45 protein-coding genes and 3 tRNA genes (1 of these 48 running past the window's edge) are annotated in these 57671 nt (G+C 40.2%); 16 read left to right on the top strand and 32 right to left on the bottom strand.

Annotated elements, in window-relative coordinates; all coding sequences use genetic code 11:
• Positions 1-1091 carry the 3' portion of a hemolysin family protein gene (locus CF596_RS05575; RefSeq protein WP_096901479.1) on the top strand. The gene continues 238 nt to the left of window position 1, outside the view, so only the last 1091 of its 1329 coding nucleotides appear in the window; its start codon lies off the left edge, out of view; the stop codon is at positions 1089-1091.
• Positions 1092-1226: 135 nt separating this feature from the next.
• Here CF596_RS05575 and CF596_RS05570 read toward each other — a convergent pair whose 3' ends face one another.
• The 3 genes from CF596_RS05570 to CF596_RS05560 form a co-directional block, all read right to left on the bottom strand.
• Entirely contained in the window at positions 1227-1733 is a 507-nt protein-coding gene (locus CF596_RS05570; RefSeq protein ID WP_096901478.1) for a hypothetical protein, read from the bottom strand.
• 313 nt (positions 1734-2046) lie between these two features.
• Complete coding sequence (locus tag CF596_RS05565) at positions 2047-2226, bottom strand: hypothetical protein (RefSeq protein WP_096901477.1); 180 nt, start codon at positions 2224-2226, stop codon at positions 2047-2049.
• Between the two features lie 302 nt (positions 2227-2528).
• On the bottom strand, positions 2529-3521 hold the full coding sequence (locus CF596_RS05560) for an NAD(P)H-quinone oxidoreductase (RefSeq protein ID WP_096901476.1): 993 nt from the start codon (positions 3519-3521) through the stop codon (positions 2529-2531).
• 152 nt (positions 3522-3673) lie between these two features.
• On the opposite strand from CF596_RS05560, the gene CF596_RS05555 reads away from it, so the two are divergent.
• The gene (locus tag CF596_RS05555) at positions 3674-3994 is read left to right on the top strand and encodes a thioredoxin family protein (RefSeq protein ID WP_096901475.1); all 321 of its coding nucleotides are present in this window, start codon (positions 3674-3676) and stop codon (positions 3992-3994) included.
• 24 nt (positions 3995-4018) lie between these two features.
• On the opposite strand, the gene CF596_RS05550 is transcribed toward CF596_RS05555, so the two are convergent.
• From CF596_RS05550 to CF596_RS05535, 4 genes are all read right to left on the bottom strand, one after another.
• Entirely contained in the window at positions 4019-5860 is a 1842-nt protein-coding gene (locus CF596_RS05550) for a GGDEF domain-containing protein (protein WP_242439129.1), read from the bottom strand.
• A 161-nt stretch (positions 5861-6021) separates the two neighbouring features.
• Entirely contained in the window at positions 6022-6363 is a 342-nt protein-coding gene (locus CF596_RS05545) for an FKBP-type peptidyl-prolyl cis-trans isomerase (protein ID WP_004977304.1), read from the bottom strand.
• A 58-nt stretch (positions 6364-6421) separates the two neighbouring features.
• On the bottom strand, positions 6422-6952 hold the full coding sequence (locus CF596_RS05540; protein ID WP_004977306.1) for a YaeQ family protein: 531 nt from the start codon (positions 6950-6952) through the stop codon (positions 6422-6424).
• 92 nt (positions 6953-7044) lie between these two features.
• Entirely contained in the window at positions 7045-8067 is a 1023-nt protein-coding gene (locus CF596_RS05535) for a GTP-binding protein (RefSeq protein WP_096901474.1), read from the bottom strand.
• A 521-nt stretch (positions 8068-8588) separates the two neighbouring features.
• Between CF596_RS05535 and CF596_RS05530 the strand changes: the two genes are divergently transcribed.
• Entirely contained in the window at positions 8589-8801 is a 213-nt protein-coding gene (locus CF596_RS05530; RefSeq protein ID WP_096901473.1) for a hypothetical protein, read from the top strand.
• 185 nt (positions 8802-8986) lie between these two features.
• On the opposite strand, the gene CF596_RS05525 is transcribed toward CF596_RS05530, so the two are convergent.
• The 3 genes from CF596_RS05525 to CF596_RS05520 all read right to left on the bottom strand — a co-directional run bounded on the left by CF596_RS05525 (position 8987) and on the right by CF596_RS05520 (position 11367).
• Positions 8987-9508 (bottom strand): acyl-CoA thioesterase, encoded by a 522-nt coding sequence (locus CF596_RS05525; RefSeq protein WP_019837477.1) that lies wholly within the window; start codon positions 9506-9508, stop codon positions 8987-8989.
• Between the two features lie 358 nt (positions 9509-9866).
• Positions 9867-10010 (bottom strand): hypothetical protein, encoded by a 144-nt coding sequence (locus tag CF596_RS14710; protein ID WP_171324847.1) that lies wholly within the window; start codon positions 10008-10010, stop codon positions 9867-9869.
• A gap of 382 nt (positions 10011-10392) precedes the next feature.
• A complete protein-coding gene (locus CF596_RS05520; RefSeq protein ID WP_162164697.1) occupies positions 10393-11367 on the bottom strand; it encodes a patatin-like phospholipase family protein in 975 nt (324 codons plus the stop codon).
• Positions 11368-11637: 270 nt separating this feature from the next.
• Between CF596_RS05520 and chrA the strand changes: the two genes are divergently transcribed.
• The gene (gene chrA / locus CF596_RS05515; RefSeq protein WP_096901472.1) at positions 11638-12864 is read left to right on the top strand and encodes a chromate efflux transporter; all 1227 of its coding nucleotides are present in this window, start codon (positions 11638-11640) and stop codon (positions 12862-12864) included.
• A 91-nt stretch (positions 12865-12955) separates the two neighbouring features.
• On the opposite strand, the gene gltS is transcribed toward chrA, so the two are convergent.
• From gltS to CF596_RS05500, 3 genes are all read right to left on the bottom strand, one after another.
• Complete coding sequence (gltS, locus tag CF596_RS05510) at positions 12956-14197, bottom strand: sodium/glutamate symporter (RefSeq protein ID WP_026438165.1); 1242 nt, start codon at positions 14195-14197, stop codon at positions 12956-12958.
• 613 nt (positions 14198-14810) lie between these two features.
• Positions 14811-16148, bottom strand: coding sequence for a DcaP family trimeric outer membrane transporter (locus CF596_RS05505; protein ID WP_096901471.1), 1338 nt, complete (start codon positions 16146-16148; stop codon positions 14811-14813).
• A gap of 400 nt (positions 16149-16548) precedes the next feature.
• Positions 16549-17733: a multidrug effflux MFS transporter gene (locus CF596_RS05500; RefSeq protein WP_096901470.1), complete on the bottom strand. Its 1185-nt coding sequence runs from the start codon at positions 17731-17733 to the stop codon at positions 16549-16551.
• Between the two features lie 251 nt (positions 17734-17984).
• Between CF596_RS05500 and yccS the strand changes: the two genes are divergently transcribed.
• From yccS to CF596_RS05480, 4 genes are all read left to right on the top strand, one after another.
• A complete protein-coding gene (yccS, locus tag CF596_RS05495; protein ID WP_096901488.1) occupies positions 17985-20159 on the top strand; it encodes a YccS family putative transporter in 2175 nt (724 codons plus the stop codon).
• 147 nt (positions 20160-20306) lie between these two features.
• Entirely contained in the window at positions 20307-20867 is a 561-nt protein-coding gene (locus CF596_RS05490) for a YcxB family protein (RefSeq protein WP_004977388.1), read from the top strand.
• Positions 20868-21022: 155 nt separating this feature from the next.
• Positions 21023-23641 carry a sulfite reductase flavoprotein subunit alpha gene (locus CF596_RS05485; RefSeq protein WP_096901469.1) on the top strand — a complete coding sequence of 873 codons (2619 nt, stop codon included), beginning with the start codon at positions 21023-21025 and terminating at the stop codon, positions 23639-23641.
• A 167-nt stretch (positions 23642-23808) separates the two neighbouring features.
• Complete coding sequence (locus CF596_RS05480; RefSeq protein WP_096901468.1) at positions 23809-24627, top strand: YdcF family protein; 819 nt, start codon at positions 23809-23811, stop codon at positions 24625-24627.
• Between the two features lie 25 nt (positions 24628-24652).
• Here CF596_RS05480 and CF596_RS05475 read toward each other — a convergent pair whose 3' ends face one another.
• From CF596_RS05475 to CF596_RS05450, 6 genes are all read right to left on the bottom strand, one after another.
• Positions 24653-25114: a DUF2750 domain-containing protein gene (locus CF596_RS05475; protein ID WP_004977378.1), complete on the bottom strand. Its 462-nt coding sequence runs from the start codon at positions 25112-25114 to the stop codon at positions 24653-24655.
• 94 nt (positions 25115-25208) lie between these two features.
• A tRNA-Val gene (locus CF596_RS05470) sits at positions 25209-25284 on the bottom strand.
• A gap of 101 nt (positions 25285-25385) precedes the next feature.
• Positions 25386-25462 (bottom strand) — tRNA-Asp (locus CF596_RS05465).
• Between the two features lie 64 nt (positions 25463-25526).
• Positions 25527-25602: transfer RNA gene (locus CF596_RS05460), tRNA-Val, on the bottom strand.
• A 262-nt stretch (positions 25603-25864) separates the two neighbouring features.
• On the bottom strand, positions 25865-26389 hold the full coding sequence (gene elsL / locus CF596_RS05455; RefSeq protein WP_004968267.1) for a cell wall-recycling L,D-carboxypeptidase ElsL: 525 nt from the start codon (positions 26387-26389) through the stop codon (positions 25865-25867).
• A gap of 9 nt (positions 26390-26398) precedes the next feature.
• Entirely contained in the window at positions 26399-26779 is a 381-nt protein-coding gene (locus tag CF596_RS05450; protein ID WP_004968265.1) for a YbaN family protein, read from the bottom strand.
• Between the two features lie 87 nt (positions 26780-26866).
• Here CF596_RS05450 and CF596_RS05445 point away from each other — a divergent pair, with 87 nt between their 5' ends.
• From CF596_RS05445 to dapE, 3 genes are all read left to right on the top strand, one after another.
• Complete coding sequence (locus CF596_RS05445) at positions 26867-27751, top strand: DUF1853 family protein (protein ID WP_096901467.1); 885 nt, start codon at positions 26867-26869, stop codon at positions 27749-27751.
• Between the two features lie 120 nt (positions 27752-27871).
• Positions 27872-28018: an entericidin A/B family lipoprotein gene (locus tag CF596_RS05440; RefSeq protein ID WP_096901466.1), complete on the top strand. Its 147-nt coding sequence runs from the start codon at positions 27872-27874 to the stop codon at positions 28016-28018.
• 141 nt (positions 28019-28159) lie between these two features.
• The gene (dapE, locus tag CF596_RS05435) at positions 28160-29293 is read left to right on the top strand and encodes a succinyl-diaminopimelate desuccinylase (protein WP_096901465.1); all 1134 of its coding nucleotides are present in this window, start codon (positions 28160-28162) and stop codon (positions 29291-29293) included.
• Positions 29294-29374: 81 nt separating this feature from the next.
• Here dapE and CF596_RS05430 read toward each other — a convergent pair whose 3' ends face one another.
• The 6 genes from CF596_RS05430 to pilG all read right to left on the bottom strand — a co-directional run bounded on the left by CF596_RS05430 (position 29375) and on the right by pilG (position 38027).
• The gene (locus CF596_RS05430; protein WP_004975530.1) at positions 29375-29833 is read right to left on the bottom strand and encodes a hypothetical protein; all 459 of its coding nucleotides are present in this window, start codon (positions 29831-29833) and stop codon (positions 29375-29377) included.
• Positions 29834-29836: 3 nt separating this feature from the next.
• Positions 29837-34411, bottom strand: coding sequence for an Hpt domain-containing protein (locus tag CF596_RS05425; protein ID WP_096901464.1), 4575 nt, complete (start codon positions 34409-34411; stop codon positions 29837-29839).
• A gap of 169 nt (positions 34412-34580) precedes the next feature.
• On the bottom strand, positions 34581-36656 hold the full coding sequence (locus tag CF596_RS05420; RefSeq protein WP_096901463.1) for a methyl-accepting chemotaxis protein: 2076 nt from the start codon (positions 36654-36656) through the stop codon (positions 34581-34583).
• A gap of 46 nt (positions 36657-36702) precedes the next feature.
• Positions 36703-37239 carry a chemotaxis protein CheW gene (locus CF596_RS05415; protein ID WP_096901462.1) on the bottom strand — a complete coding sequence of 179 codons (537 nt, stop codon included), beginning with the start codon at positions 37237-37239 and terminating at the stop codon, positions 36703-36705.
• A gap of 3 nt (positions 37240-37242) precedes the next feature.
• Positions 37243-37611: a response regulator gene (locus CF596_RS05410; RefSeq protein ID WP_004975526.1), complete on the bottom strand. Its 369-nt coding sequence runs from the start codon at positions 37609-37611 to the stop codon at positions 37243-37245.
• Between the two features lie 32 nt (positions 37612-37643).
• Positions 37644-38027 (bottom strand): twitching motility response regulator PilG, encoded by a 384-nt coding sequence (gene pilG, locus CF596_RS05405; protein ID WP_004975524.1) that lies wholly within the window; start codon positions 38025-38027, stop codon positions 37644-37646.
• Positions 38028-38302: 275 nt separating this feature from the next.
• Here pilG and CF596_RS05400 point away from each other — a divergent pair, with 275 nt between their 5' ends.
• The 4 genes from CF596_RS05400 to CF596_RS05385 all read left to right on the top strand — a co-directional run bounded on the left by CF596_RS05400 (position 38303) and on the right by CF596_RS05385 (position 45137).
• Positions 38303-38947, top strand: a complete 645-nt coding sequence (locus tag CF596_RS05400) for a hypothetical protein (protein WP_096901461.1) — start codon at positions 38303-38305, stop codon at positions 38945-38947.
• A 49-nt stretch (positions 38948-38996) separates the two neighbouring features.
• Positions 38997-40130, top strand: coding sequence for an efflux RND transporter periplasmic adaptor subunit (locus tag CF596_RS05395; RefSeq protein WP_096901460.1), 1134 nt, complete (start codon positions 38997-38999; stop codon positions 40128-40130).
• Between the two features lie 63 nt (positions 40131-40193).
• Positions 40194-43298 carry an efflux RND transporter permease subunit gene (locus CF596_RS05390; RefSeq protein ID WP_096901459.1) on the top strand — a complete coding sequence of 1035 codons (3105 nt, stop codon included), beginning with the start codon at positions 40194-40196 and terminating at the stop codon, positions 43296-43298.
• A gap of 123 nt (positions 43299-43421) precedes the next feature.
• A complete protein-coding gene (locus tag CF596_RS05385) occupies positions 43422-45137 on the top strand; it encodes a proline--tRNA ligase (RefSeq protein WP_096901458.1) in 1716 nt (571 codons plus the stop codon).
• A 58-nt stretch (positions 45138-45195) separates the two neighbouring features.
• On the opposite strand, the gene CF596_RS05380 is transcribed toward CF596_RS05385, so the two are convergent.
• The 7 genes from CF596_RS05380 to apbC all read right to left on the bottom strand — a co-directional run bounded on the left by CF596_RS05380 (position 45196) and on the right by apbC (position 55197).
• Positions 45196-46602, bottom strand: coding sequence for a hypothetical protein (locus tag CF596_RS05380; protein ID WP_096901457.1), 1407 nt, complete (start codon positions 46600-46602; stop codon positions 45196-45198).
• A 14-nt stretch (positions 46603-46616) separates the two neighbouring features.
• Positions 46617-48863, bottom strand: coding sequence for a DUF6160 family protein (locus tag CF596_RS05375; RefSeq protein WP_096901456.1), 2247 nt, complete (start codon positions 48861-48863; stop codon positions 46617-46619).
• Positions 48864-48896: 33 nt separating this feature from the next.
• Positions 48897-49613, bottom strand: coding sequence for a hypothetical protein (locus CF596_RS05370; protein WP_004975509.1), 717 nt, complete (start codon positions 49611-49613; stop codon positions 48897-48899).
• Positions 49614-49626: 13 nt separating this feature from the next.
• Positions 49627-51717, bottom strand: coding sequence for a hypothetical protein (locus CF596_RS05365; protein WP_096901455.1), 2091 nt, complete (start codon positions 51715-51717; stop codon positions 49627-49629).
• A 242-nt stretch (positions 51718-51959) separates the two neighbouring features.
• The gene (dcd, locus tag CF596_RS05360) at positions 51960-52529 is read right to left on the bottom strand and encodes a dCTP deaminase (RefSeq protein WP_004975507.1); all 570 of its coding nucleotides are present in this window, start codon (positions 52527-52529) and stop codon (positions 51960-51962) included.
• 446 nt (positions 52530-52975) lie between these two features.
• On the bottom strand, positions 52976-53569 hold the full coding sequence (locus tag CF596_RS05355; protein ID WP_070152620.1) for a LysE family translocator: 594 nt from the start codon (positions 53567-53569) through the stop codon (positions 52976-52978).
• Between the two features lie 374 nt (positions 53570-53943).
• Positions 53944-55197, bottom strand: coding sequence for an iron-sulfur cluster carrier protein ApbC (apbC, locus tag CF596_RS05350; RefSeq protein ID WP_096901454.1), 1254 nt, complete (start codon positions 55195-55197; stop codon positions 53944-53946).
• 278 nt (positions 55198-55475) lie between these two features.
• On the opposite strand from apbC, the gene metG reads away from it, so the two are divergent.
• Complete coding sequence (gene metG, locus CF596_RS05345; RefSeq protein WP_096901453.1) at positions 55476-57533, top strand: methionine--tRNA ligase; 2058 nt, start codon at positions 55476-55478, stop codon at positions 57531-57533.
• Positions 57534-57671: the final 138 nt, after the last annotated feature.

The following is a 57671-nucleotide window of genomic DNA, read 5'->3' as shown; positions in this document are numbered from 1 at the left end:
GCGCATTCCGTCCTTATTTTTACAACTTAGTTGTGCGCTTCTATCAAGGACCATGGACTGAAACACTTAGTTTTGCCTTGTCATTTACCTTAGTGACTTCGCTGTTTATTTTATTTGCCGACCTAATGCCTAAGCGTTTGGCAATGATCGCACCTGAAAAAATTGCGGTATCGGTGATTAATCCGATTCAAATTTTTATTCGGATATGCAAGCCTTTGGCATGGATGATTAATGCGATTGCCAACGTGCTGTTCCGTTTATTTAAAGTAAATACCACGCGCGAAGATAATATTACATTTGATGATATTTCTGCAGTCATGGATGCAGGCGCTCAAGCAGGTGTTTTACAAAAGCAGGAACATCACTTTATTGAAAACGTGTTTGAACTTGAAGAACGTAACGTGCCTTCGAGTATGACTACACGTGAAAATGTGGTGTTTTTTACCCTAAAGGAATCTGAAGCCAGTATTCGTCAAAAACTTGCAGAATATCCTTATTCCAAATTTTTGGTCTGTAGCGAAAATATTGATGATGTTATTGGCTATGTTGATGCCAAAGATATTTTGGTCAGAATCCTCAATAATCAATCTTTACTACAACTAAATGAAAGCACCATCCGTAATGTATTAACCATTCCAGATACACTCACGCTGTCTGAAGTCTTAGACCGTTTCCGCTCTACCAAAGAAAAATTTGCCGTAGTCATTAATGAATATGCGTTGGTTGTGGGCGTAATTACCCTGTCTGATATTATGATTACTGTGATGGGCGATTGGGTAACACCTATTGAAGAAGATCAGCAAATCATTAAACGTGATAACAATTCTTGGCTGATTGATGGCAGTACACCAATTGAAGACATTAAACACGCGCTGCAAATTGATGAAATGCCAGATGATGAAAATTATGAAACCATTGCAGGTTTTATGATGTATAAGCTACGTAAAATCCCGCGTCCTGCCGACTCTGTACTTTTTGATGGTTATAAATTTGAAGTGGTCGATGTCGATCATTTTAAAATTGACCAACTTTTAGTAACACGAATTGTAGAAACACAGGAAATACAAAACAACACTGAAGCAGATGGATAGTGAAATTCACTGTATTCGTGTGGGCTTGATCTGCATCCAGATTTTCTAGCATTCATAAAAAAGCACCACATCAAAATGAAGTGGTGCTTTTTTTAAATCTGAACTGATACTTCTGAAATTTAGCTGAGTATTTACTTAATACTTACTGATCAACTCATCCAATACTGCTTGATAATGAATCGCAATATCTTCAGCTAAAATTTTATAGACATTGTCGAATTGCACCATTGGCCAACCTTCTTTCCAGAAAGGGAAAATATTGTGCAAATCATGCGTTACCACAGCATCTTCACGCACAATCGCTTGTGCAACCTGAGCCAATACTTGTGCAGTTTCTGTGCCATCAATGGCTAAATAATCAATCCCACGTGCTTTTAAAATACGCACACGGTCTTTTTTATAACGAATTTTTTTCATTTGCGCTTCATTTAACTGCAAAGCCAAACTCACCGCTTCTACAAATTTGCTTTCAAATGATTGATTCAGTGCCACCAACGCTGCTTTATGCGCTTCCTGACGACCTGCTTTCCCACCATTACGGATAATTTCATTTGCCTCTGTGTCTAGCTCATCACTTTTCATAGACTGCAAAATGTCGAGTATTTCGATATCACTTAATGATTCAGGAGATTGGTCAATCATGTACTGCCCTTGGACAAAAATAGCAAAACGCTATTTTCGCACAATTTAGCTAAAAGCTCGACACATTCCGAAGCAATTGTTCACACAAGGCAGTGCTGCACCTATTACAGTGCAGCAGTTTAAAATTGATCTTTCAGCTTTGATCATCCTTGTTTATTTTAAATTTCTTATTGTTCCCTTAGTTTTTCTCCTGAATTTTACCGTCTATTTAAAACCCGTTATTTCAAATGAATAATCCAATAAATAACAGGTTTAACTTTTCAACTCACTTGTACTTTTTAGTAAAAAATAATTAACAGGTTGCTCTTTACACTTAATACAAGTTTTCGCGTTTATCATGATCGAGGCGGTCAATATAGCGCTCTAAATGTAGCATCGCATGATACATTTTATTTAAGTTCCGAACATTGATTTGCTGACGAACAATATTTTTGTGTAACCGTTTTAATGCACGTAGACTGTGTTTTGGCGTATATGCAGATAAAATTTTCATAAGCCTGCTCTCTCTATCAAATTATTTTACATGAACCGTTTTGTTATCTTGAGAATGAATTCAATGAATATAAAGATAAGGTTTATTATTGACAGGGTGTGTCCTACACCTCCTTAATATTTGACTATTTGGAAAAATTTTATTGTGTTGAATTGTAGTTTAAAGGAATATATATGTAATTATGATTAAAATAATTGCTAAAACTGATTCAAAAAATCTTTGTTAAAATCCTCTATAAAGTACACATAAAAAACTGACACTCGGTCAGTTTTTTTATGTACGTTGATTTTAAATTTGAGTCTTTAAATCACTTCGACCACTACTTTGCCCACATGCTCGCCTGTATCCATTTCGGCATGCGCTTGCTGAATTTGATCAAACTGAAAGGTTTTATAAATCATAGGCAGACATTCACCTTTGGCTAACAATGGCCAAACTATCTCTTGCAAACCTTTGGTAATTTCAGCTTTTTCTGCAGTATTGCGGGCGCGCATGGTCGAACCCGTAATGGTAAGACGCTTCATCATAATTTGACCAAGTTTTACTTCTTTGGCTTTTGCACCACCTAAGAATGCGATATACACCAAGCGACCATCACGACGTAATAAGTTTAAATTACGTTCCAAATACGGCGCACCAACAATATCTAAAATGATATCGACCCCGGCATTGTCTGTCGCTGCATTAATCACTTGTTCAAAATCTTGTGTCTTGTAATTAATCGCTGTGGTGAGGTGTGAAATTGCCTGTACTTTTTCATCTGAGCCTACGGTTGCAAAGGTTTTTAAACCTAAGGCATTGCACAGCATTAAAGCAGTTGTACCAATACCACTGGTTCCACCATGAATCAGCGCCGTTTCACCTGCTTTGGCTTTGCCCATTTGGAATACATTGGCCCACACAGTAAAAAACGTTTCAGGTATCGCAGCGGCTTGTACAAAACTGACACCTGTTGGAATTGTCAAAGTCTGGCTTTCTGGTACAACACAATATTCTGCATAACCACCACCATTGGTTAAGCCACACACTGCATCACCAACTTTAAATTGGCTAACATCTGCACCCACAGCAACCACTTCACCTGCTACTTCTAAGCCTGGCACTGGCGTCACGCCTTTAGGCATAGGATACAAACCCTGACGCTGTAAAATATCAGGACGATTTAAACCAAAAGCATGTACTTTGACCAAAACTTCGTTGGCTTGTGGCTCAGGTATTGCAACCGTTTCATAGGCTAATTTTTCTGGGCCGCCTGGCTCTGTGATAATAATCTGCTGCATTGTGTTTTGTGTCATGGCAAATCCCTGATTGTTTGATACTGATATGAATTCTGACTATTTGAACATAAAACAGTAAAGCATTAAAACCCAGATCAACTTAGGTATAATTCTTATGCCGTGGTGTTTTCATGTGTATTTAAATTTCATTCAAGATTAAAGAATGTGTGATGTCAGAAATTGTAGAATACAACGAAAATAATTACCGTGAGTTTGAATATGAAACAGGTGTTGCGGTGATCCGTTTTTATGCACCGTGGTGTACGCCTTGTGTTCAAAATGCGCCATTTTTTGAGCAGCTTGCCCAACTTTTTGATGCTTCGGTAAAGTTTGGCAAAGTGAATGTCGATCAATCTCCAATTTTAACTTTGCGTTATCAAGTCTTTGGTTTACCGACCACTCTGATTTTTAAAGATGGGCAAATTGTTGAACGACTGTCGGGCAATGTTTCTGTCGTACAACTTCAACAAAAAATTCAGAGCTATCTTTAAGCCATGTAGAGTAGCGTCAACATATTAAGTTTGAATTACTACCTGATCGCGTCCTGCATGTTTGGCTTGATACAAATGCGCATCTGCAGCTTTCATAAAATCATCCACGTGCGTATACGCTTGTGCGCGAGTCATCCACGCTACACCGATACTTAAAGTCACATATTGTTTATGGTCTTCTCGTGCTACATGCTCAAAAGCTGCATCACGCACAGCCTGCAAGACTTTTTGCATGAGTGGTGCAATCGCAGGTTGCGGAATATCGTGCAGTAAAATGGCAAATTCTTCACCCCCATAACGTGCCACAAACGCATTTTTAGGCAAAGTATCTTGTAAAACTTTAACTAGGTTTTGCAGAATTTGATCGCCTTTTAAGTGCCCATAATGATCATTGTATTTTTTAAAATAATCGACATCGAGCATCGCAAAGACCAAAATATGTCGCTTATTTTGCAAGGTTTCAAAATACAAACGCTGAATTTCTTCATTTAATGCACGGCGATTATATGCCCCTGTTAATGCATCAGTTTTAATCTGTATTTCCAGTTTTTCATTCAAAAGACTGAGTTGCTCAGTGCGTTCCTGCACTTTTAAATCTAAAGAGCTGTTTAAATGAATCAGTTTTTGGTTCAAGCGTTCAATGCGCAAGTTATGGTAGGCATAATTTCGTGCCTGCTGAAACATGATAAGCAATGCATAAACACTGGTCGAAATAAAAGATAAATGAATGGAATTGACCAGATTCAGCATTAATAAAAAATCATGAATAAATGTGCCACATAGAATAATTACTGCCCAAAAATTAATTTTGGAATAATCCTCTCCTGAACGCAGGGTTTGATAAAATCCATAAGCAAAATTTGCCAAAATCAAAACAAAGAAAAATGAACTATAAAATGCCAATTGCTGAAAAATAGTGGGTTCTGCCCACAGCGTCACCCCAATATTAAAGCTCAATAACAGCATTGCCGCGCTATATACCCAACGATGCAAATAGCGAGAACTGAGCAAAAACATATAACTCAGGAAAAATAAAATCGCGAGAAAACTAAATAAATATTCGAGTCTTATTCCCCAAGACCAACTTAAATTCAGGAAAGTGGTATAGGCATAGGGTGCAGAAAATAAATTGTGTAATGCCAGAAAAACAATAAAAATGCCGAAAATAAAAATACGCTTGGTCTTTCCACCATTTGCAAGACTAAATGCCGAAAACATCAAGGTAAACAAACCAATACCAAGTACTGCCCCACAAATCATGGCAATACTCATCATCAAACGCTGATACTGTTGATTGATGGTGCGACTTAAACCAATTTTCATTGGATTTTTTAAACCACCTTGCAAGCTCTGAAAGCTAGACGCTTGAATGGTCAGGGTAAAATATTCACTTTCAGGAACAAAATATGCAATTCGTGGGGCATTTTCGGTTTGGTAACTACTCGCATCTGCACCGACTGTGCCAACACGCACCAGTGGATCGCCATTTAAAAATACCCGATAGGCGCCATATTGGTTGGGAATCCAAATCGCAATACGTCTGCCTAGAAATTCTTTTGGAATTTTAAAGTGCCCAATAAAAGTGCCGTAAGTATTGGCATTGCCCATTAAATCTTCAAATGAAGCAGGCAATTCAACGGTATTCGATGCCAGTACCGCACTGGGTTCTTGAATCAATTGTTGCGGATAAAACAACCATCGCCCAGTCAAAATACTCGATTGATCTTCAGTAAATTGAACAGAATTGAGCAGTTGTTGATGTAGATAGTAAGATTCAGGTGCAGACTCATACTGCGCCAACACACGCGGTGGTGTGAGTACACTGCACAGTAAAATTAAGAAGAGTAATGCACACTTGTGCCACATCCGAGTGAAATTCAAAAATGCAAAAGTCCTATTGTGCTTGTTTTTTAATCTAATCGTTCTTGCACTAAATTTGAAGTAAAAAATTAAGTCATTTATGCTAGACCTTACTGGCATCGGATGAATGACTTAAATTCTAGCGGTTTGGCTAAGTTGAAAGGTGTTTATTGATCGCGTGTTTTCACATCATACAATTCAATTTCAAAAATCAAATTAGAATTAGCAGGAATGATATTGCCCATTTTGCGCTCACCATAAGCCAAATGCGCAGGTACGATCAGTTTGCGTTTACCACCCACTTTCATCCCCATGATGCCTTGATCCCAGCCTTTAATGACACGACCTGTACCAATCACGGTTTCAAAATAGTTACCACGGTCTAAGGATGAATCAAACTTGGTGCCATCTTCCAACCAGCCTGTGTAATGCGTAGTAATTAAAGCGCCTTTAACCGCTTCTTTCCCCTCACCCACCACCAAATCAATAATTTCTAATTCTGCACTCATGTTCATCTCCAAATATTTACACTTCGATGTTTAAGATAATTTCCAGCTCGTGCAAGTGTTATTGCAACTGTGTCCACTCAATCTGAGCCTGTGCCTGATCACCAATCAATGTCCATTCACCATCCATCACATTCAACTGCAATTGCATGGTACGCTCGCATAAAGCTTGAACGGCTTCGGTACTCGCTGGCGATAGTTGCCACACTTCAACATTATTTAAAGTTTTGATTTTACTGTTACGTTTGTACCATTCATCTACCGATGAACCATAAGCAATAATCGCAACTTGCTTACAACGCGAACTGGCTTTTTTGACTTTGTCTTCATCTGGGCAACCGACTTCAATCCACTTAATTAACTGCCCTGTTAAGTCTTTTTCCCACAAAGCAGGCTCATCGGTTTCAAATAAATCTTTGGTAAATTCCAAAGCTTCATCTGCATAACGTGCGAATGCCAAAATACGCACCATCAATCGCTCAATAGTTTCAGAAGGATGCAATGCCATGGTGAGCTGATAGTCACCGTATTGATGCACATCCATATTGGCAATGTTCAAATCTGCCTTATAAATTGTCGCTTTCAGCGCCATTGTCTATTCCTAAAACTATGTTTAAATTTGCCACTAAGCATAATGGATTTTCTGTGATTTTGCTGTATCGTTTGCCCGATAACGTATAGATTTCAGTCTAGAACCGCAGCAGCATCGACCCGATACGCCAATAGTTCAGCCTCAAATTTTTCCCAATCACGCTCGCTTTGATAAATAATTTCCAACCGATTGTCTATGCCTTCATCGGTAGATTGATAATTAAATTGCTGCGGATTGAAGTTGAAACTTTTCCAACCCTGATTGGTATAAAAAATTCCTTTAATACGCAGCCAATCTTGCTGTTCACAGAGTAAATCTAATAAGGGATAAAAGTCGAATTGCCAACGTTTAGGCAATTTCCAACCTGCGACTGCATATCCTTGTGCAGTTTCGACATAGTGATATGGCAATTGTTTGATTTCTGCAGACTCTTGCAGATTTGTAGAGCTGACCTTCTGTTGCAATTTTAGCAACGGCTGAATTTTACGCTGTGTACCGACATACGGTATATCCATTTCGGTCAAAGCCAGATGACCCTGTTCTGCTTTCAACCATTTTTGCGCGTAGGCTTGATATTCCTGTTGTAGTTGTATGAGGGCTTGCTCATCTGCCGCCTGCATTTGGTCTGCATGTGACACCACAATAATTTGTGCAGCTTTGAGCTGATCGGCATACAGGTTTTGCTGCGTCCACGCCTGATCATGCAAACGCGAACCATCTACTACCGTCACCAAGGCGCGCATCGATAAATGCGTATGCCAATGTGGTTCGGTCAGTTGTTCCAAGAGTTGCGCAGGATGCCCCAAACCTGTCGGCTCGATGAATAAACGGTCAGGCTTCGCTTCGGACAATAAACGCGACAAAGCAATTTGCATAGGCAATTGGCTGCTACAACATAAGCAACCGCCCAATAATTCTTTGACTTGATAACCCTGTTGCTGAGGTAAGAGTTGTTGATCGACCCCGATTTGTCCAAATTCATTCATCAGCACCGCCCAAACTTCATGTTCTGGTTTTTGGCTGAGTAACTGTTTCAATAAGGTGGTTTTTCCTGCACCGAGAAAACCAGAAATAATATGCGTCGGGACTGCTTTTTGTGGTGCAATTAATTTCAAAATAAGCTCACTTTATTGAATTTCAAACAACTCAAGCATGCTAAGCAAGTTTAGCGATTAGTTCAATCTGAATCTAAACACACTGAAATTTATTCATTTCAGCACATCTATCACCATCATGATTTGAAAAATTCGCTTACATTTATTACGTGATGATCTGCAACTTATTTGGGGAAATACACGAGTTTTAGCCGCTTGATGTTATGTTTTATTGCCAACCACGCAATTTTATTGCGGAAAACACAGCCATTTTGATTGGATTTGACTGCATATTTAAAACAAAAATTACCAAACTACGACCTATTCATCATCATTGTGCGGTTCAAGTAACCGTCATTGTTTTGCTTTGTTGCAAGCATTGATCCCATAGCTTTGGCTCTTTAGCATGAGTTCCTGTTCAGCCCGTTCAAATCAGGTGATGACTGACTTGAACACTTTAGCCGCAATAAGTTTTTTTACTTAATGCTTGTGCTGAGCACTCCCTACTACTCATGAAAAACTTTAAATAAGGATGCCAAACCATGAAATTGACACAAATTTTACTCGCTTCAACTTTTGCTTTTGCCACTGCAACTACTTTTGCTGCAAAGGCTGAATCGACAGCAACAGAACAGGAAAAAGTGGTTGTTTCAACGCAGGAAACTGTGGCTGGACCTGCTTCAGAACAAGCTGCTGCACAACCTGCATCTGAAGCTAGCACTGAAACACCAGCAGCATCGACCCAACAACCTTAAAAAAACCGATACGTTTTAAAATGTAAATTGAATACAAAAACTGAGTTTTAAGCCACTCTCTCGCTTTACTCAGTTTTTGTTTATCTACAAAGCCAATCAATATTGCCTTGGACAAAATTAAAAAATAGGCACAAAAAAACCTGTCTACAATTGCAAACAGGTTTTCAGCTAAATTTGATGAAAACTTAGGTTTTTTCAGTTTTCTTATAAATACTGCAAGATGGATGATGATTTTCTTGCAAACGCGCAACTTTGCGTTGCTCCGCTGCTTCAAAGCGGCATCGTTTCCAGTCGTTGTCTAATTTCAACGCAGGGATTTGTTTTGGTTTACCATTTTCATCCACTGCAACCATAGTGAAGTAACAGCTGTTGGTATGGCGCACTGTACGCTTTTGGATATTTTGCGCTTCTACACGAATCCCAATTTCCATTGAGGTACGACCCACATGGTTCACACTAGCAAGGAAAGTCACCAATTCACCCACATGAATCGGCTCTTTAAAGTTCACTTTATCAACCGAAAGGGTCACCACATAACTACCCGAATAGCGGCTCGCACATGCATACGCCACTTGGTCTAATAGTTTTAAAATTGTTCCACCATGTACATTCCCTGAGAAATTTGCCATGTCGGGTGTCATTAACACGGTCATGGTTAATTCTGACTGGTCATCTAACACTGGGGCAATTTGATCTAATGGTGACATCGCGTTCTCTAGACTCTTTTAAAGACAGTAAGATATGAGCCTATTATTATATCGCGTTTATAAAAGTTTGAATGTTCATTTCGGCAACAACTGCATCATTATTATTTATATTGTTTATGATAACATTTATTTAAAATTATAAGACTAAAGACTAAGACTCCCAAGCTGTTATTTTTTAATCCATTTCTGATTTTTTAGAATATTTGTTCAAATTGAATATTACGTGAATCCCCCTGATTCAAGTGTTCAAAAAACAATCTAAAATCTTTTATTCAATGGATTATTCAAGCAAATTTCGGCGAATTTACACGAAAAAAAGTTCAATTTCCCCGTAAATTTTCAAACTTCGCTGCGACATTTAAACCAAGCGCAGCATTTCCTGCGACACATTGCTATAAGTCAAAGTTTGTTCGGTACTCAGTGCAGCTTCAATCACATAAGAACCATCTGGATTAATCATCGTCACTGTAAAAATAACTTGCTCCATAGTAGCAAGTTTCACCTGCTATCCAATTTCAAAGCCGTGCATGAAGTATCCCCTCGATTTTTTATAAAGTTTTAAAGTCCTGAAGCACAAAAGTTAGGCCGTCTTGGAAGCATGTTCAATTGGTAAACTGCTTAAAAAACTAATTCAGTAAATGCTGCATAGAATAAATGGAAACAGTGCGAAAGAACACGCTAAAAAATTGATTTTAAGTCTAAATACCTCATCTCAGTATTTAGATATCTTTAGGGTATCTTTATTTTTAAACTATAATATCAAATACTTACAAAGAATAAATCTAAGCAATCTAACATTAAAGTTATTTTTATCAAGCACCTAATTAGACTTAAGTTAAATCTGTTGATTTCATTGAGTTGACCTAAATGAAGGATCTGGACAGCTATTTAAACTGTCCATAAAGCCCAAAAGTATTACTCACTTTATAGTCTACAATTCTATGCCCATGCGCATAATGATGCTGTTGATAGACCTGATCAATTTTATTTAATTGCGCTGCGGTTGCTTCTGCACCTGCCAGCATAGTCGCTTCGCGCCCTTTTACATCAAAAATATGGGCTTTTTCACGTAAATCGGGTTGAATGACCACATCTGCCAGTTTCAATTCTTCATTGGCCAAATGCTTTTGCATAATATTAATATTTTGGTTAAACAATCCCCACACATTACTGGTTTCAGTATGAATAGGCTGCGCCAAAATATTCACGGCAATCACAATATCTGCCCCTAAATCGCGTGCAACCTTGACAGGTACAGGGCTCACTAAACCACCATCGACATATTCATGTTCTGCAATTTTAGTAGGTACAAACATACTTGGGATAGACACTGACGCACGCACCGCTTGACCCGTATTGCCATAATTAAATACAACTTTTTTGCCTTCTTTTAATTCAGTCGCCACCACGTACATCGGGATTTTAAATTGCTCCAAACGGAGTTGATCGACTTGTGCATTGACATAATTTTCAACTTTTTTACCATCAAAAAAGCCTTTTAAATCTAAAGTCACATCCCGCACATCATTGGCTTTCATATTCATGGCAATTTCACGTAATTGCTGTGCATTTTTACCACTGGCATAAATTGAACCGACAATGCTGCCTGCGCTGCTGCCCACAATAAAATCAGGATGAATACCGTACTGCTCAAGTACTTCAATCACCCCAATATGTGCATAACCACGTGCGCCACCACTGCCCAAAACCAAGGCGACAACTGGACGTTTTTTTTGTTGTTTTAACTGACGAAAATCAATTTGATTCAGGCGCGACTCTGCTTCAACCACGGGCTGCGACTCACGCAAAGTTTGAGTCGAAAATTGCTGCTGCGATGGCACCACCTGACATCCCACCATCAGTAATGCTGTAAGAGATACATACCCAATTTTCATAATGACCTTCTTGAATCCATAGGTTTCAGTCGATATTTCACCATCAATCGTGTCAAGGTTGATCAGCCTACTTGATACAGCAACCCTCTTAACGTCAACAGTTATGCTCTCTGTTTTTACCTTGCATGAGCGCCCATAGTCTATCTATTATTTTAACCGATCCTTGTAGTAATTCGTTAAACTGTCACGTCTAGCGACTACAGTGGCGCACAAGTCGAATCTGTCTAAAATTATATGCCAACACCTTCTTATTCCTTATTATTCTGGATTTTTCTGCAATTAGGCTGTCTGTCTTTTGGTGGGCCTGCAGCGCATTTGGTGTTTTTCCATCAGCGTTTTGTGCAACAACTCAAATGGCTAGATGAATCCCAGTATTCACAAATTGTCGCACTTGCACAACTCTTACCTGGCCCAACTAGTAGTCAGGTGGGGTTAGCGATTGGTTATTTGCAAAAAGGCTATTGGGGTGCAGTCCTAGCTTGGTTGGGTTTCACCCTACCTTCAGCGTTGTTTATGGCTTTGGTTGCAGTTTTGGGACATCAATATTTAGATGTACTGTCGTCAAATAGCTTTCACAGTATTCAACTGATCGTATTGGCCGTGGTGGCTTGGGCATTTTGGCAAATGTTGCGTAGTTTTTGTAAAACGGTTTGGCAATATGCCTTAATGTTTGCTTCTGCCCTATTTATTTATCTGATGCCCTTGAGCTTCAATCAAGTTTTAGTGATTCTGATTGCAGCTTGTTTTGGCATTTGGATGGCGAAACGCGCAGCACCAACTGCTGCACAATCATCCACCAATACAACGGCGACAGATACGCATTTTACTGCGGCACATTTACTCAAACATCGTCGTTATGCTGTATTTTGGGCAGTACTTTTTGTTGCACCCTTTATTGTGCTGTCAGGTCTAAACTGGCTGCAACCTCAATTACTCTATGCAGCCAATTTAAGTTTCTATCAAGCCGCATCTTTGGTCTTTGGCGGAGGGCATGTCATTTTGCCTTTATTGCATCAAGATTTTGTTAGCACAGGCTTAGTCAGTGCAGAACAGTTCGATTTGGGTTATGCCATAGCGCAATTGGTGCCTGGTCCACTGTTCAGCTTTGCAACATATTTGGGCAGTTTGATTACAATGACAGAATCTATGCTGCTGAATGCGACTTTAGCCACGTTGGCGATTTTTCTGCCATCTTTCTTTTTGGTATTTTCGACTTTGCCTTATTGGTCTTGGTTGATGCAGCAAGCCTATATTCGTCATGCGGTTACAGGGATTAATGCAGCGGTAGTCGGATTGCTTCTGTATATGGTGCTCGAAATGGCACAGCGTTATATTTTGAGTATTGTTGATCTGCTGTTTATTGTTTTGGTGATTGGATTATTAAAATCCAAACTACCTGTTTGGCTCAGTTTAATTAGTAGTTTTCTGGTCTATACAGCATTCTTGCATTTCATGGCTTAAATTAAAAATGCTACAGATCAAATAAAAATGCCAGTTCAATTGAACTGGCATTTTTTGTGGATGACTGAATCAAGCCTGAATGCTTTGGAGCTTAGCCACCAAAGAATTTTAGAATAGATTGAATCACCGCAACGTTAATTAAATCGACAAAGAATGCACCACACAGCGGCACAATCAAGAACGCTTTATAAGATGGACCATACATATTGGTAATGGCCTGCATATTGGCGACTGCTGTTGGCGTTGCCCCCATCCCAAAACCACAGTGTCCTGCTGCCAACACGGCTGCATCGTAGTTTTTCCCCATAAGACGGAAGGTCACAAAAGCTGCATATAACGCCATTGTGAGTGCTTGCGCACCTAAAATCACCATCAACGGACCTGCCAAATCGGCCAATTGCCATAGTTTGAGTGACAACAACGCCATCGCCAAATATAACGATAAAGATGCATTCCCAAACACATCAATCGCACGGTCAAAAATATTAACTTTAAAAATACTTTCTAAGACATTACGCAGAACCACACCGCCCGCCAATGCCCAAACGAAAGTTGGTAATTCAAACATCGTGCCTTTGGCAGCGCCTGTCATAAATTCGGCAAATGCCAAACACGCTGCAAATAAACCCAAAGTAGTAATTGCATTATCTGCTGTAATTAAACGAACCTGATGCGGATATTCAAATGGAATAAACTCATTGGAATCTTGATCCGCAGGCGTATTATCGCGTTTTTCAATTTGTTCGTCGGTACGTGGTACAGCCAATTGATGACGGTTGATTAAAGTTTTAGCCAGTGGACCACCAATTAAACCACCAATAATTAAACCAAAGGTCGCACTTGCCATGCCCAGTGCCAAAGCACCTTGAATACCATATTGGGTTTCTAAAATTTCACCCCACGCACCTGCTGTACCATGACCGCCAGTTAAAGTAATCGATCCTGCAATTAAACCAATTAGTGGATCAATACCTAACAATGTTGCAAGACTAATGCCGACAATGTTTTGCAACACAATAAATGTGGAAATTGCAATCAAGAAAATAATTAAACCGATTCCGCCCTGACGCAATTTTGTGAAGTTCGCGCTTAAACCAATCGAGGCGAAGAAAATAAGCATAAAGCTAGTTTGCAATGCGCTACTGGTGGTAATGCTATAACCCCAAAATTGATTCACCAACAATGAAACAATAGCGGCAACCAAACCACCTGCAACAGGTTCAGGAATATTATAGCGTTTTAAAAAATCAATTTTATTGACTAAAAGTCGCCCTAAGAGCAGGACGATGACCGCAGCAATCAGCGTATAAAACGCATTAAAAGTAAATTCCATGGCAATATCCATATAGTGATTGCAGATTGTTTTTAATACGATGAAGAGCTGTCTATGCAAACCAAAGCATTTGCATCACTATGACTCTAAATCAACTAAAAAATGCCGCAATACAAAGTATGTAAACAGTATCGTATTTGACCGATGTTTAAGAGGTATGCATTTCGCTCAGCCAACCCATCCTTTGGTTTCACTCAAGCATTATGATCTGCGTTTGCCTAGAACAGAAGAAAAGAAAGACAAAAGACAGTATTTTCACTTTCGGGGTGACTTCGAGTGCAAACAACTGAATCGGCTTAACACTGAGAGGTAATCTCATATAAGCTCCAAAATATCTGAGGTGGATAAATACCTTCCGATAAAGATATTCAACAACTTGATAAAAAACAGCAAGATTAAAGGTCGATCATTATGCATTTTTTTTGACAAAAAGCTGCTGTTTTCTGCGTTTTTCTCTATAAATTTAATGATTATTTTCAGCTATAAGTGAAAGTTACAGCATTCCTTTAAACTGGATAAAATTTAAATTATTGAATTGATAACATAAATTTTCAACATAAAAAACAGAGCTTAAAATTAAGCTCTGTTTTGAATTGTGCTCAAAAGTAGCGACTTAGAAGCTATAACGCGCCATAAAGCCCACACGGTCATCACTGAATTTTTGACCTTTGAAAGTTTCACGCTCACCATTAATATATTCAATACCTAAATCTACAGGTTTTACAGGTGAATAGATAAAGTTAATCCACGCTTGTTGTACTTTCTCGTTAGCACCAGTGTTTAAACGCGCATAGTCTGTACCATCATCGGCAAATAAAGCACCATACGCTAAAGTTGAACGTAGTTGTGGAGAGAACTTATAGGTTGCGCCCACTTGTACACCAAATGCTTCATTCTGCTCAATATCACCATTATCTGCATTTACGTAAAATGCAGAGTTACTACCATATAAATAGTTACTGTTGCCCTTAACATAAGAGACATCCGCAGATACTTTTAAAGGTTCTGCAACTTGATAATTTGTACCTACAGCTGCGCCCCAACCTGTTTTATCATCGCCAGATTTAGCTTTATAATGTTCAACCAATGCACGTGCAGAAGCCGAACCTTTACCTTCCGCATAACCTTGCATTAATTTAGCTGTAATTACAGGAGCACGATAGGTCACATCTGAAGAAACATTTTCTCTCTTAACTTGAGTGTCAATTACAGCACCCGAATCATCTCTGATTTTTTCTTCTGTAACTTTCAGCTCAGTTGCTGAACTATTACCTTCTTCGGCAGAAACAAATAATTGTGTTGCAGGGGCTAATTTATAGTTGTAACGAACTTGCGGCACACGTGCTGTACCACCACCAATATTTGTATTAAAGTCGATCATTTCTGGTGCATGATTAGACAAGAAGTTCGATGTAGTTTGACCGAATAACCAGTTGTTTAAAGTTAAATAAGCATGGCGAATACGTAAATTCTCTGCGGCACTTGCAAAGTCAACCTCAACTTTACCACCTACTTTGTTGTCACCAACAGGTGTATTAAAGTCTAAACCTAAACGCGTTACTTTGGCGGTCGCACGTAATTTGTCACTTGCTTCTTCTTTACTCGCACTAGCCGAGTTAAAATCGTTATCCGCGCCTTTAATAATATAGTTTGCATCACCACGTACAAAACCATAAATTGAAACATCTGCACCAGATTTAGACTTTAAGCTACTTAATACACTTGCGGGTGCAGCAGGCTTCGCCTGTTGTACTTGGGCAATTTGAGTTTGCTGCTGTTGTTGTACTTGCTGTTGTTGCTGAATTAACGATTTTAACGCTTCAACTTCTTGACGAAGTTCTTGAATTTGTTGTTGCTCAGTTTTGGCTGCGTGTGCAGTACCTACCATTAAAGTTGTAACAGCAATAGCTAAACCTTTGATCATAAATTGACCGTTGAGTAATTGACTCATTTATCTCTCCAAAATAAAACAACGCTGCATCCGTGCATGATGATTTTGTTCGTCATCTATCGATTTCACATCGAATTATAAAAATGGCTAAAAAATCAAAACACTTTTGCCAAATAGTCCAAGACACTCAAATATTTAAAATATTACAATTTGTGTCATTTATTACAGGCTTCAATCTATCAAGTTATGACGTTTATTAAAATCAGTTTTCCCGAATAAGAAATCACAATTAATCATAATTACAGATTCAAACAATTAAACCATATAAAATTCAACACCTTAAATAGGTTGATTATTCAAGTATTTACACCACCATTAGACTATTGTATATATTTCAGTTCTGTTAAAAAGCCCGATTTTTTCGAAAAAAATCACCATTTGAAAAAGTATTGACCCCAACTCAATCTGATTGAGGTTGCAAAATATGAAAAACGGCAAACATCCCAAACCCAATAAATAGCAGCATTAATACAGCCATATTCAGCAAAGCACTGCCTGTTAAAAAGTTGAGTAACACTCCACCAATCAAGCCACAAAAGAATTGCACACTGCCCATGACCGCACTGGCTGTTCCTGCACGTGCGCCTTGTTTTGCCATAGCTAGTGCCATGGCATTCGGGCCTGTAAAACCAATCCCAGACACGGCAAGAAATAAACCGATCATCACCAATGCCAAAGGTGCATACCCCAAACTACCTGCAAGCAGTAGAATGACCGCACCACTCAGTTGAATCATGCTGCCCAATTTTAAGCGTTGTAACACACCCAATTTGCCACTGATTTTTTTATTCAGGGTCGAAAACAGCATAATACCAATCGCATTGGCACCAAACACATAAGCAAAAGCTGTTTCACTCAAGCCATATTGATCCATCATGACTGCACTTGAACCGCTGATATAGCAAAACAATGCCCCACCAGTCAGACAGCCTGCCAACATTGGAAAACGAAAATCACGATCTTTTAAAATGGCAAAATATAAGGTCAGGACTTGCTGAAAATTCAAATTTAAACGGCGTTCTTTCGCCAAAGTTTCTTTAAAAAAGAAGTGCACACATAAACAGCAAATAATTCCAACACAGGTCAGCACCACAAAAATAGCTTGCCAATTCATCCATCTAAGTACCCATGCCCCCAGCGTAGGCGCGATAATGGGCGCAATGGTCATCACAATCATCATGCTCGAAAAAGCTTGAGCGGATGTTTGCAAATCTAAGCGATCACGAATAGCTGCTCGTGCAATTACCACACCTACACAGCCACCCAAAGCCTGCAAAATACGTGCAGCAATCAGTCCCCATTCATTTTGTGCAAACACGCACAACATACTGGCGAGTGAAAACAGTGCTAAGCCAAAATATAAAGGCGGCTTACGCCCAATCCGATCACTCAGCGGCCCATAAATCAGTTGCCCCAAAGCCAAACCTAAAAAGTAGGCTGGTAAACTGTTTGCAACCATTTGGGTCGATACGCCAAACTCGCTTGCCATTGCGGGCAAGGCAGGTAAATACATATCAATCGATAAAGGCCCAAGCGAGGTCAGTAACGCCAACAACAAAATCCATGCAGTCGAATATTGCTGCATGTTGGGTTGTTGCCTAGATGGTGGCGTACTGCTTGAACTTGGCAGCGTTTTCGATATGCTCATATTTTATGATGAAATGACAGATGTACAGACAAGCTTACACGCTCCATAGTATGATTTGTTGTGATCAAAGATGAATTTTCACATATTAGGTACTCTAAACATCTCATCTACAGTTACAATGTACGCAAACCTTCATCTTGCAGCATAAATCTCTGTTTAGACAGAAAAGTTTACTTAAAGGAATGATGTTGAAACCTTGGCTGATAAAGCTCAAACAAGCGACCTATAACACCACATTTATGTATAACATCCGCATGCTCATTGCATTTGCGGGAACTGCTTTTGTTCCCTATTTTATGGGGATGCAGCTTGCCACTATTCCTTTAACTTTAGGTGTGCTTGCCGCAGGTTTGAGTGATATTGATGACCGTTTTTCGGTGCGTATTGTCAATCAGCTCTATACCTATATTGGTTTCTTTGTTACCGCCACATCAATTCAGTTTTTATTTCCGCATCCTATTTTATTTGCTACAGGCTTAATCCTGTCGTGTATTGTCTTAATTTTGCTCGGTTCGCTCGGACGACGTTATGCCACCATTTCTTATGGCTGTTTGGTGGTGTCAGTCTATTCCATGCTTGGCGTCAACCTATTTGATGACTGGTACATGCAGCCGCTGCTTTTGGTTTCGGGCGCAATTTGGTACGGCTTAATTTCGACCATCAGCTTTTTACTGTTCCCTGTTCGTGCCTTACAAGACAAACTTTCACTCAGTTATTCTTCTTTGGGTGATTTTTTATTTGCCAAATCAAATCTATTTGATGTGGATATGACTGCACCGAGTTATCAACAAAGTATCATTGATTTATCACTTGAAAATGGCAAATTAATTGCGATTTTTAACGACTTAAAAACCGCTTTACTGACCCGTTTAAAAGGTGACCGCGGGCAAAAAGATACCCGACGTAGCTTACAGTATTACTTTGTCGCACAAGACATTCACGAACGTGCCGACTCTGCACATATTGATTATCAAAAACTGGCGAAAATATTTCAGCACAGCGATATTTTATTTCGCTTCCAACGCATTTTGTCGATTCAGGGCAAAGCCTGTAAAGATTTAAGCGAAAGCATTTTGCACCGTAAACCTTATGTGCATAACAAGCGTTTTAAACATGCTTTTGAAAATCTTAAACAGTCTTTAGAAAAACTGCGCAGTGAACAGCAATATGACCAAGTCTGGATTAATGCATTGTTTGCCCTATACCAAAACCTGAAATCTATTGATGCTCAATTGCGTAACCTTGAAACCGAACGCAATATTAAACTGGATAAATCAAAACATATTGAACAACAACTGAAAGATGACGACTTAAAAAGTTGGGATGATATTGTCATTCGGATTAAGCAGCATTTAACCCCCGAATCGGTTTTGTTCCGCCACGCCATTCGTTTGTCGATTGTACTATTGATTGGCTATATTTTTGTGCAAGTCACCAATATTCAATATGGCTACTGGATTTTACTGACCGCCCTGTTTGTGATGCAGCCCAACTTTAACACCACCAAACGACGTTTACGTTTGCGTATTATTGGGACGTTGGCAGGGATTGTAGTCGGCTACACCATTTTATATTTTGTACCATCTGTAGAAGGACAATTACTGGTTTTAGTGATTAGTGGCATGTTGTTCTTTGAATTGCGTAGTAAACAATATGCACAAGCCACTGCTTTTATGACCATTTTGGCGCTGATGAACTTTAACCTAGAGGGTTTAGGCTATGCTGCAGCCGTACCACGTATGGTCGATACCTTAATTGGTTGTGCGCTAGCATGGTTTGGCGTGAGTTTTATCTTCCCCGATTGGAAATTCCGTCGTTTATCACGCACGATTCGCCGCTCACTCACCGCGCAATGTGGCTATTTGGCAGAAGTGATTGAACAATATAAAAATGGACGCAACAACGGTTTGAATTATCGTGTCGTGCGCCGTGCTGCTCATAATACCGATGCAGAAGTTGCTTCACTGATTTCAACACTCGCCACCGAACCTGATTTTGACCCCAATCAAAAAGCTCAAGCCTTTGAGTTCTTGTGTCTAAATCACACCTTTATTAGCTATATTGCTGCACTTGGTGCGCATCGTGACAAAATTGACGATCAGGAAGTCTTGCAACTGCTCGATCAAGCAATGGACGATATTCAAGGTGCTTTACTGAAAGATGAAACGCCAGATTTAAGTGTACACAACATGTTGCAAACCATTCGTCAGCGTTTAAGCCAAAACAAAGAAGAAGATCAAAAATCATTAATTATTTTGCAGCAATTATCTTTGATGATGAGTATCTTGCAACAATTAAGTCGCTTAAAACAAAGTTTAAGCCACGAACATGATCAGGACGCAACTGAACTGGCGTCTTTATAAACAATCCTGCAAACGGTCAGTGCCTACTTATTCGCCCTAAGCTGCACAAGTATTCACCGACCTTAGCATGATTTTGCGACAATATACTCACTGCATGACAGCAATTAATGCTAAACTTTTTATAGTTTTAAATTTGTTAGTTTCACTATGACCGCGAAAAGTTTATACGCCTATACCCTACAGCCTGTGATCTACGAAGTTTCTGAAGAAGAACAACGTCACGCACAACTGGTAATTTGGCGCAGTACCAATAAAATTGGCATGAAAGCATGGATTATTATGGGTGTGATTGTTGCCCTTTCCATTTTAGGCATTCTGCTATTAAAAAATTATTCGACAATTTTCTGCTGGGTTGCCATTGTCTGTGTGGTGCTCTACCTGCTGGTGCGTAAATACGGCTTGGAATGGTACGTTAAGCGAAAAATGAATGAATTTCCTGTTCAAGAAATTAAAGGGATTCGTTTAGGCGTACAGCCGCACGGTATCGTGATGCGTCAGCAAATGGGCGCTCAAGAAGGCGTGGGTGCAATTGGCTGGAAAGATGTGTATGAATGGTACAATACCCCTGAGTTTATCTTGATGAACTTCAAAGTAAAAGGTCAGCAAGGTGCTTATATTCTGCCTAAGCGTATGGACAGCAAGAACTTTTCGTTCAACACCATTCGCAAGCATTTGACTGAAGCTGCAGGCGAAGCCAAGCAAATCTAAATATCCCTATTTAAAAATAAACCTCTATCCCCTGTGATGGAGGTTTTTTTTGCTTAAAATTAAAACAATGAACGATAATGAGAATAAATAGCATTTGCATTAACTTCATCTCTGCATTATTCTGCATCACAATTCATACTCAACAACCAACGCTTATGCTGAAGAAAGCCTTTTTCCAAATTCACTGGTTCCTTGGTATTACTGCAGGACTGATCTTGTCACTCATGGGCGTGACAGGTGCGATTTATTCCTACGAACAAGAAATTCTAAAATGGATGAATCCGAACAGTTATCAGGTACAAGTTGAGCAGAAAGCCAAACTAAGCCCTGCAGAAATTTATCAACATTTTCAGCGTACCCAACCTGACTATAAAATTAATAGCATCACCGTTGCAAAAGACCCGGCTGCATCTTCAAGCATCAATATTGCGAAAGAAGGTGCAAAACGTGGACAAAATATCCTGATTAATCCTTACTCGGCAGCAGTGTTGCCTGAAATTCGGGGACGTGAATTTTTCCAGTTTATTCAGCAATTACACCGCAACTTAACCGTAGGGCCTATTGGTAAACAAATTACAGCCGCATGTACCCTCATGTTGTTGTTCTTTGTGTTAAGTGGCATTTACCTACGCTGGCCGAAACGCCATTCATTTAAACAATGGTTTGCGCTCAAACCTCAATTAAAAGGACGTAATTTTATTTGGGACTTACATGCCGTAGTGGGCACGTGGGTCGTGATTTTCTATCTAGTTTTGGCATGCACAGGACTGTATTGGTCGTATGAGTGGTGGCGCAATGGCATGTTTAAAGTCATGGGTGTGGAAAGACCACAAGCGCAATTGCAAGCAGATGGACGCAACAAACCTGTAAATTCAAATGCTCAAGCACTTCATCAGGCTGCGCAAACACAAACTGTAGGACGCCGCGCAAACACTACAAAACCAGCCAAGCAGAATACGCTGGATCAGGCACAAATCAATCTGGCATTGACGAAGGCATGGCAACATTTCCCGCAGCAATTGGGGCAGGATTATTCCAGTATCACTTTTAATGTGCCTAAACACGCCAATAGTGAAATTGAAATTAACTTTGTCGATGTCATTCCACAACATGAACGTGCCCGCAATAACGCAACTTTTGATTATCAACAAGCACGTATTACTCAACTTGAATTATATGTAGACAAACGGCTTAATGAAAAAATCATGAGCAGTATGCTGCCTGTGCATCGCGGTAGTTTCTTTGGGCCTGTTTATCAATTTTTAGCCATGCTTTCTGCATTGATGATGCCGCTGTTTTTCGTCACAGGTTGGATGCTGTATTTAAAACGTCGTAAACAAAAGCGTTTGACTCTTGCTGCACGTCAAAACCAGACTCAATTTCAGATCGACCCAAATGCTGCACACTGGCTCATTGTCTATGCCAGCCAAACAGGTACTGCCGAACAATTGGCATGGCGCACCGCTACTAGTCTGCAAGAAGCACATCAGCCTGTCACAGTCAAAGCCCTGCAACATCTCAGCCTTGAAGATCTTAAAAACACCACCCAACTGTTATGTATTGCTAGCACTTATGGCACAGGTGATGCACCCGATTTGACCTCAAGTTTTGTGAAAAAAATCCTACCGCAAACCTGTGACCTGAGTCATTTGCGTTATGCAGTACTGGCTTTAGGTTCACGTGAATATGCAGATCATTACTGCCGTTTTGGACATACGATTGCTGCATGGCTGCAACGTAATCAAGCACATGCCTTGTTCAATACCATTGAGGTAAATAATGCCAATCCTGCAGACATACAGCGTTGGAATCAGGCTTTGGTACAGGTCACACAACTTGACTTACCAAGTATGCATATCGAAAAAACTTTTGATACATGGACCTTACAGCAACGTGACTTGCTAAATCCCAACAGTTTAGGCGCACCCGCCTTCAATATTGAACTGTTAGCACAACATGATGTGCATTGGTCTGCAGGTGATATTGCAGAAATTCAGCCTGAAAACAGCACTGCACGGATTCACGCCTTTTTAAAACAGCATCAACTCGATGCCAATACAATTCTTGCTAATGGTCAGCAAACCTTAGTACAAGCTTTGGCAGATAAAGACCTCACCGCGCCAATTCAGACATTTAAAACTGCGGATGAATTATTGGCACAACTTTCACCCTTGCCTAGTCGTGAATATTCAATTGCCAGTATTCCTTCACAACAGGTTTTAAGACTTGTGGTGCGTCAAAAATTCGATGCTCAAGGCGAGCTTGGCTTAGGTTCAGGATGGTTAACTGCACATGCTGCACTTGGGCAAAATATCGCATTACGCATTCGCAATAATCCATCTTTCCATTTAATTGATGATGACCGCCCAATTATTTGTATTGGCAACGGTACAGGGCTTGCAGGATTAATGAGCTTATTGCATGCACGTACCCGCCTGAATTACACCCAAAACTGGTTGTTTTTTGGTGAACGTCAGCAAGCGCACGATTACTTTTATCAGCACACCATCGAGGCTTGGCAAAGCACAGGTATGCTACAACGCCTTGATTTGGCCTTTTCCCGTGATCAAGCCGAAAAAGTCTATGTACACCATAAGTTACGCGAACAGGCTGAAGAATTAAAACGCTGGATTGAACAAAATGCCGTGATTTATGTCTGCGGTAGCATTCAAGGCATGGCCAGTGATGTCGACCAAGCCTTAAAAGATATTTTGGGTGAGACTCAACTGGAACAATTACGTCAGCAAGGACGTTATCGCCGAGATGTGTATTAGGATTTGTTGACACTTTTTAAATGGCTTGCGCTGTAGCTCTATAGCTAAAACTTGGCAATTCACCCAAGTTTTATCCATAGCCTCAGCCGAAACATAATTCAGTTGAGGCAAAATTTTTCAGCAGCTTCGGCTATACTGTTTGTACAGCATCACAGTACAATAAAATTATGCAAGGCATGCAAGCAAGTCACGTACAAACACAATTTAGTCTATTTAAAAGAATATTGAGTAGCCTAATTGGATTAATTTTAGTATTGGATGGTGCCTATCTCATCAGCTTAAAGAAAATTCATTTCGGCACCGTTTTACCTGTTTTAATAGGCATGATGCTGCTGTGTTATGCCATTTTCTATACTTGGATTCAAAGCTACTTAAAACAACATACACGCTTAGATTGGCTGTGGAAATTCGGTTGGGGCGTATTTTGGCTGTGGTGCATCAGCCTGCTGATCTTTTTTACTTATATTCATTTCAGTACACAGCAGCAAAATACTGTAACCAACAATGCTAAAGTGGTGATTGTACTCGGCAGTGGCATTGAAAATGGACAACCATCGCCCACGCTCGCCAAACGACTGGATACTGCAGCCGCGTATGCCTTGGAGCATCCACAAAGTTATTTAATAGTCAGTGGTGGCCCTGCTTTTGCGGAACAACTCACCGAAGCGCAGGTGATGTCCAACTATTTGCAACAACGTTATGCAATTGCAGCATCACACATTATCTTGGAAACCCAAAGCACCAGTACGGCACTTAATTTGAAAAACAGTCAGCCCTTGCTGCATACATTAGGCACAGATAAAACCCAACCGATTATAATTGTCACCAGCGACTTTCACACACCACGTGCAGCAGCCATTGCCAAACGACAAGGATACACACAGTTCAGCATGCTCAGTGCAACGACACCACTCTATACCCGCTATAACGCATGGTTACGCGAGTATTTTGCTTATATCAGTGGTTGGCTGCTGAATGAGTATTAAAAATAAAATCTAGCAAGCAGATCGCTTAATTCAAACGTATCGAGCGTGGTAAAGGAATTTGCATATCTTTAAAAAATTCAGGTTTTTGCATATACACCTGATACAAATAATTTTTTAGATCAAGCAATAACTTTTCAGGGGCAACCAATACATTCTGCCCTTCTGGGCTTAGATTCATCGAAATATTGGTGGCTTCCTGACGTAAAAATGGAATCACTTTTTCAATAAAATCTTTCAGTGAAATTTCTTCGACTTGATAATTGGCCCAATTGTCTTTAATTAACAGTTTTGCCAGACTTTTATTTTGCCACATTGCAAAAGCACGTTGCCCTGTAGGCGTGGCACAGAGCGCCCAGCCATCTTCATACAATGCAAAAACATGCCCCTGAGACACAATGGTTTCAATAAATTGCTTGTAAATATCTTGTGCATTATAAGTTTGCGTTGCTTGCTTAGATGCAGCTTTACGTTGATAAGGATTTCGCATAAGTCACGGATATTAGTATTATTATTAAATAAAAATTTTAGGCGAATTTATTGCAATACGCAAGTAATATAAGATAAAGGAGGATGAAAGGATATGGTGGGCGCTGACGGGATCGAACCGCCGACATTCTGCTTGTAAGGCAGACGCTCTACCAACTGAGCTAAGCGCCCTGAAGATTAAAAAATAACATCGTTATTTTTTATGATGCAAGACAAGCAAAGAACGTCGTCTTGAACTTTGAAATACATTTTTCAGATCAGGGAATGAAAAATGGCGCAGCGGACGGGGCTCGAACCCGCGACCCCCGGCGTGACAGGCCGGTATTCTAACCAACTGAACTACCGCTGCAACGGTAATTGCGTAAGCAATTAAGGTCTTTTTTGTATGTATGCCAAGCATAAATACTAAAATATGGTGGGCGCTGACGGGATCGAACCGCCGACATTCTGCTTGTAAGGCAGACGCTCTACCAACTGAGCTAAGCGCCCTTAACGTCTTTATCGTTTGTGAGGTGCATTATAGAGAATCTTTACCGCCTGTCAAACGCTTTTCGGCTTGTTTTCAGTTTTTTGTGACTGAGTGATTAAAAAATAGGTGATCCGCTATAAAAACAAACAAATTCTGCAAGTTATTTTAGTTTTCAAGCAAAATTAATGTGCTTTTCAACTTGTTAGCTCTGCAATCTATCTGCTCAATATGTTGGTTTTTTATGTTGTGATAGATACAACTTTATTCAATTGACTCGCACCATCAACCAAGCAAACCTAAGCTATTTAAATCTAGCTTGTGTTCAGAAATATAAACCAAGGCTTTTTCTGGAATCAGTTCATACAATTCTAAAATATCGTGGTTACGCATCCGAATACAGCCATGCGATGCAGGAATTCCCATCGGCTCTGTATCTGGTGTGCCATGTATATAAATATAACGCTGAAAAGTATCGCAGCCGATGCCTTGATTAAAACCTTCTTGCAAACCACTGAGCCATAAAATGCGGCTTAAAATCCAGTCTCGTTCAGGAAATTGTTCAGCTAAATCTAAATTGTAAATTTCCCCTGTCGGTTGACGTGCAATGAACACTGCATTTTCAGGTTCATTTTCACCAAACTTTAAAGCGACTTCATGCCAGCCACGTGGTGTTTTACCACTATTTTCAGTTTCACCAATGCCATTCACACCACTCGAGATGACGTAGAGTTTCTGATGCTTCGGCAAATATAAAGTTTGCTCGGCTAAATCAATCAAAATATCTGCTTGTGTGTATAAAAAAGACATTGCGCTACCCTATTCTTCTTCTTTCGTGGGCGGCTGTGGTTCAGGACGTAACCACAACCAAATACACACCACCAACATGGTGGTATTGGTAAAAATTTTGACCGCAACGGGCGCAGTTGTGAACAGCATGATCACGGCACTAATACTCATCATGATCGTTGCAAACCATTTGGCTTTACGCGGTACAGTACCATTGGCGCGCCAATCTCTGAGTGTACTGCCATATTTAGGATGATTCAGTAACCAGTTGTCCATTTGCGGCCAACCGCGTGACGATGCCCAAGCTGCTAAAATCAAAAAAACTGTAGTAGGCATACCCGGCAACAATGCACCAATAAAGCCAAGGATGACAAAGATCACCACTAAACTTCGCCATAACAAGCTTTGCATACCACTGTCCTAAACTACGAATTGCGGTAGTATAAAGCGTTTTTTAATTTTCCGTTGTAATTCTGCATTTTTCAGCATGGATTCATAATGATTGAGTTGTATCAACCCGAACTTCTGCCCGAAGTATGGCTGACCTACAAAACCCCGCTTATCCGTCAGTTGGCTTTTAGTGTGGCAAGTCCGAATATTTTATGTGCTGTGCCTGAGCAATTGCCCATTCAACATACTTTTGAATTCCATTCAGATACTTTTTGGCAGCAGCATTATCACGCTTATCAATCACGTTTAGCCTATTTAGATTCACATCCCGAAGCGGTGTACGATTTTTTAAATCAACTGAAAAGTACCCGTTTAGGCTTACGCTTTGAAATGTTGATGTGGTTTTGGCTGCGTGATCGTGACTATCATCCCTTCGAATTATTGGGGCACAGTATTCAAATTATTGATGGTGCTAAAACTGTGGGTGAACTGGATTTTTTACTGCACAACCATGACACGCAGCAGGTTGAACACTGGGAAGTCGCATTAAAATACTACTTAGCCGAAGCGGATTGCTCTTTGGCACACTGGTATGGTTTAAACCGCTCCGATACTTTAGCGCGTAAACTGAATCATTTTAGTCAAAAGCAATTTCAATTTAAGCAAGCCTTGGATGTGCCGATTCAACGCCGTTTTGCTGTACTCAAAGGACAATTGTATTTCGCCATACATCACTTGGCACAATCATCTACAACCCTTGTGCCATACTGGGTTAATCGCGCTCGTCGTTTAGGTCTTTGGGGGAGTGATATTCCTGCCCAAGCAGAACGGTTTTATCGCCTGCAACGTCATGAATGGATTTGTCAAAATGCTCAAGCCAGTAGCCTACCGAATCAATGGTGGGGCGATGGTTTGTATTATCAAGAGGCACATTCACAATTTTATATGTATCGCGCTGCACCGCTGATTAACTATCCCCCTTTAACACGCTGAATAACTGTTTCAACATTTTATTACGTAAGCACCATAAAAGTTGCCTATTTATTATTCTGTTTATTTCCTAAGCTAAAAAACACATCAAAATAATCTATCTAGAGCATATTGGAGATGATCATGAAAAAAATTCTAGCGACTTCACTACTATTAGCCTTTGTTTTAACGGGTTGTAATACAATTAAAGGCGTGGGCGAAGACGTGTCTTCTGCAGGTCATGCGGTGAGTAATACTGCTGAAAAAACCCAACAAGAAATTCGCAAATAATTCTGAGTATTTCAGGAATATCTTCACAAAAACTACAAAAAACCTTGTTCTCGGACAAGGTTTTTTCACGCTAAAATTTCACTTTTGTTGCATTATTCCCCTATTATTAGCACTTACTCTTGATAAACGTCTGAAACTCTCATGACCTCTTCTGCTACTCTGGATTTAAGCCTTCAGCTTTTACGCCAACCGTCTGTCACTCCTGTCGATCACAACTGTCAAAACCTCATGGCAGAACGCTTAGAAAAAATTGGATTTAAGATTGAATCTATGCGTTTTGACGATGTAGATAACCTCTGGGCGCGTAAAGGTACAGAAGCACCTGTCTTTTGCTTTGCAGGTCATACCGATGTTGTACCAACTGGCAATTTAAACGCATGGAATACCGATCCATTCGTACCTGAAATTCGTGATGGCAAACTTTATGGTCGTGGCAGTGCCGACATGAAAACCGCATTGGCAGCCATGGTGGTTGCCTCTGAACGCTTTGTCGCCAAACATCCTGATCACAAAGGTTCAATTGCCTTTTTAATCACCTCAGATGAAGAAGGGCCATCCATTAACGGCACCGTCAAAGTCGTTGAAACATTGGAAGCTCGTCAGGAAAAAATGACTTGGTGTTTGGTCGGTGAACCTTCAAGTACGCATAAACTTGGCGATATTATTAAAAATGGGCGTCGTGGTTCACTGAATGGAGTCTTGACTGTAAAAGGTAAACAAGGTCATGTGGCTTATCCACACTTAGCAATTAACCCGATTCATACCGCGTCTAAAGCAATTGCGGAACTGTGTGAAACGGTATGGGATTATGGCAATGAATATTTCCCAGCCACCTCATTTCAAATTTCAAATATTCAAGCAGGGACAGGTGCAACCAATGTTGTCCCTGGCAACATGACCGTGACCTTTAACTTCCGTTATTCGACTGAAGTGACTGCAGATGAACTAAAAGCACGTGTGTTGCAAATTTTAGATCACCATCAAGTGGATTATGATATTGAGTGGACACTTTCAGGTTTGCCATTTTTAACCCCTGTGGGTGAATTGGTCAATGCTGCACGTCAGGCCATTCGCAATGTCACAGGTGTTGAAACAGAATTATCTACCAGTGGCGGCACTTCTGATGGTCGCTTTATTGCGCCGACAGGTGCACAAGTGTTGGAGTTAGGCGTACTCAATGCCACCATTCACCAAATTAACGAGCATGTTGATGTGGCTGATTTAGAGCCATTGGCAGAAATTTATGAACAGATTTTGGAAGGATTACTAACTTAAATCCAATAAGATTAGTTGCATGAAGCAGAAAAGGAACTCTATTTGAGTTCCTTTTCTATTTTACAACGGAGAAAATTGCGTTTAGATCGTCAAATTTTCTTGAATGTATTGCAAATTAGGCACATGAAAGACCTGCTCACCCATACGGACATATTGGAATACCGCAGGATCAGTCGTGGTTTGCTGGTCATCATCTACCACTTCAGAAATACGCAAGCGCAGGGTTTTAGGCATTTCATTGCACATCAAAGCAAAACGCTGCTCCATTTCATCGCCTTCAATAACCAGTGCCACGCCCATTTTTTTCTCTGGGTCATTGACCGCATAAACAGGCAATTGCGATTCGTGCCATTCCACAGTTTTAACTTGAGTGGCGTTATCCAGCGCTGACAACACAATATTTTGAGGTATCAGCATTGGTTGTTTACCATGACATTCAACAATATAAGCATCAATAAAACCGGTAGATACGGTAATTAAATGTTGCAGCTCTTGCTGACTGATTTGCCCGAGTAAATTTGGACTATTCGTCTGACTCATCGTTTACCCCTGACTAACTGCTAATAATTGTTCAATATTGGCAAGCAATTCTGCCTCTTGGAACGGTTTACCCATGTAGTGCGTCACACCCAAGCTAAACGCTCGTTCGCGGTGTTTTTCACCTGTACGTGACGTAATCATGATGATCGGCAGATTGCTATGCATGTCGTGGTGGCGTACAAGGTTAGTCACCTCAAAACCATCCATACGTGGCATTTCAATATCCAGTAACATCAAGTCAGGTTTGACGTTTTCAAGCTGCTCCATGGCATCGACACCATCTTTGGCAGTCACGATGTCATAACCTTGACGCTCAAGCAGACGTGAAGTTACTTTACGTACGGTGACTGAGTCATCCACAATCATAATTAAGCGGCGTGTATCACGACGTTGGCTATCACGTTGATCGCTGGCTTGTTTAGTACGTTGCGTTGCAAGAATTTGACGGGCAATGTTCTGACCATCCAGAATCAAACAAACTTGACCATCACCCAAAATAGTTGCGCCTGCAATTGCACCAATGCTTGAGAACTGTTGTCCAATTGGTTTCACAACAATTTGACCACGCGAACCAATCAACTGATCGACTAGTAAAGCAATGGTTTGACCTGTGCTGCCTTTAATTAACAGAACAGGTAGTGAATGACCCACATGGCTTAAACGCGGTAATGGCTGATTGCCAACGAACTCAGATAAGTAACGTAACTTGTAGTTCTGGTTGTCAATTTGGAAGAAATCTTCATTGCTGTTGAAGTAAGATTCCAAAGTGGTTGGTGCAATACGTACAATACGGTCAATTTGCGCCAACGGTACAGCAAATTGTTGATCACCAACTTTAACCATTAAGGCATCGGATACCGCAACCGTCGTTGGTACACGAATACTAAAGGTTGTGCCTTGACCTAATGTTGAATCTACAGAAACGTGACCGCCGAGCGCCTTAATCTCACTTTGCACCACGTCTAAACCAACGCCACGACCTGAAATTTGTGTAACCGATTGTGCTGTTGTAAAGCCTGGGTGGAAAATGTATTGCAGAATTTCGTTTTTATCTAAATTCTGATCGGCTTTGATTAAACCTAAGCTCAATGCTTTTTCTTTAATCTTGGCATCATCAATACCCTTACCATCATCCACAAAAGTCACCACAACATCTGTGCCTTGACGGGTAATGTTCAGTTCAATTTTACCAACTTCAGGTTTATTGGCTGCAGCACGTTGTGCAGGGTCTTCAATCCCATGGTCGACCGCGTTGCGCAGCATGTGTTCAAACGGTGTCACCAAACGCTCTAGAATGGTACGGTCTAATTCACCTTCAGTGTTATAAACCACCAGTTCTGTCGGACGGTTTAAGGTCGATGAAGTCTGACGCACAATACGTTGTAAACGTGGCAATAAACGTGAGAATGGTACTAGGCGTGTACGCATCAAGCTTTCTTGAATTTCAGCCTGAATACGTGATTGTTGTAATAACAAACCTTCGGCATCACGAATTTTTTCAGCCAAGGTGCTCTTAAAGTCCACCAAGTCCGATGCAGATTCCGCCAGAGATTTAGACAACTGATTCAACGATGAATATTGGTCCATCTCTAATGGGTCAAAGTCTGCATAACGTGAGTTTTCAGAACCATGCTTGGCAATAATTTGCGATTCCAGCTCGCCTTCCATTCGACGTAACTGATCGGCAAGACGTTTAATCGCCAATTCCATCTCATTCAACGTACCGCCTAGTTGCCCAAGCTCCATTTCAATACGTGAACGGTTAATCGAGTTCTCGCCTGACAAGTCAATCATCTTCTCGACTAAATCGGCAGAGATACGAATCATCTCATTGCTATTATCCAGCTGTGTGGTTTCACCCCACTCACCCGACATTGCAGGCGGCTCTGTACCATCACCCTGAACAAACTCATAACTACGGCTTGGCGATAACAAGTCGGTATGCGTTAAACGCTCGGGCAATTGCGCAGATACATCTACAAACTGCATCGCCGACAAGCTAGATTTTAAGCTGTCATAATTGCTGTAATCTGCTTTGAAGAGTGCATCACGCAACCATGCCAACGTGGTTTGCAACAAGGCATCATAAACATTTGAGTTAAATTGATGCACAGCAAACTGTTCAAAGGCACTTTCAAGTTGATAGGCAATTTGCGCAACAGGCTCAATTTCAGCCATACGTGCACCGCCTTTTAAGCTGTGTGCCGCACGTTGTAATTGAAGCAAGATACTACGGTCACTACGCTGTTCAAACCATTGTTTCAAACGCTGATCTGCAGCATCCAAAATTTCTTCCGCTTCTTCTCGGAAAGTTTCAACCACAATTGAATGTAATTGCTCATCTTCAGATTCAGCACTTGCTTCAAGACTTACAGTTTCTGTGATCGGCTCAAATGCCGCAGCAGCGGTGTCTTCAAAATGTGCATCATCAGCAATAACTGCGTCATCTTCAGCTAAATCTGCAGTTGTATCTTGCAACGCTTCTACCGCCAACTCAGGCTGTGCATCAACCTCTTCTACTGCCTCAATAGTCTGTTCAGGCTGCGCTGCGGTTGTCGCACCTGCGACTGACGCATCTGCATCGCCTTGTGCCAAGCTAACAATGTTGCCTAAAATCGCAATTGACTCTGGTGCTGCATAGTCCACACGCTCATCACGAATGGTCTGAATACGGTCTGCAATATCATCTTGCACCAAACGAATAATTTGAATTAACGCAGGTGAAACAACAATTTGGTTGTTAATGATACGCTCGTAAATCGACTCAAGGTTGTGTGCAATTAAACCAATATGCGTCGCAGAAATCATATTTGCGCCACCTTTCAAAGTGTGCAAATAACGCATTAAGTTATTTAATGCCGAAGTGTCACTGGCGTCTTTTGACCAAGTATTGACATCTTCATCCATACCCACCAAAAGCTCTTCTGCTTCTTCCAAGAAGATATCCAGCAAGTCAGGATCGAAGTCTTTATTGGCATCATCGGCATGTATGTTTTGTTGATCTGATGCAATACGTTCTGACAATTGCGCCAAATTCACTGTGCCCGAATTTTCGCTAGCAACTGCAGCAGGCACAGCTTCAGGTTCTGCAACAACTGTTGTTTCTACAGCATTGTCGCTCACTGATGTTTCAGCATCTTCAAGTGCAATTGCATCAATGTCTTGCTGCACAAATGCAGTTAAGTCATTTAAGGTTTTCTGAATGTCTTCTGTAACCGTAACACGCTGTCCCGCAGCCAAGGTATCGAATAAATGAATAAACTCTTGGTGCGCCTGTGCAAATAACTCATAACCATATTCAGAGTTAAGCAAGATTGGCTTGGCTAAAACACTGTCGTAAGCGGCTTTAAGTTCTTCGGTAAATTGATGGATACCCACAGACGCACGGTTATCGGTATGCTCTACCAATAATTGTGCTTGTGCGCTGAGTTCTTCTAAATAGCTTGGGAATTGCGCTTGCGCCAATTTATCAAATTCAAATTCGGCATCAAGTAAACGATCAATATTCAGTTCGATTAGCTTCGATACTAAACCTTGAGGATTAGAGTCTTCTGTATCGCTGGTGCTAAAGCCGTAGCTATCCCATGCTTTATTAAAAGTTGCATAGATTACATCTAAACCATCACAGTGACCTTGACGAAGTACATGCAGATAATCCCGGACAAATTCTGCATATTGCACCAACAGCGCAGTTTCTTTTGATGTAGATTCAATTTCATCTTGTACAAACGCCTTAAACAAGTTTTCAACTTTAGAACTGGCTTGAAAAACTTGATCAATTTGCGCCATAGACGAACTGCCGCGCAGTGTATGTAATGCACGGATTAAGCCATTATAGTCTTGTGAGTAAATCTGATCTTGTGCCAAGAACTGATCAATGGTCGCTAAATGCTCTTCAGCTTCTTCTACAAAAATAGCCAGAGTTTCAGCCAATAGACTCGCATCAGCAGCCTCTTCTTGTGCAACTTCTGTCTGCGGCATTTCTTCAGCAGTCATTACATCTTCTGATGATTCAACTGCTGCGACAGCTGCTGTTTCAACTGCAGCATCCGTCAATTCTAGTCCTGTCGGCATATCAGTGGCAGTCAGTTGATCTGCTAAAACCAGCAACTCTTCCAATGCAGGTTCAGGACTTTGGTTTTGCTGTAATTGTTGTCCTAAAAGCACCAATGGGCGTAAATCAAGATCAATTAAACCGACTTGCTTAAAAATTGGATAAAGCTTGTATTGATAAATATTTAAAACAGTTTTTGCGTATTTTTGAATATCAGTATTGAGTGTTACCGCACCCGAAAGCACACGGTTTAAAGTATCTTCAACCGTCCATGCCAATTCGCCCGCAGACTTCGCACCCACCATGCGACCCGAGCCTTTTAAAGTGTGAAAGTGACGACGAATAGTCACTAAAGTTTCTTGATCTGTTGGGTTAGCAAACCAAGTAGTAAATAATGGATTTAATTCTTCGAAGATTTCTTCAATTTCTTCGACAAAAATTTCAAGAATTTCCGCATCTTGCTCAAGATAACTATCTTCAGGAAGCGTCATTGTTTCGACTAAATTTTTTAATATTTCTTTCATAGCTAAGGCTTCTTACGTTTTCAGCACCAAAAGGCACTTCAACTTAATTGTAACCATCCTGAATGCCCCTAACCCAAAAGTTAAGTTCATCTTTGCGATGCTTTATCTCTGAATGATGGTGTACCCATAACTGTGTATAGGTACACCTTTCCCCAAGCTGGAATCCCGCTTATTCAGGTAGTTTAAAGTCAGTTACAGATTCACGTAATGATTCTGCCATGTTGGCCAACTCAGATACCGAACGTGCAGTATCGAAAGTTGCACTGGTCGTTTGCGAGGTAATTTCCTGTACAACGTTCATCGTGGTTGCAATGTGACCTGCAGAAGCAGACTGAAGTTTTGCAGCGTCCGAAATGTTAGAAATCAATTTCGCAAGGTTGGTTGATACCGTTTGAATTTCATCCAGTGCAACACCCGCATCCTTAGATAAGTTCGCACCACGTACAACTTCCGATGTGGTTTGTTCCATCGAAATTACGGCTTCGTTGGTATCAGTCTGAATGGTTTTAACCAGTGTTTCAATCTGTTTAGTTGCAGATGCTGAACGTTCCGCTAGACGCTGTACCTCGTCGGCTACGACTGCGAAACCACGACCTGCTTCACCCGCCATAGACGCCTGAATTGCTGCGTTTAATGCCAAAATGTTAGTTTGGTCGGCAATATCGTTAATCAAGGCAACGATGTTACCAATCTCTTGTGAAGATTCACCCAAACGCTTAATACGCTTAGAGGTTTCTTGAATCTGCTCACGAATGATATCCATACCTTCAATTGAACGGTTTACAACGTCTGCACCATTCGATGCAATATGTACTGAACGTTCTGCTACCGCTGCTGATTCTTCAGCGTTGGCAGATACTTGGTCAATTGACATTGCCATTTCGTTAATTGCGGCAGATGCACCTGCAATTTCTTGCGCCTGATGCTCAGATGCTTCAGCAAGCTGGTTGGTAATGTTCTGTGTGGTTGCCGTATATTGTGCAACTTCGTGCGATGTTTCGTGAATACGCGATACAAGGTCACGTAATTGGTCAATTGCGAAGTTAATCGAGTCGGCAATGGCACCCGTGAAGTCTTCCGATACTGTTGCGTATGAACGTAAGTCACCATCTGCAAGGTCGGCAATCTCATCGAGTAACCGTAAAATCGCGTTCTGGTTACGGTCATATTCATCTTGTAGACGAACCACGCGAGCTTTATCGACTTCACCACGTAAGCTTAAGAGTTTGAATACACAGAATAAGAACGCAAGTAATGCTACAATTAAGCCAATTGCAGGAATTGCAATAGACCAACCTGAACTGCCAGACAATTTATTTAAATTGGTTAAAAGTTTATCTGACTGATCGAAAATAGAAGATGATGCCTGACGTACTTTTACAATTTGCGTCGAGTTACTTAAAACCGTTGCAGCAGCAGATTTCAATACATCTTCATATTCTGCTTGAATGCCTTCTAATGAACTACGTAAATCTTCTTGAGTAATACGTTGTACACCTAGTTCTGCACTACCATTTAACTGCGCTGCCAAATAAGCACCAAAAGTTTCGGTATCGGCACTAAAGTCATCTGCAGATTCACGTGAACTATCTGTACCTGTTAATACAGAACTGATTGAACGTAAAATACGTTCTGCAATGAATACTTGGTTCTTTGCAATGACCACCTGGCTACTTGGCATGTCTTGACGTGCCATTTGATCAACCATCAAGTTATATTCAGCCTGAATACCCGGAATGGTTTCAGCAATTGCAATGTTGGTGTCATAGAGTTGGTTAATGATTTTTTGTTGTGAAGCAATCAAATCAATATTTTCAGAAACCGATTTCCACTGTGTTTCTACTTCACGCAAGGTATCCGTATTTGGGTGAATATCTTTCACTGTTTCTAAGTTTGCAGCAAAGGCTTTTTGTGAATCTGTTAAGTTTTTAATAGATTCAGGCGTACCTGATGCAGTCGCTTCAGTTGCTTGACGTGAAATGGTTTGTGACAACAGACGTAAATCACCCAAACTACGGGTAAAATCGTTATTACGCGGCACGCTATAAAAAAGGTATAACAACAGGAAAAGCGATAAGATGATACAAAAAGCTGCGCCTAAAATAAGTGGCTTAGATTTTTCTGTTTCGCCAAATACACTCGCAAACTCTTCTGTTCGCGCCTGTAATTTTGCAAAAAAACCTGGACCACTTGCTTTACGGACAGTTTCTTCGCCTGAATTTTTCTTTTTAAGTTTAAAGCCCATGCAGCTTCTCCCCGATTGACGCCTTCATTTTTTAGGTGCGCGATAGTTAATTTATAAATTTTATAGATGCGTTCATGTATTTTGGGTTTTGCAATAAACGACTAAATAAGAAAACATGCCATTGTTGGTTATATTGGTGAAAATAGCCCTGACAATATTCTTGTAAATTACTATCTAAATCATTGTGTTTAGAAAAGAAACTTTTCTTATTAAAGTGCTGTATACCCAAAACTTGATCTACAACTAAACCGACATAATGGTCATTATGACTAATACACATTACTTTTTGAGTAGGTGAATATTGGCTGCTTTGCCCAGAAACATAATGTGCCAAATCTGAAACTGAAAGTAATCTTCCGCGAATATTCGCTAGACCTACTACCCAAGGTTGGGTATTTGGTACGGGCGTATATTTCGGTGGATAAATAACCTCAGAAACTTCTCCTAATGGAGCAACGAAATATTGCCCCATCATCTCAAAAGCAATGCCTGACCAGCGGTTTACCTCATTTTCGGTACTAACGTAGTTTTTGTTTCCACGTTTAGATAACCGAAGTAATTCAATAAAACCATTTGCAGCCATAGTTTATCCTGCATTAAGGTGTTGATTAATCACATCAATTAATTGTTTTTCATCAACAGGCTTAGTTAAATAATCGCTCGCACCTTGGCGTTTCCCCCAAACACGATCGGTTGCCTGATCTTTGGTACTCACAATTACAATTGGAATGTGTTTAGTGGTATCACCACGCGAAATTTGACGTGTTGCCTGAAAGCCATTCACGCCTGGCATAACCACATCCATTAATACTAAATCTGGTAATTCAGCTTGCGCCATGGTCACGCCATCTGCACCATTCGCTGCTTCAATGACTTCAAAACCATGCTTGGTCAAGATTTCTCTGAAGCGGAATGTTTCTGTAGGTGAATCATCTACAATAAGAATACGAGCCATTATTTTCCCCAATAAATCTAACTAACTAATAATTATGCTGTCACGTGGTTACGAATGGCGTTTAATAATTCATCTTTACTAAATGGTTTAGTCAGATACTCATCAGAACCTACTACACGTCCTTTGGCTTGGTCAAATAAACCATCTTTACTTGATAGCATAATGACAGGAATGTTTTGGTAGTTTTGCGAGTTTTTAATTAAGGCACACGTTTGGTAACCATCTAGGCGTGGCATCATAATATCTACGAATACGATATCTGGATTTGATTCGGCAATTTTGGATAAAGCTTCAAATCCATCAACTGCGGTAACCACTTCACAACCTTCACGCTGTAGAAGTGTTTCAGCTGTACGGCGAATGGTTTTTGAATCATCAATCACCATGACTTTTAGATTTTGGAATTTATCGTCCATTCAATGACCCTTCCCATTTTTGTTTGTACAAGCAACTGAGTAGAAAAATTTTACACATTGATCGTATTTTTAACATATCTTTACTTGTAGTTTCAATGAACATATTTAGTGTAAAGCTACACTTTTACACCATTATCACCAAACCGCTCACACTTTCGTGTGACCATTGATATTTTTTTATCGGTTGTATTTTTTTAATTCCTAATTTTGATCTAATATAACACTATATTACGTTTAATTTAAGTAATTTAGTCAACTTTATTGTGGGGGACAACGTGAGCACTTTTTTTGCAAAATCACTCGCTGTAAAATTAAAACAAAATAAGCAGTCACTCAAATTGGGCATGCTTGCGTTACTGCTATTGCCCTCTGCCCCACTCATGGCTGACAGCCAGAACAAAGCGGTGTGGTATCGCTATTATGATCAACATGGCGTTGCAAATATTAGTAGTAATGTGACACCTAATCATATTCGTCATGGCTATGAAGCATTAGACCGTAACATGCAAGTGATTCAGCGCGCACGTCCATACAACACTGAAATGGATATTAAAAAAGCCCCACAACGTGCTGCTCAAGCGTATCAAATGGAATCTGATCAGCGTTTAAAAAAAGCCTATACCAATAGTCAAACCGCAATCACTAAACGTAATAACGCTTTAGCGCATATTAAAAAGCAAATTATTTTCCAACAAGAACAACTCAAACAGCTGCAAAATGACCGTATTACTTTTAAACGTCAAGAAATGGAGTATTTACGCAAGGTCAAACCTGTGCCTGCACAACTAAAAACCAATTTGGACAATAACTTAAAAAACATCGAGCTTAAAAAAGATATGATTCAATCTTTACAAACAAGCTATCGAAATACACAAGCAGAATACGACAGAATTATTACTCGCTTAAAAGCACTTGAATAGTTGATTTGAATTACCTTGTCATTTTGGCAATCAATAAGGACAAATATGCATGCACATTGCACAGCGTATCGCCGTTAGGTTTCATCGGCAGTATTTACCTATTTTTCGTATTGGTACTATCGGATTATGTATTTTACTGAGTGCCTGCCAAAAACCAGAAACTGAAAATAAAACAATAGTATCAGAAAAAATTGAACTTATTCAGCAAGATTTAGTGTCACCCCAACAAGGCAGTGCCATTAGTAAAACTGCCTTTACAGGCACAGTACGTGCAGTCAATCAAAGCAGTATTCAAGCACAGGTGACTGCCACAGCAACTTCAGTCTATGTCAAAGTGGGCGATAGCGTACAACGTGGTCAAACCTTGCTACGCTTGAATAATCAGGATAATGCTGCGCGTTTGGCTCAAGCTCGTGCCAATTTAGCTGCAACGCAAGCTCAAGCCAACCAAACCCGAAACATGATGCAACGAAAAAAACGATTGCTCGATCAGGGTTTTATTTCGCAAGTAGAATATGAGCAAAGTCAGCTAGATTACCGTGCACAAATGGAAAATGTACGCGCCCAACAAGCCAATGTTGATATCGCTTTAAAAGCCGATCAAGATGGCACAATTACCAGCCCTATTCATGGTGTCATTACACAACGTCAGGTTGAGCCTGGGCAAACTGTGGCTGCAGGACAAACCTTATTTGAAATCGTCGATCCGAACCAATTAGAAATTCAAGCAAAATTACCAAGCGAATTACAAGCCGCACTCAAAATTGGTCAAAAAATTGAATATCAACTTCAAGGCCAAGCAAACATATTTAATGCACAAATTAGCCGTGTTTCTCCTGTTGCAGATTTAGCCAGTCGTCAAATTGAGTTTTTCGCGACCCCGCTTGAGCGTCTTCCTTCTTTAAGTATTGGGGCATTTGTGGATGGTTATATTTTAGCGAAAAGCACCATTTCAGGGCAGATCATTCCACTCAATACCATTCACGATATCCAAAACAAACCTTATGTTTGGGTGATTCGAGATCGTAAAATTGCCCGTGTCGATATTACAGTTTTAGAACAACGCTACAGTGATAATACGGCTGTAATTCAAGGTTTACAGAACAATGATCTAGTGAGTCGAGTGGTGTTCAACCCCGATCAAATTCAGCAGCAGGTGATCATTCAAAATAACCCTCAATAAATTGAATTTCATCTCAATGCAGTAGTGCAGATGTCCAATAAATAAAAAATCAGGATCGTTGTTATGTGGTTTACCCGAGTTAGCGTCAAGTATCCCGTTTTTACCATCATGATGATGTTTTGTCTAATGGTGCTTGGCTTGGCTTCATGGCAACGTATGGGCGTGGAAGAATTTCCTGACGTCGATTTTCCATTTGTAGTGGTTTATACCAGTTATCCGGGTGCATCACCTGAAACAGTTGAATCTGAAATCACCAAGAAAATGGAAGATCAGATCAACACCATTTCTGGACTCAAACAACTGGTTTCACAATCCAGTGAAGGGTTATCTACTATTATTGCCGAGTTTAATTTAGATGTTCCTTCGGCAGTGGCGGCACAAGATGTACGCGATAAAATTTCGTCTGTCAGTGCAGGCTTTCGAGATGAAATTCAAGACCCTGTGGTGGAGCGCTACGACCCAACTGCCAATGCAGTCATGTCGATTGTGTTTGAATCCTCACAAATGTCTTTGCGTGATTTAAGTTCCTATTTAGATCAACAAGTTGTACCGCAACTGCGCACTGTGTCTGGTGTCGGAACTGTTAATTTATTGGGTGATGCACAGCGACAAATTCGGATTGAGGTAGATCCACAAAAGTTAATGAGTTTTGGCTTAGGTGTAGATCAGGTCATCAACACGCTCAAAGCTGAAAATATTGAAGTACCTGGCGGCACACTCAAACAAGCCAATAGTGAATTGGTGGTCGAAATCCAATCCAAAGTCATTCATCCTCTGGCTTTTGGCGATTTAATTATTGCCAATAAAAATGGTGCGCCCATCTTTTTAAAACAAGTTGCCACAATTCAAGACAGTCAGGCAGAGCTGGAAACCAGTGCATTTTTAAATGGGCAAACTGCGGTTGCTGTCGATATCTTGCGTAGTTCAGACTCTAATGTTATTGAAGTGGTTGATAACACCTACAAAACCTTAGAACGTATTCAGACCCAACTACCTGTAGGCATGACTGCAAAGGTCGTGGTGGATTCTTCTAAAGGGATTCGTGGCAGTATCCGTGATGTAGCGCGCACCATTATTGAGGGTGCGATTCTGGCAGTCCTGATTGTACTGTTGTTTCTTGGTTCATTCCGTTCTACCGCCATTACAGGATTGACCCTGCCAATCGCCCTACTCGGCACACTCACCTTTATTTGGGCATTTGGCTTTACCATCAACATGATGACCTTACTGGCGCTCTCGCTCAGTATTGGCTTATTGATTGATGATGCAATTGTGGTACGTGAAAATATCGTGCGTCATGCAGATATGGGTAAAGACCATGTCACGGCTGCTTTGGATGGTACTAAAGAAATTGGCTTAGCAGTTTTAGCAACCACCTTAACCATTGTGGCGGTATTTTTACCTGTGGCATTTATGGGCGGCATTATCGGACGCTTTTTTTATCAATTTGGTGTCACCGTCAGTACTGCCGTGCTGATTTCCATGTTTGTCAGTTTTACGCTGGATCCAATGCTTTCTGCACACTGGGCAGAAAAACCAAATCCCAATAAAAAACCTGGACGGGTAAAACGCTTCTTAAACTGGATTTCTAACAAACTCGACAATTTAAGTCATCATTATGAAAAACTTTTAAAATTAGCACTACGATTTCGCGTTATTACCTTATTGATTGCAGTGGGCTCATTATTTGCAGCACTCGGATTATCCAAACTGATTGGTACGGAGTTTGTACCTGTACCCGACAAAGGTGAAATTCGGATTAAATTTGAAACACCTGTAGATGCCTCGCTTGAATATTCACAAGCAAAATTAAAACAAGTAGATCAAATCATCCGTCAACACCCTGAAGTACGTGCGACTTACGGAGCCATTAACAGCGTAACAGATCGCGGGAAAAATCATGTTAATTTGCGTGTAACTGTCAGCCCACGTAATGAACGTCAACAAACGCTAACCGAACTCAATAACGAATTTCGCCAGCGTCTACAAAGTGTTGCGGGCATCACCATCACCTCTGTCGCCTCTGCCGACGAAACAGTTTCAGGGGGGCAAAAACCTGTGATGGTGTCCATTAAAGGTCCAGATTTAGCAGAATTACAAAAAATCTCTGACCGCTTTATGACAGAAATTGCTCAGGTGGATGGTATTGTCGATTTAGAAAGCTCGCTAAAAGCTCCTAAACCTACATTAGGTGTTTATATTAACCGTGTCCTTGCTAGTGATTTGGGGCTATCGGTGAATCAAATTGCCAATATTATCCGCCCACTCATTGCGGGGGATGATGTCACCACTTGGCAAGATGAACGTGGTGAAACCTACGATGTCAATGTTCGACTTACAGAAAACCATCGTAGCTTGCCGAGCGATGTGCAAAATATGTATTTAACTTCAAAAAAAACTGATGCCAATGGACAAAATATTTTAGTGCCTTTGGCAAGTGTGGCGAAGTTTGAGGAAAGTTTAGGTGCAGCACAAATTAACCGTCGTGATTTAGCCCGTGAAGTTTTGGTCGAAGCCAATACTGCTGGACGTCCTGCAGGTGACATTGGTGTCGACATTCAAAAAATTCAGGATAACTTTAAATTACCCGCAGGTTATGGCTTCGACACTCAAGGCGCCAATGCTGACATGGCTGAATCTGCAGGTTATGCGCTGACTGCAATTACCCTATCTATTGTGTTTATTTATATCGTTTTAGGTTCACAATTCAACAGTTTCATTCACCCTGCAGCGATTATGGCTTCTCTGCCTTTATCGCTGATTGGGGTATTCTTGGCACTGTTTATTTTTAACTCGACCATGAACCTGTTTTCTATTATCGGTATTATTATGCTGATGGGGTTGGTCACCAAAAATGCGATTTTACTGATTGATTTTATTAAAAAATCCATGGATCAGGGCGAGTCACGTTATGATGCAATTATTGCTGCAGGGAAAACCCGTTTACGCCCTATTTTAATGACCACCAGTGCAATGGTGATGGGGATGGTGCCACTCGCACTTGGCTTGGGTGAAGGCGGCGAACAAAGTGCGCCTATGGCACATGCAGTCATTGGCGGTGTAATTACATCTACCCTACTCACCTTGGTGGTCGTACCTGTCATTTTCACTTATTTAGACGATTTTAAGAATTTTATGTTACGCCAAACACGTAAACTCATTTCTTAAAATCTCACGTAAAATCACACAATCGCTCGGGCTAAATTTTAACACAAGTTTAGCCCGATTTTTATTGTATAATCTGGCTTTGAAAAAAATCCATTTAACGCTTCATTTTTTAGGACAGTTTCCATGCGCGCGAGTCGCTTTTTATTTGCTACGTTAAGAGAAACCCCAAACGATGCCGAGGTGATTTCTCACCAGCTGATGTTACGTGCGGGTATGATTCGTAAATTGGCTTCAGGTTTATATACTTGGCTGCCAATGGGTGTACGTGTGCTAAATAAAGTTGAAGCCATTGTTCGTGAAGAAATGAACCGCGCAGGTGCTTTAGAAACATTTATGCCTGTCACGCAACCTGCTTCACTTTGGGAAGAATCAGGGCGTTATGTGCAATATGGTCCTGAGTTACTGCGCTTTAAAGACCGCCACGACAATCCTTTTGTACTTGGTCCAACACATGAAGAAGTCATTACTGATTTGGCACGTAATGAATTAAAAAGCTATAAGCAATTGCCAATCAACTTCTATCAAATTCAAACTAAATTCCGTGACGAAATTCGACCACGTTTTGGGGTAATGCGTTCACGTGAGTTTATTATGAAAGATGCTTATTCTTTCCATACCAATCAAGCCTCCCTACAAGAAACCTATGATGTCATGTACGACACATACTGCAGAATTTTCTCACGCTTAGGTTTAGACTTCCGCCCAGTACAAGCAGATACAGGTTCTATTGGTGGTTCTGGTTCACATGAATTCCACGTTCTGGCTTCAAGTGGTGAAGATGATATTGCCTTCTCTACAGAATCTGATTATGCAGCCAATATTGAAATGGCTGAAGCCATTTTGGTGGGTGAACGTGCTGCTGCAACGCAAGAACTCAACATTGTAGAGACACCAAACCAAAAAACCATTGCGGAAGTTTCTGCATTTTTAGGCACAAATAGCAACCAGTCAGTCAAAGCGCTCTTGGTTCAAGGTGTTGCAGATGAATCAGGGCAAATACCTGTGATTGCATTATTCCTGCGTGGTGATCATGAACTCAACGAAATTAAAGCAGAAAAGCATCCACAAATTGCTGCACCACTTACTTTTGCAACCGATGCACAAATTGCAGCGTTAGGTTTAACTGCTGGCTTTGTTGGTCCACAAGGTTTGGTCGAAAAAGGCATAACTGTGATTGTAGACCGTGCTGCATCGGTATTGTCTGACTTCGTTGCAGGTGCAAACCAAGTTGATCAACACGCAACAGGTGTAAACTGGGAGCGCGATGCACAATATACTGAAGTTTATGATTTACGTAATGTCGTTGAGGGCGATCCATCTCCAGATGGTAAAGGTACCTTACAAATTAAACGCGGCATTGAGGTTGGTCATATTTTCCAGCTTGGCACTAAGTATTCAGAAGCTTTGGGCTGTAAAGTTCTTGGTGAAGATGGCAAGCCGTTTACCGTAACTATGGGATGTTATGGTATTGGTGTTACCCGTGTAGTTGCCTCTGCTATTGAACAAAACTTTGATGATAAAGGCATCATTTGGCCTGCAGCAATTGCGCCATTTGAAATTGCGATTGTGCCAATGAACGCACACAAATCACCACGTACATTAGAAGCAGCAGAAGCACTGTATGCAGAATTGCAAGCTGCGGGTTATGATGTATTACTGGATGATCGTAATGAACGTCCTGGGGTGAAATTCTCTGACCTTGAGCTTACAGGTATTCCGCACCGTATTGTGATTGGTGAGAAAGGTTTAGATGCAGGTACTTTTGAATATAAAGGTCGTCGTGATGCTGAATCTAGCAACCTAACGAAAGAAGAATTACTCATCAAAATTGCCAAATAAGATTGAACACTGAGTATAAAAAATCCCGCACAAGTTGCGGGATTTTTTTCATTTGGGATTAACAGAATTTCATACCGCCATAACAGTTAGGGGTAACATTTTGGTTTTGTAAAACCTGATTATTAAGTGTTAATCTGGCCGGTTGACCCGTGTAATATCCTGTGTAACTACCAACATCGATATTCATTTTACGCTCGATTGGTGTACCAGCCAATGAACCTAATGCTTCTAACAAACTTACATCTACATTATGCTTATCTTGCATTAACTCAGAAGTTAATGCTTTTGCGACCTGTGGTAGTACTGCAGAAACATCTACCAAATCCGCAGTTGCCAAATAACCTAATTGCACTGGTTCCTTAAACGACATCCACCAACCTTGTTGTGCAATATCTTTTTCATCTGCACCCATCCACTGCACTGGCTTGCTTTGTAAAGATAAATATCCACCTGTTCCTGTCAGAGGAATATTGTGAATCATATTTAGGGCTTGGACAAAAGTAATATCCATATTCAAATTTTCTAATGTAGAACCCTTACTCATTTTAAAGAATGAGTGATCACCAACAGAACCAAACAATAAAGGAGGAAATGTGACATATAACTGGTCTTTTGAAAAGTCAGGTGTTCCATTTACATCACCAGTATATGTCCCAGACTCTGTTGCCGCTAGCGGAATAGAAGCTAATGTTGAACGGATACCCGTAACTATAGCGGACTCCATACGCTGACCAGTCACTACTGTTTCAGGCATCGTAAAATCAGCTCGCATCGATGGAACGGTAATCCCAGTATGTCCTTCTGCGCCAGGTTTACTTGTATAGACACGATCCTGCCCCAACGCAGTCAGTATCCCACTAATTTTTTGGTCAGAGGCATTACCAAATTTAGCTTCTTTAGTAAATGAATGCCCTTGCGTTTGTGCCATTTTCATATAACCACTGAAACTTTTAATCCCGTCATTTGGGTTTTGCACGTTATCTGTACCCAAAGTCAGTAGACCTAAAATTTCTTCAGCACCTAAGCGAAAACCAACCACTTCACGTGTTGACGCACTATTTCCACTAATCGCAAATTCAATAAATGGATTGGTAATTTGCGCACTAGTACCCGCACGTTCACCATTAAACTTTGGGCTACCTGTTGAATCATAGGATTCATTCAAGCCACTTAACGAAATATTAGAAATATCAATATCACATCCCGCTTTACTACCAATCGCATTATTTACACCACCACAACCCAATTGTAGCGTTTTAATGTTGGCATTGAGCTCCATGAGTGCATCAACACTCAGCTTATAAAAGTTGAGCCCTTGCGATTGATCTGTCGCAGTCATCAGATTCAAAAGTGCCTGACCTTGTACATGAGATAACTGATCATCATTTAAAGCCTGCATCGCTTGAGCAGAATTGAATGAAAAAGCTGTACTTAAAATAGATGCAACTAAAATTGTTTTTTTCATTTTATTTCTATCCTTTAGCGTGGCGTAATGCCCAATGTGCTGCGCATGGTTCCACCTGTAAGCACGACAGATGCGATTTTCTGCATATTGCCATTGGTAGACATTGCAAAGTCTGTTTTAAAGGGTTGAGCAATATCATTTTTATAATTAAATTTAACTTGATTGTCTAAAGTGACCGTATCTGCACTGACAACAACTTTTCCTTTAACACCTAAATGACCTTCCATTCGATTCAAGTTTATTGAAGAAGTTTGAACAGTTTCATTATTCACTTGATCTTCATTAATCAAACTAAAATAACTACCTAAATTCTTCGGATCAGCCTGTTCTGTGCTATCTAGACTTCTAAACTTAAAGTTCGCATCAAAAGACAAAAAGTTTGAGTTCGGATTAGTATCGGTTGGATCCATTCCAGGAATTACCAACAATTCACCATTGCCATCTAATTTAAAAGCAATTGTCGTCAACACATCATCTTTCTTAGAGAAATTATCGTAAGGTACAAAGCCACCGCATTTAGTTGATCCTGTGACGCAGTTGTATTTCGAACCTGGTAATTGTCCAATCGCTAACTCTGCTTTTGCTGCAACTAATAAATGATCTGCACGAATATAAATCCCTTCATCTTCATAACCAATCACACCGTCGGACTGAATTAATGCATCAATATTTCTTAAACCAGCATAATAGTTGACAGCTTCACCAGCATGCAGGCTGTCTTGCCCGTCAATTAAGATAATAGAAGTGGTACTTGGTAAGCCTGTTTTTGAATCAATGCCATAACCTTCGGTAGAAACAATAGCGTTATAACCAATTCCAGTTTTGTTCGTTCCATCATAAGGTGACAGATATTGTTTACCCGACAAGGCCACATTGGCATTTAAATTATAAATTGGAATCCCAATACCCCAAGAACCACCATCTCCTGTCAATTCATTTAAAGAGTTGTCAGAAATAATTCTAGCTTTGGCTGCAATAGACTGAAAGTCCATACCACGAACAGCGATCAGTGAGAACTGGTCACCTTCAAGCTTACTCGATAGCAACTGGTTTAAAATAGGACTGGTTGCACCAATGGTATTTTTAATATTTTCATTGACTAAAAAATTGAGGTTTTTCGCTTGTACGGTATTAATATAAATATCGCCAAAATCAATATAAGCATTTTTATTGTGCAAAGCACCTTGTGCATCACGTGTGGTTAGCGGTCTTAAATTTGAAAACTCAACCGCATAACTGCCTTTTCCTGTGTGCCCAATTTCTAAGGTTGTTGGTAATTGCCCTGCAGCCAAGCCTGCCGTATTTTGATTGGTAAAATCAGCCGATAGGCCCAAATGCAAACCACCTTGCCCCACCACAGTATCGTAGCCTGTAACTGCGGTATTTTTAGTTTCAATTACACCATTGACCTTATTCGAAACGTCAAAATTGGCAACATTTTTTTGATGCCCATTAAAAAACAATTTCGCATTGCTTACCGCACCTGATGCACCAAAGCGAATTAAATTTTTATCATCATAACGCAAGTCAATATTGACCCCAGGGTTAGTTGCATTTTGTCGGCTACTAGCAACATCACTCAGGTCTTTCACTCGTCCAAGATTCACAAAATGGTCGGTGGTGCCATTTTTAGTGGTAAAGACCAATCCCTCATCGGCATCAATGTACATATAGCCGTCAGTCGCAAAATTAAAGTTAAAATCATGCATAGATAATTCATGCTTACCTAAACCATGACTAATTTTGGCATTCTGTAACTGGAAGTTTAAATGTGCCGTTTCATTTTGATTGAATAAACCTGCTTTGGTTTCTAATAAAACTTTTAAAGGTGATTTAGTTTCTAAGCCGAACTGACCCAAGCTTTGTGTTTCTTTAGTACAACTATTTCCGACACAGTTTTTTTTGACCAAGTTTAAATCTGCAGTCGATTGAAAAGCATCAATACTCGCATCGATACGCACACCTGCGCCAACATCAGTTTTCCCCACATCTAAAGCAAGCTTACTGATAATAGGCTGGTTATTCTGTCCTTTAATTTCTACATTATGTAAGCCTAAACCCTGTTGAGTTCCAGCCACTAAATCAGGATCATACCAATTGACTTGATTAATCGTGGCTTTAGACATTTCATGGGTGATTACAATACCATCTTGCCCACTTACATCAGACAAATGCTGGTCTGCAATCAGCTCTAAAGCATACACTTGTTGCGCACAAAGTACGCTCAATGTTAATAAATTCAACTGCATTATTTTTTTCATTGTTATTTCCCTATACTGTACTTAATCCTATATTCAACAACGACTTGCTGCTGAACCTGTACAGTTGTAGCTAAATATTTTCACATTGCCAGACATGTGCATATTGCCGTGAATATTTAAGCCCATAAATCCTTTTTCAGCGCCCTGATCAAACAAAGGTACATCTTGCTGAACTAAGTTATAACTACCATCTTGTTGATAATTTCTTCCTTGAAATTTGGTATATACCTCTGAATTTGCATAACCTTCATTTGCTCCCTGCCCTGTACCTGTTTCGATCGCCATGGTTGCAAAACCCAAATTTCTTATTTTTAATGGCTTATCATCATAAAACTTAAGCTGCATTGCCGTTTGTGGGTCATTTTTATGATTAATAATAGTCGTGCCATCTAAAGAAAATTTATCTATTTGTATGGTGCCCTGAATTTGTTTAAATACCAGCCATTTTTTATTGCCGTTATTATCTTCATGGTTATTGGGTGCAATGGCTAAACGACAAAGCACATTATTGTCAGCACAATTTTTACTATAGCGATAATAAACTTCTGTAGGTTTAGTCCCACCATTAAATTTAGAAATATTGCTGAGTTCTAAATTTTCGGCATATTCATGGTTTAACGATAACGTCCAACTGAGGTCTGCTCCACCTTGACCAGTAGCCTGCGTTAATTCATGATTTTCCAGTGCAATTAAATTGGCATGGGTCAAAGGACTACACATCAATGCAATACAAGACAGTTTTTTCAACATGATGATTCTCCTTTTATAGACCTGTTGTTTTAAATTTAAGGTGCTGAATCAGCACACCATCTATTGCAACTGAACCTAGATTCTTAGCAGTACCATCTACACCCTTAAATACAACACCTGTGGCATCCGTATGATCTTTGGCACGCAACATATTATTTGGCAAGCGTTCTACAGTACCAATTGCAATACTACTATGCGTCGCATTACGTCCTTGATACATCGCAGCACTGTCATTGACATTGGCTTTTAGCGGTGTGCCACAACTCACCACATTACAGGTAGAACCTGTAAATGCTGTAGAACCTAAATACCCACCCTTTCCATCTTCATAATTTTGATAAATTTTATTGTAAATTTCAGGAACATTCGGAATACGTGTTACTTCTAGCACAATATTATTGCCCTCAGAACCAACCACAAAAGGCTGATACATATTCCCTAAAACTAAATTGATATTCGGACTGTATAAATACAAACCCTCTGTATCATGAAAAACTGGTGCCAATGAACCATCTATTGCTGGTGTGACCGCCGTTCCATCCAAAGTATCTGATTTCGCTGCTGTACTAATGCGGATCCCTTTACTGTCTAAGTTTGAATCTGTGAAACTTAAATTCGCAGGATTATCATTGGTATTTAAACGCAATACACTTGCCATACCCAAGGTTTGATGATGATTTGGGTTATCCGAGTCTAAAGTCTGAAATACTCGGGTCTGTGAACCATTTAGACTTAAACCATTAGCAACAAACTGAGTACGTAAACGGTGCTCTTTATCTAAACCCGATTTTGGTGCTCCAGTGCTCGGATCAACCTCTGCGCTTGAGTTCAACTGACGTGAAAAAATATCAGTCCAAAAGCCCAGTTTAATATTATTATCACTTTCAGTTGGCGTAGTAGTTGCGAGTGGTGCCTCTAGTGCTAAATAACCAACATCTTTTTCTACATTTTTAAATTGTTTAACTTTTTCTGTGCCTGCACGGAATAACCATGGGTTATCTGCTGAACCCCAGTTAAAGCCTTGATTGCTATAACGACTGCTTAATGAGTTATCACTTTTAGATAAGGCTAAACCATAAATAAAGACATCTGCTTTGGTTCTTAATGATTGCACAGGAGAACCCGATGCAGCAATTGCCGCTGCCTGTTCAGCCGATTGTATAATTTGAGCATAAATTTCTGCCACAGCAGACTTGGCTGTATCTTCTGCAAGTTGACTCGCATTATATTTAGCCCGAATATCAGCCGATGCTGTTTCTTTAGTTATTTCAGCCTGTATTAATGTGGCTACTTGTGAACCAACTTGGTCTGCTCGAGTGAAGTTGCTAAGCCCTTTATAAAAATCAGAATTCAATAAATCATTATTAGCTTCTGCCGACCGACTCCCATATAAAAGATCAAGCATTTCATAAGTGTTTGTAATAGCATATTCTTTTGCTTTCTTTTCATACTCTAAAACGCCAGTTGGATCCTCGCTAACTGGTCGTGTGGTATATGCAGTAGTTCCATCTTTTTTTAAACTCTTTCCAATCCCCCAAGTCCCATCCCTATAGTCTGCAAGACGTTGATTGTAATAATACTTGAGTGTCTCATTATTAAAAAAACCTTCACGAACATCAAATGTAAATGTTTCTGTTTTCGCTTCAACATCTTTTTCAATATTTTTAGTATATTCTTGATACAGAGTTGAATATTGACTTGTATAGGTTTGTTCATAAGTTGAACGGTAAGTTTCGTTATATTTATGTGCTGCCTTACCTTCTAAAACACTTTGATTATAAGTATTGTTATAAACCGTATGGTATGCACTTTCTGCCAACTGCGCATAATTCTCCCCCGTCGGGATAATACGAATAAAGCCCGTATCATATTGACTTGGGTTTTCTAGCCCACGTGTATAGCTCGACCCTGTTGATAGGTCATTCGGTTGCTGAAACACCATTTTGAAATCATCAAGGACTAAAGCAACCCCTTCGCCTGTGGTATTTGACAAAGAGTCATCGGAGAGTGCTTGTAAAGCATAACTCGGGTTCGTCAAAAATAAGCCTATCGCAGTGGCTAAGCAACGCTTACGAAAAGGGAAAGTAATTGCGTGTTCAGTCATCTCGACCTTCCTTTTATCTGATGCTCCGCATCTTTCTTTTATTTATCTATAGCTTGGCTATTTATTTGAGTGTTTTTATCCTTAAAAACGTGATTATGCCAAAGCATTCTCATATTTAATTATGCTGAATATTTATGCAAATGCAAAACAAACTGGCTAAACAGCACAGCTTTCCGATGAATGAAAAAAAGCGAGCACATTGGCTCGCTTGTTCAACAGAAAAATTGTGATGGGTTAATCACTTATGCTTTAGGCAAGGTCACGCCTGTCTGCCCTTGATATTTACCACCACGGTCTTTGTACGAGGTTTCACAAACTTCATCTGATTCAAAGAACAACATTTGTGCCACACCTTCGCCTGCATAAATACGTGCAGGTAAGTTCGTGGTATTGGAAAACTCTAAAGTTACATGACCTTCCCACTCAGGCTCAAGTGGCGTGACATTCACAATAATACCGCAACGCGCATAGGTCGATTTACCTAAACACACGGTTAATACATTGCGTGGAATACGGAAATATTCAACCGTACGTGCTAAAGCAAACGAGTTTGGCGGAATGATGCACACATCAGATTCAATATCGATAAAACTTTTTTCATCAAAGTTTTTTGGATCGACAATTGCGGAGTGAACATTGGTAAAAACTTTAAATTCACGTGCACAACGTACATCATAACCGTAGCTTGAAACTCCATAAGAGATGAGTTTTTCGCCATTTTCATCAAAACGAACTTGGTTTTCTGCATACGGTTCAATCATGCCGTGTTTTTCGCTCATTTCGCGAATCCAACGATCAGACTTAATTGCCATTTATTTTCTATCCAAAATATGAATGTTTAACTGTGCTGTACTTTAACTGAAATCTAAGTTAATGAAAACCAGCCGTTTCCCTCACATCGCTTTTTTAAGTGCAATGATTAGGGGCTGTTGACAATTCGTCTATGTTTGCGACAACGCATATTTTTTAGCTGATATAAGGCATGGGACAGGAAATTTAGTCATTCTAAATGACTGGCACATAACGCAATAGCAGCAAAAAATATGCTTGTCCCCTTGCGCAGCAAACAAAGCAATGCTTTGTTCTCGCTCATGTGGCTAAAACTTTCTCAGATTGCGTTATGAAACTTGGCAATAGTCTCGCTATTCCCTGCGTTTCATGCCTGATCTGCTCAGTTTTAGCCTACAGCGCAAGCCATTTATGAAATGTCAACAGACCCTATTTCCAGTAGATACAACTTTTAGATACAACGTTGGCTTTATAGACTCAACAAAGCCGAATAACTTAAAGGAATTGAAAAGCTCAGCAACACAATAGAAGCTGTTTTTTGTAGATTGCACTGATTGAGCCAGCTAATTTTATTTTTAGCGAGCACCGAACCAATAAATGTCCAGAAAAAAGCAATCGGCACGATTAAACATAAAAATGCCAACATGTGTGCCACATAATAGTCTGCTTTTACCCATGCAATCGTTGGGAAAATTGCAGAGGCGAACAACAATGCTTTAGGATTCAGTAAAGTCGCTAAAAATAGCTCACTCGCACGGATCGTAGGTTGATTAAAGCTTTGCTCGACTTTAGCCGTGCGCCATAATTTAATCGCCAAGAAAATAATATAGCTTGCACTGAATAATTTTAGAATGGTGGGCAACAACGGGAGATGAGTAGACACCGTACCAATTAAGGCGCCCCAAAGTGTAATAGAAATCAAATAACCCAATGCTTCTGCTGGAATTAATCGGAAAGATTTGCGGATACCAACCTGAATACCCGATGATGCAAGCAAGGTATTGGTTGGCCCTGGTGTCAATAAAATTGTGATCACCAAACCGATAAAAAACCATGAAATCATGCATTGACCTCACTACTGAATGAGCGCAGATTAAAATAGTTCATTGCAATTGGCAAAAAGTATTTTGTAAGACAAATTTTTGATCAGTTCAATATTTTAAATTTATTATTTTCATTCAATTACTTATATAAAAAATACTTTTTAATTGAATGGTAACTTATAAGTCATTTTTTCTTAACCTTTTTAGGATATTTAGAGATTAAACACCATTAAATCAGATGCTTGTGTATTTTTTAATCAAAGAAAAATAGCTCACCGAAGTGAGCCAAATTTTCAAAATATTGTGACTTAGCTTTTAAAGATGAATCACTCAAAATTTGAAGAACAACAACTGAATGACGAAAACCGCGATCATTCCAAGCTGAGATCCCTCACTAGAAAATACGATTCTGATCTTTTTCAGCTTTAGGCAGTTTTTTTGCAATTTGCTTGGCAATCGCAATGTAACTATCGGCAGCATCATCGCCTGCAATCACTGACGGCGTGCCTGCATCCACATTTTCACGAATACTGACATTCAATGGTAAACGTCCAAGCAACGGAATGTCATATTGTTCTGCCAGTTTATCGCCACCACCTTGACCAAAAATTTGTTCTTCGTAGCCGCAGTTTGAGCAGATATGCGTCGACATATTCTCAATTACGCCCATCACAGGAATTTGCACACGATTAAACAGCTCGATGCCTTTCACAGCATCCATTAAGGCAACATTTTGTGGTGTAGTCACAATCACCGCTCCCGTTACAGGAATACGCTGTGCAAGGGTCAGTTGAATATCCCCCGTTCCTGGTGGCATATCAATCATCAACACATCTAAATCTGGCCATAAGGTTTGATTAAAGAGCTGCATTAATGCACCTGTGGCTTTTGGTCCACGCCACGCTACAGGTGTATTGTGGTCACCTGTTAAATGTCCGATGGATAACACAGGCATCCCAAAAGCATCCAACGGTACAAACTGCTCGGCTTCAATCATAGGAGTTTTGCCAGCATTGCCGAGCATGGTCGGAATACTTGGACCATAAATATCAGCATCTAATACGCCAACTTTTAAGCCTAGCTTTTGTAATGCCAAAGCCAAATTTACAGTAGTGGTAGATTTTCCAACCCCGCCTTTGCCCGAAGATACCAAAATTACGTTTTGAATACGCGGATGTTTCGGCACATCGCGCTGTTGTGGCGCAGCTTTTTGAATCGGTGGATTATTCGGATCGGCTTCTTGCATTGAACTTTGACCTGCAGCATCGACTACTGGCGGTAAATGAGATGCTACGGTCTGTGTGGTCGATGTTGAGCAGCTTTCACCTTCAGCATGTTGATGCCCACAACTTTCTTTTTTCTGTCCCGTTTTCTGCTGAATCACATGCATATTCAGTTCTTTAATGCCGCATTTTTCTAAAGCATCTGCCAGTTCATCATGAATTTGTTGTAAATGTTGTTTTTCTTCAGGATAAGTATTGATGGTGATTTGCAGAATATCACCTTGCACATTCACTTGAGAAATACGATCTTTTAAGGCATGTTCAGATTCAGGCAAGACATAACTTTGTAGTACGTGCTGAATAGCTTCCTCATTCACCGTATGCGAAGGTGAAAAAACTGATTTAAGTGAAGAAAGCCAAGACATAGATTTACTCCAAAGTTTGGAAATACCGCGATTTTGATAGTGTAACGATAATTCAGTATAAGGTTAAGTCGTGCTTTCACCGAAATACTTAATTCTGAGTGTATTGCTTGGTTTTTGATATGATTTATCGTCAAATGCAGACCAACTCCTTGTTTAGATATTGTATTTAGCCTTCTAGGCGGATTTGAAAAGAATTCATGGAATCCCTTGTGCATCTATGTGCTATCTAAGGTAAAATTGCCCGAATTGCATCGTCCCTATTTGAGAGAGTTATATCCGTGCGTCAAATTTTAGTCACTAACGCCCTACCATACGCCAATGGTCCGATCCATATGGGTCACTTACTCGGTTATATCCAGGCAGATATCTGGGTTCGCGCCATGCGTGCAATGGGACATGACGTGACTTATGTCTGTGCGGATGATGCGCATGGTACAGCAATCATGCTGCGTGCCGAAGCCAATGGAATTAGCCCTGAACAGCAAATTGCCAATGTGCAACAAGAACACATTCGTGATTTTGACGGTTTTGGCGTGCATTTTGATCATTATGATTCAACGCATAGCGACACCAACCGCGCACGTGCCAGTGAAATTTATGTCAAAAATCGAGATGCAGGCAATATTGCCGTGCGTCCTGTTACGCAATTATTTGACCCTGAAAAAGGCATGTTCTTATCAGATCGTTTTATTAAAGGCACTTGCCCAAAATGTAAAGCGGAAGATCAATATGGCGATTCTTGCGAAGTTTGCGGCACAACCTATAATGCGACTGAGCTGATTAATCCAAAATCGACTTTGAGCGGCGCAACACCTGTAGAAAAATCATCAGATCATTACTTCTTTAAATTGCCTAATTTTGGTGAATATTTACAAAAATGGACGCGCGATGAAGGTCGTTTGCCAGTTTCAATTGCCAACAAATTGGATGAATGGTTTGAAAACGGTTTAAATGACTGGGATATTTCACGTGATGCACCATATTTTGGTTTTGAAATTCCAGATGCACCAAATAAATATTTTTATGTCTGGGTTGATGCGCCAATTGGTTATATGTCGAGTTTTGAAAACTACGTAAAAAACAAACGCCCCGACCTGAATTTTGACGATTATTGGAAAAAAGATTCAGACAAAGAAGTCTATCACTTCATTGGTAAAGACATCGTCTATTTCCACGCTTTATTCTGGCCTGCGATGTTAGATGGTGCGGGTTATCGCACACCTACAGGTTTATTTGTAAATGGCTTCTTGACTGTAAATGGTCAAAAAATGTCAAAATCTCGCGGCACATTCATTAAGGCAGAAACGTATTTACAGCATTTAAACCCTGAATATTTACGCTATTACTTTGCCTCAAAACTGTCTGACAAAGTTGAAGACTCTGACTTAAATCTGGATGATTTTGTGCAGAAAGTAAACTCTGACCTTGTAGGTAAAGTGGTGAATATTGCCAGCCGTTGTGCCAAATTCATCAACACCAAATTTGATAACAAATTAAGTGCGAGCTGTGTAGAACCTGAGTTGGTACAAAGCTTTATTGCTGCAGGCGACTCAATTGCCCAAGCATACGAAGCGCGTGAATTTTCTACTGCTATTCGTGAAATTATGGCATTGGCCGATAAAGCGAACCAATATATTGATCAGAAAAAGCCTTGGGCTTTAGCCAAAATTGAAGGTGAAGAACAGCAAGTTCATGACGTATGTTCTGTGGGGATTAACCTGTTCCGTCAATTGGCGATTTATCTTGCGCCTGTACTACCAACCTTGGCTGAACAAGTTCAAGCCTTCTTACAGTTAGATAGCTTTAACTTTGAATCACGTAAAACTGTTTTAGTCGGTCATGAAATTGCGTTGTTCCAACCACTCATGCAACGTGTTGATCCGAAAGCGGTAGCTGCAATGGTAGATGCATCTAAAGATTCTTTAGCCGCACCTGCTGAAGCACCAAAAACGGAAAAGAAAAAAGAAAAAGCCAAAGAGAAAAAAGCAGAACCTAAAGTCGGTGAAGCGGAAATTATCACCATTGATGACTTTGTCAAAATTGATTTACGTGTTGCAGAAGTTCTTGAAGTGGCTACGGTTGAAGGTTCTGACAAGCTCCTTCAATTGACTTTAAATGTTGGTGAAGCCGAGCCACGTAACGTGTTTAGCGGTATTCGTGAGTTCTACCAACCTGAAGACTTAAAAGGCAAATTGGTGGTAATGGTGGCGAACCTTGCACCACGTAAAATGCGTTTTGGTATTTCTAATGGGATGGTACTCGCTGCGGGTAATGGTGACGGCGTTTGGGTGGTTTCACCTGAAAGTGGTGCGAAACCGGGTGATAAAGTGTCTTAATTTTTAGACACTGATAAAAAGCCCTGCTATATTTTAGTGGGGTTTTTTTATAGTGAACCGTACTGGGTTTGTCGGAGACTTTTTTATTTAAGTTAGGCCACCTGACCTAACGGGTTAATCTTATCATAGTACATTGCT

Origin of the sequence: Acinetobacter sp. YT-02 (genome assembly GCF_002412355.1) — a bacterium.
GTDB classification, from domain to species: Bacteria; Pseudomonadota; Gammaproteobacteria; order Pseudomonadales; family Moraxellaceae; genus Acinetobacter; species Acinetobacter towneri.
The sequence above is the reverse complement of the archived record's forward strand: the minus strand, read 5'-3'. Positions and strand labels throughout refer to the sequence as shown.

What these genes read in the sequence shown, in the direction of transcription:
- pilG (WP_004975524.1), bottom strand. Translation starts at nt 38,027, where the DNA reads ATGGACGATAAATTCCAAAATCTAAAAGTCATGGTGATTGATGATTCA.
- CF596_RS05525 (WP_019837477.1), bottom strand. Translation starts at nt 9,508, where the DNA reads ATGTCACCATTAGATCAAATTGCCCCAGTGTTAGATGACCAGTCAGAA.
- CF596_RS05415 (WP_096901462.1), bottom strand. Translation starts at nt 37,239, where the DNA reads ATGGCTGCAAATGGTTTTATTGAATTACTTCGGTTATCTAAACGTGGA.
- CF596_RS05370 (WP_004975509.1), bottom strand. Translation starts at nt 49,613, where the DNA reads ATGTTGAAAAAACTGTCTTGTATTGCATTGATGTGTAGTCCTTTGACC.
- CF596_RS05355 (WP_070152620.1), bottom strand. Translation starts at nt 53,569, where the DNA reads ATGATTTCATGGTTTTTTATCGGTTTGGTGATCACAATTTTATTGACA.
- CF596_RS05530 (WP_096901473.1), top strand. Translation starts at nt 8,589, where the DNA reads ATGAAATTGACACAAATTTTACTCGCTTCAACTTTTGCTTTTGCCACT.
- CF596_RS05395 (WP_096901460.1), top strand. Translation starts at nt 38,997, where the DNA reads ATGCACATTGCACAGCGTATCGCCGTTAGGTTTCATCGGCAGTATTTA.
- CF596_RS05500 (WP_096901470.1), bottom strand. Translation starts at nt 17,733, where the DNA reads ATGCAGCAATATTCGACTGCATGGATTTTGTTGTTGGCGTTACTGACC.
- CF596_RS05560 (WP_096901476.1), bottom strand. Translation starts at nt 3,521, where the DNA reads ATGACACAAAACACAATGCAGCAGATTATTATCACAGAGCCAGGCGGC.
- CF596_RS05520 (WP_162164697.1), bottom strand. Translation starts at nt 11,367, where the DNA reads ATGGTGGGATGTCAGGTGGTGCCATCGCAGCAGCAATTTTCGACTCAA.
- dcd (WP_004975507.1), bottom strand. Translation starts at nt 52,529, where the DNA reads ATGGCAATTAAGTCTGATCGTTGGATTCGCGAAATGAGCGAAAAACAC.
- dapE (WP_096901465.1), top strand. Translation starts at nt 28,160, where the DNA reads ATGACCTCTTCTGCTACTCTGGATTTAAGCCTTCAGCTTTTACGCCAA.
- CF596_RS05390 (WP_096901459.1), top strand. Translation starts at nt 40,194, where the DNA reads ATGTGGTTTACCCGAGTTAGCGTCAAGTATCCCGTTTTTACCATCATG.
- CF596_RS05365 (WP_096901455.1), bottom strand. Translation starts at nt 51,717, where the DNA reads ATGACTGAACACGCAATTACTTTCCCTTTTCGTAAGCGTTGCTTAGCC.
- CF596_RS05480 (WP_096901468.1), top strand. Translation starts at nt 23,809, where the DNA reads ATGCAAGGCATGCAAGCAAGTCACGTACAAACACAATTTAGTCTATTT.
- CF596_RS05425 (WP_096901464.1), bottom strand. Translation starts at nt 34,411, where the DNA reads ATGAAAGAAATATTAAAAAATTTAGTCGAAACAATGACGCTTCCTGAA.
- CF596_RS05570 (WP_096901478.1), bottom strand. Translation starts at nt 1,733, where the DNA reads ATGATTGACCAATCTCCTGAATCATTAAGTGATATCGAAATACTCGAC.
- CF596_RS05505 (WP_096901471.1), bottom strand. Translation starts at nt 16,148, where the DNA reads ATGAGTCAATTACTCAACGGTCAATTTATGATCAAAGGTTTAGCTATT.
- CF596_RS05440 (WP_096901466.1), top strand. Translation starts at nt 27,872, where the DNA reads ATGAAAAAAATTCTAGCGACTTCACTACTATTAGCCTTTGTTTTAACG.
- CF596_RS05410 (WP_004975526.1), bottom strand. Translation starts at nt 37,611, where the DNA reads ATGGCTCGTATTCTTATTGTAGATGATTCACCTACAGAAACATTCCGC.
- CF596_RS05475 (WP_004977378.1), bottom strand. Translation starts at nt 25,114, where the DNA reads ATGCGAAATCCTTATCAACGTAAAGCTGCATCTAAGCAAGCAACGCAA.
- elsL (WP_004968267.1), bottom strand. Translation starts at nt 26,389, where the DNA reads ATGTCTTTTTTATACACACAAGCAGATATTTTGATTGATTTAGCCGAG.
- CF596_RS05430 (WP_004975530.1), bottom strand. Translation starts at nt 29,833, where the DNA reads ATGAGTCAGACGAATAGTCCAAATTTACTCGGGCAAATCAGTCAGCAA.
- gltS (WP_026438165.1), bottom strand. Translation starts at nt 14,197, where the DNA reads ATGGAATTTACTTTTAATGCGTTTTATACGCTGATTGCTGCGGTCATC.
- apbC (WP_096901454.1), bottom strand. Translation starts at nt 55,197, where the DNA reads ATGTCTTGGCTTTCTTCACTTAAATCAGTTTTTTCACCTTCGCATACG.
- CF596_RS05550 (WP_242439129.1), bottom strand. Translation starts at nt 5,860, where the DNA reads ATGTGGCACAAGTGTGCATTACTCTTCTTAATTTTACTGTGCAGTGTA.
- CF596_RS05380 (WP_096901457.1), bottom strand. Translation starts at nt 46,602, where the DNA reads ATGAAAAAAACAATTTTAGTTGCATCTATTTTAAGTACAGCTTTTTCA.
- CF596_RS05375 (WP_096901456.1), bottom strand. Translation starts at nt 48,863, where the DNA reads ATGAAAAAAATAATGCAGTTGAATTTATTAACATTGAGCGTACTTTGT.
- CF596_RS05420 (WP_096901463.1), bottom strand. Translation starts at nt 36,656, where the DNA reads ATGGGCTTTAAACTTAAAAAGAAAAATTCAGGCGAAGAAACTGTCCGT.
- CF596_RS05540 (WP_004977306.1), bottom strand. Translation starts at nt 6,952, where the DNA reads ATGGCGCTGAAAGCGACAATTTATAAGGCAGATTTGAACATTGCCAAT.
- CF596_RS05490 (WP_004977388.1), top strand. Translation starts at nt 20,307, where the DNA reads ATGACCGCGAAAAGTTTATACGCCTATACCCTACAGCCTGTGATCTAC.
- CF596_RS05450 (WP_004968265.1), bottom strand. Translation starts at nt 26,779, where the DNA reads ATGCAAAGCTTGTTATGGCGAAGTTTAGTGGTGATCTTTGTCATCCTT.
- CF596_RS05385 (WP_096901458.1), top strand. Translation starts at nt 43,422, where the DNA reads ATGCGCGCGAGTCGCTTTTTATTTGCTACGTTAAGAGAAACCCCAAAC.
- CF596_RS05545 (WP_004977304.1), bottom strand. Translation starts at nt 6,363, where the DNA reads ATGAGTGCAGAATTAGAAATTATTGATTTGGTGGTGGGTGAGGGGAAA.
- CF596_RS05485 (WP_096901469.1), top strand. Translation starts at nt 21,023, where the DNA reads ATGCTGAAGAAAGCCTTTTTCCAAATTCACTGGTTCCTTGGTATTACT.
- chrA (WP_096901472.1), top strand. Translation starts at nt 11,638, where the DNA reads ATGCCAACACCTTCTTATTCCTTATTATTCTGGATTTTTCTGCAATTA.
- CF596_RS05565 (WP_096901477.1), bottom strand. Translation starts at nt 2,226, where the DNA reads ATGAAAATTTTATCTGCATATACGCCAAAACACAGTCTACGTGCATTA.
- CF596_RS05445 (WP_096901467.1), top strand. Translation starts at nt 26,867, where the DNA reads ATGATTGAGTTGTATCAACCCGAACTTCTGCCCGAAGTATGGCTGACC.
- CF596_RS05555 (WP_096901475.1), top strand. Translation starts at nt 3,674, where the DNA reads ATGTCAGAAATTGTAGAATACAACGAAAATAATTACCGTGAGTTTGAA.